Here is a 56934-nt window from a genome sequence, read left to right as displayed (position 1 = left end):
ACTCGCGGCTCCGGCGCGACCGGCACCGCGGGCCGCTGGGGGCAGCTGCCCCGCGCCGATTACCTGCGGCACGGCAACGAGAACGTGCTGTGCATCCCGCAGCTGGAAAGCGAAGCGGCCGTGCGGGAAACCGGCAGGATCGCCGCCGTGGCCGGAGTGAACGCGGTGTTCCTCGGCGCCGCCGACCTGGCCATGGACATCGGCGGCGGCGAGCGCGTCCCGGAATTGCTGGCCCGGGCCCGAGAACAGGCCCGCGCCGCGGGAATACCCTGCGGCTCGGCGGGCGGGTCGGCGCAAGCCGCACGTCAGGCGTTCGACGCCGGGGACGCGTTCGTGGTCTGCTCCAACGACACCTCCATGCTCGCCGCCGCCGCGACCTCGCTGGTCGCCGCCGCGCGGGACACCAGCCCGGCCGCGTGACCGTCCACGCAGCCCATCCCATCACCCCCGGATTTTTCGAGTACAGACCGGAGAAACGCCATGAGCGACTCCTCGACGACGTCGTCGTGGGAAACCCAGCGCCGTAGCCTGCTTCCCGCATCGGTGATCGGCACCGTGCTGGAGTGGTACGACATGTTCGTCTACGCCCAGGCCGCGTCGCTGATCTTCGCCACCATCTTCTTCCCCAAATTCTCTTCGACCGCAGGCACATTGGCCGCGCTGGCCACCTTCGGCGCCGGTTACGTGGCCAGACCGATCGGTGCCGTCGTGTTCGGCCACATCGGCGACAAGCTGGGCCGCAAGAAGGCCCTCAGCTTCACCCTGCTGCTGATGGGCTCGGCCACCACGCTGATCGGTGTGCTGCCCAGCTACGCCACCGCGGGCCTGCTCGCCCCGATCCTGCTGGCGGTGCTGCGCCTGTTGCAGGGCCTGGGTTCCGGCGCGGAGTTCGCGGGTTCGTTCGTGATGATCGCCGAGTTCGCCCCGCGCAAGCGGCGCGGTTTCTGGACCTCCCTGCCCGGCATGGGCGTGTACATCGGCATCGTGCTGGCCACCATCGTCGGCCTGACCGTATTCCACCTCCCCAAGGCACAGCTCTACAGCTGGGGCTGGCGGCTACCGTTCCTGATCAGCTTCGTGCTGATCATCATCGGCCTGATCATGCGGCTGCGGATGGCCGAATCGCCGGTGTTCGAGGACCTGGGTCAGCGCCAGGAATCCCGGCGCATCCCGATCGTCGCCATCCTGCGCCGCTCGCCCCGCACACTGCTGCTGTCCATCCTGCTCACCGCGCCGATCGCATTCAACGCCTACGTCGCGTCCACCTACTCGCTGACCTACGGCGTCAAGCACGGCGCCAGCCAGTTCGGTGTGCTGATCGGCTCGTTGCTGGGCGCCATCGTCGCGATGATGCTGGTGCCGGTGGCCGGACGGCTGTCCGACCATTTCGGGCGGCGGCCGGTGTACATCACCATGACCGCCCTGTCCGCGCTGACCGCCGTTCCTTACTTCCTGATCCTCGACCTCGGCGGAAACCTGCCCTACTGGGTGGCCCAGGCACTGATCATCGCCCCGTTCACCCAGGCCCTGACCGGCGGGCAGGCCGCCTTCCTGGCCGAGCTGTTCGAGCCCCGCTACCGCTACACGGGTGTCGCGCTGTCGCGTGAGTTCAGCACCGCGATACTCACCTCGACCGCGCCGATCGTGGCTCTGGGCCTGGTCAGCGCTCTGGGCGGTAAGCCGTGGCTGCTGGCCGGGGCGATGGTGGTGGTCAGCCTGGCCGGTTTGCTGGGCGCGGCGTTCCTGCCCGAGACCCGCGGCATCGACATGCACACGACCGAACATCAGGTCGGTCCGTCCTCGGCCGAGCCGACCGACCCGCGGGATCTCGCCACCGCGGGCACCGCAGAGAGTGGAGACCGGAAATGACCGTCCAGCAAGAGAAATCGGACACCGCGCTGCCCGACTACGCCGGACTGCGCGCCCGCACCGACGCGCCTGCCGGTTCAGCCTGGGGCCTGTGGGGCGCCGAGGACCAGCTCGGCACGGTCAACCTGCTCACCCCGGAGCGGATCGTGCGCGCCGCGGGCATGGTGCGTACCGGCAAGCGGTTCAACCTCGACCACCCGGTCAACGCGTTCGAGCCGTTCCCCTCGGGCACCCGGCACGCCGCCGAGCACCACACCTTCGCCAACAACGCCTTTCATCGCGACGACTACCTGGATTCCTTCTACCTGCAGTCCTCCTCGCAGATCGACTCGCTGCGCCACATCGGCCACCCCGAGCACGGTTTCTACGGCGGCCGGCCCAAGGAGGAGGTCACCGGCGACACCACGGTGCTGGGCGTGCACAACTACGCCCAGGCCGGGATCGTGGGCCGCGGCGTGCTGCTGGACGTGGACCGCTACCTGGCCGGTCAGGGCACCCACCTGCAGGTCGACGATGCCACCGCGTTCGACGCGGACCTGCTGGAGGCCACCGCGGCCGCCCACAGCGTGGACATCCTCGACGGGGACCTGCTGCTGGTGCGCACCGGCTGGGCCGGCCGCTACCTGGCCCTGTCCACGCAGGAGCGGATCGCGCTGAACAAGCACCGCTCCGTACCCGGCCTCGCGCAGACCGAAGCGGTCGTGCGCTGGCTGTGGGACCACCGGATCGCCATGGTGGCTGCGGACAACACCGGCGTGGAACGGTATCCGGCGCAGAACTCGGACTTCTACGACGCGGCCTACCCGCCGCCGGAGAAGGGCCCCAACCACAACGGCATGATCCACCGGCCGCTGATCGCGTTGCTGGGCATGGCCATGGGTGAGCTGTGGGCCCTGGACGAGCTGGCCGCCGACTGCGCCGCGGACGGCTGCTACGAGTTCATGCTGACCGCGAGTCCGCTCAACCTCATCGGCGGGGCCGGTTCGCCGAGCAACGCGATCGCGATCAAGTGACCGCACCGCTGCGCCTGGGCCTCGCTCTGGATCTGGGCAGCGATCCAGCCGCCGGCCCGATCGCCGACCAGGTCCGCGCGGCCGAGCCGCTGCTGGCGCGGGCCGAACGCGCCGGCTTCGACTCGGTGTGGCTGGGTGAGAGCCACCACACGAAACCGGAGGCGTTCCACCTACCCGCCGCGCTGCTGGTGCTGGCCCGGCTGGTCCCGCTGACCGGCCTGCGGCTGGGCACCGGCGTGCTGCTGGCCCGCGCCCTGGACGCCGACCGGCTGGCCACCGAGGCCGCGCTGCTGGACCAGCTCAGTGAGGGCCGCCTGACCTTGGGCCTCGGCCTGGGCCCGGATGTGTTGCGGGGCAAGCTCGGCGGTCCCGATCGCCCCGGCGGGCCCATGCTGGATGCGCTGCTCACGCGGCTGCGCGAGGTCTGGCGCGACCGTCCGGACGACGCCTACGTGCCCGCCCCGCACCAGCCCGGCGGGCCGCCGATCCTGGTCGGGGGCAAGGGAATCGCGCCCGCTCGTCGCGCCGCCGCACTGGGCGACGGCTACTACGCGGCGACCAATTATTCCGACCGCCTGCTGTTCGACCAGGCCGCCGCTTACCTTGCCGCCTCCCCGGCCCGGCCCCGAATCGCGGTCAACCGGCTGTGCATCGTGGACACCGACGGCGACCGCGCCCGGCGCAACGCCGAGGGTCTGGCGAAAGTGTTGGGCTACTACCGATCCCGGTCCGCATGGAACATCGGCCGGGCCGACGGTGCGGGTGAACCGCTGCTGATCGGTACTCCCGCACAGGTGGCCGCCCGGCTGCGGGACTACCGCGCGCACGGCATCACTCAGGTGCAGGCCCGCGTCGCGCCGGTCGGCCTGTCCGTCGACGTCGCCCGGCGCACCGTGAGCACTCTCGGCGAAGAAGTCCTGCCGCTGCTGGCCGGAGACGAGTGAGCGCCGGGTGAATCAGTACACGAGGAGTGGATGTATGACGCACGAGGTCCCCGGGGTCGTTGCCTCGGAACGCGGCAAGCCGGACACCGCACCGACTTCGGCATCGCGTTCGGCGGTTTCAAGCAGTCCGGCATCGGCCGGGAGGGTGGCCGCGAGGGCCTGCTGCCCTGCCTGGAGACCAAAACCATGATCCTGGAAGGCATTCCGGCCGGATACGACGCCTGAACCCGGCACGGACCCGACGGCCGTCGGGCTGTTTCCGCACAATGTGCGGCCCGTTCCTCAGATGCGTTCGATGATCGTGGCGTTGGCCATGCCGCCGCCTTCGCACATGGTCTGCAAGCCATAGCGTCCACCGGTGGCTTGCAGGTGATGGACGAGCGTGGTCAGCAGGCGGGTGCCCGACGCGCCCAGCGGGTGGCCCAGCGCGATCGCTCCACCGCGCGGGTTGAGCCGGTCGGGGTCCGCACCGAATTCGCGCTGCCACAGCAGCGGCACCGGCGCGAACGCCTCGTTGACCTCGTACGCGTCGAGATCCTCCAGCGAAAGTCCGGAACGCTCCAGCGCACGTTTCGTCGCCGGGATCACGCCGTCGAGCATCAGCAGCGGGTTGCTGCCGGAGACCGCGAAGGTATGGAACCGCGCCTTGGGCTGCAGCCCCAGAGCCTTCGCCTTGTCCTCGCTCATGATCAGTACCGCCGAGGCTCCGTCGGTCAGCGGCGAGGAGTTGCCGGGCGTGATCTTCCAATCGATCTGCGGGAACCGCTTGTGCAGCACCTCATCCCGGAACGACGGCTTCAGCGCGGCCAGGCCTGCCGCGGTGGTGGCGGGACGCACCGTCTCGTCGCCGCGCCGGACCACGCCGTCGGCGTCCACGGGCACGACTTCGTTGTCGAATCCGCCTGCTGCCGCGGTCGCCGCGGCGCGGGCATGGGATCGGGCAGAGAATTCGTCCAGGGTGTCGCGGTCGAGCTTCCACTTCGCCGCGAGCAGTTCGGCGGAGATGCCCTGGCCCACCAACCCGTCCGGGTAGCGTGCGGCCACGCTCGGACCGTAGGGATCCGCACCCATCAGCGCCGTCCCCATCGGGATCCGGCTCATCGACTCCACACCGCAGGCGATGACGACGTCGTAGGCACCGGCGATCACGCCCTGTGCCCCGAAATGCGCTGCCTGCTGGCTGGATCCGCACTGACGGTCGATCGTCGTCGCCGGAACATGCTCGGGAAAGCCGGCGCCGAGCACCGCGTTGCGCGTGACGTTCACCGCCTGCTCACCGACCTGACCGACACACCCGCCCAGGACATCGTCCACGATGCCCGGGTCGATGCCGGTGCGCTGCACCAGCGCGGTCAGCACCTGAGACAGCAACGCTGCCGGGTGGATTCCGGACAGCTGCCCGCCGGGCTTGCCCTTGCCCGACGGCGTCCGGATGGCGTCGACGATAACGGCCGTAGTCATAGGTGTCCTCCTGGATCTGCGCGGCGGCTCACACCGCAATGCACTTAACGATCGCTAGATAGACCGCCGGAAGTCAAAGGATGCTTCGCAATGGAGATATCTGTCACAAATTATCTAGCGCTCGCTAAGTACCGGATACCGCGACGCCGCCGTTCACACCTTCCCGAGGACCCACTCAGTAGACTCGGCGCAGGTCGCGACGATTCCGATAGGTGGGCAATGCCGCAAGAACAGGCCGCACAAGCCGGTGCCGACTGGCGGCTCTACGAGCCGCTGGAGATGACGCCGATCCTGACAGCCGCCCTCGAGGCGTTCTACGAGCATGGCTTCCACGGCACAACGGTTCGCGACATCGCCAGGCGCGTCGGACAGACGGTCCCCTCGCTCTACTATCACCACGACAGCAAGGAAGGCGCGTTCGTCGCCCTGCTCGAACTCAGCGCCGCCGAGGCCACCTGGCGGGTCAAGGCCGCCGCGGCCGCCGGCGACGGTTCGAGGCAGAAATTCATGAACGTCATCGAGACGGTCGTGCTGCACATGGCACACCGGACTCGGCTGGCCGCGCTCGATCTGGAGCTCAGGCATCTTTCGCCGCCGAACCGCAAACGCTATGCCGCCCACCGCAAAGAGATCGAGACCCTGCTCACCGAGATCCTCGAGACCGGTGAGCGTGAGGCCGTATTCACCCTGGACGACCCGGCCGAGACGGCTCGCGCGTTGCTCGGCATGTGCCAGTCGATCGCCCGCTGGTTCCAACCCGACGGACCACTGGACCCGAGCCAACTCGCCGAACGGTACGTCCGAATCGCACTGGCCGCATCCGGCGCCGCACATACGCCACCGAACCGCGCAGTCCGGCAACGCAAGCCCCCGACGCCCGCCACCGAGGTCGCGGCAGAGAAACGACAGCCACGTCGCCGCCCTGCTGCCCGTTCACAGTAGAGCGCTTCCGCCCATTCGTCTCGATCACTCGACAGTCCGAGCCCCAATATCCATGGGGCGCATAGCATCTGCAGCTTGACGGGTGGCACGATGCGTCGATGCTCGGCCGTCCGGGTGGCAAGCGATGGAGTTCCGTCGCGGGAGTAGAACGCGAGATCGAGCGGCTGCTGGCGGACGCGAAACGGCCGCAGCATCGTGTGCCATGAATTCTGGTGCACTGCAGGCGACTTCATTCCCTGTCGCATTCGAGGGAGCCCGACCCTTCGCCCCGCGAGTTGGCGTCGAGGTCGGGCCCGCTCGGATATCAGGCGGGAATCTGCGACGAGATCGGTTGCGGCCAAAGACATCCGGTCGCGCCGAATGACAACTGTTCCGCAGTCGTTCGCGACCACGTATCGCCGCGAGACCGACGTCCAGTGCGGACCATGCCGATTGCCCGACTCGGCCCCGAGCCCTCGCACCCACGATCGAGGTTGTCGATGTCGGCGACAGTGATCGCAGTGCGGACCGATCCGGCCTTGCGCTTCAAAGTTAATTGCCTTAACTTGTAGTTAATAGCACTAACACACGGGAGCTGCCCACCATGTCCATCGCCGTCGTTCACCCTCGCCGCGCCGCCCTCACCTCTCTCCCCGCCGTCGTCGGCATCGCCTATTCGGCCTCCTGGATCGCCGGGCTGACCGTCGGCGCCCCCGCTCCGACCTTCGCCGACTCCGGCAGCGAGATCATCCGCGAGTTGTCCGGCCACACCGGCGCTTTCGGCGCGCAGTTCCTGCTGACCGAAGGGCTGCCGGCCATCGGCCTGGCCGTCGTCTCGCTGGCCCTGGCTCGTGCTGCCCGCACTCCGCTCGTCACTCGGCTCGCTGCGGTGACCGGCGTTGCGGCAGCGCTGATTTCGTTCACTCAGTTCGTGCTCGGGCTGACGCTGGCCCGTAGCGGCTCCCCGGATTCCGTCCATCTGCTCTTCGAACTGACCAACCGGTTCGACGGGGTGAAGATGTTCCTGCTGGCCGGACTGTCGGTCGCGGCGGTGCGGTCCAGGCTGCTGCCCAGGTGGCTGAACTACACCGCCATCGCCATGGCGGTCGCGATCGTCGGCTCGGGGATCGGGTATCTGTTCCTGATTCAGGGCCTCGCTACTCTGGCCTTCGTGTCCGGACCTCTGCTGCTCATCGTGATCACCGGTACCGGCATCGTGCTGGGCCGAGAAGGCCGGTAGTCGACGTGCCGCGCGCTGGGCTCACCCGCGATCGAATCATCACCGAGGCCGCGTTGGTCGCCGACGAGGCGGGTCTCGAGCGGCTCACCCTCGCCGCGGTGGCGCAGCGTTGCGGCGTCTCTCTGCCGGGCCTGTACAAGCACATCGACAATCTCGAGGCCGTCAAACGCGATCTGGCGATCCTGTCGGTCGGTGAGTTGACCATCGTGCTCGCCGACGCCACCGCCGGGCTCTCCGGCCGGGACGCGCTGCGCGCGATCTGCACCGCCTACCGCGAATACGCACGCACCCACCCCGGCCGCTACGCCGCGGGCATCGTCGCACCAGCCACCGCCGACGACACCTACATTCGGGTCGCCACCCGCGCCTACCAGGTCCTCACCGCAGCTCTGCGCGGCTACCACCTGTCCGACGCCGACCTCGTCCATGCGGTCCGCATGGTCCGCACGGTCTGCCACGGGATCGTCACCCTCGAATCCGCCGGAGGCTTCGGCCTCCCCGAATCCGTGGACGACACCTTCGAACGACTGCAGGACTCGCTACACACCGAGTTCCGCGCCATGGCGCAGTGAACACGAACATCTTCCGACGAGCCCCACCACTCTTGATCACGAAATTCGGGCTGGAGCACCAATTCGATTCAACCCCAGCATGATTGGGAGTGACCGAGTTCGTAGACGCTGTCCATCAGGTGACGATCGCCGACGTCAGGGCTTGGAGGAACGCGTGCATGCCCGCCAGAGTGTGCGCGGGCATCAGGATGTCGCAGTACGGCAGGGCCGCCGCCATCGCACCGGTGGTCGGCTGGAATCGCGGGTCGCCCGCACGGGGATTCAGCCAGATGACGCGCCAGGCCCGGCGGCGGATCCGGGCCATCGCACGGCCCAGGACATCGGGAGCGTCGCTGTCCCAGCCGTCCGATGCGATGACGACGACCGCGCCGCGCACCGCGTTGCCGGACGGCGTTGTGAGTAACGTGCCGAGGCACCGTCCGATATGCGTGCCGCCGTAGCGGTCGACCACCTTGTCGTTGGCCCGAGCTACCGCGGCATCCGCGGAACGGTGCGCCAGCACCGAGGTCAGCCTGGTCAGCCGGGTGGAGAAGGCGAACACCTCGGGGCGATCGGGCGAACGGCGTTGCACAGCGGCCCGCATCAGGTGCAGGTAGATCGTCGAATACGGCTGCATGGAGCGGCTGAGGTCGCAGATCATGACGATGCGGCGCGGGCGGTTTCGGGGACGGGTGCGGACCAGCACCGTCGACTCCCAGCCGGTGTGGCGGGAGTTCTTCATCGTCGCCCGCAAGTCGATCCGATTGCCGTGCGGATGGTTTACCTGGCGTCGGCTGCTGCGCTGCGGCCAACGTGCCGCTGCCCGCTCCAGCCATGCGCCGATCGTCCGCAGATCGTCCGGATCGAAGCGGTCGAACGGTTCCTGTGCTCGTGCCGCGAACCGGCTCGGCAGCACGTCCGGGAGCGCCGGACCCTGGTCTGTCGACCGGTCGGCACCGGTCACCGATTGCAGTGTCGCCCAAGGGACTTCACCACCCTGCCGATGCTGCCCCCGCCCCCGCGGGCCCGGGGGCGACGCGCGTTCGTTCGGCAGTCCGTGCGTTCGGCTCGGCGGGTCGACGCCCAGCACCGCGTCGGCGAAAACTGTCGCGAAGACCGCGTCGAACGCGGCCAGATCCTGCATCCGATCCACGAGCGTGAGCCGCGCGGCCCAGTAGATCTCGGTGCGCGACCGCGGCGCCATGCGGCCCAGCGCCTGCACGAACAGCGCGGGCCCGCTCGGCGCGACCGCGACACCGCCGCGCCGCAGCCGAGCGACCACCGCGACGGCGAATGCGGCCAGATCGACACCGCGCAGCATGACCGCTCGTGTCATGATTTCGCGCGCATCCACTTGCGTACCAGGATGATTCCGACTACGGCGACCAGCCCGAGCGCGATCGCGGGCGCATATTTCGCGAGCGCCGCGGGCTTGACCAGGTCGACGAGGTCCAGCGGTGCCGGCTCGGGTGGTACGACCGGCTGCGGCCGCATCTCTCGGCGGTCGGCCCCGACCTCGGTCTCCGCGCGGGCCGTGTCGGCTGCCGCGAGTTTCGCTTCGAGGGAGGTGACGAATTGGCCGAGCAGTTTCTCCGACACCTGCTGCAGCATCCCGCTGCCGAATTGGGCGAGCTTGCCGACGATCTTGAGGTCGGTGTCCACGGTGACGCGGGTCCTGTCGCCGTCTTCGCGCAGTCGCGTGGTGATGATCGCCGCCGCGTTTCCGGAGCCGCGTGAATCCCGGCCGCGGCCGTCGATGACGGCGCGATGGTCGTGTTCGTCGCGCTCGGTGAAGTGTGCCTTCCCGGTGAATTCGCTGGTCACCGGGCCGAGTTTGACCTTCAGCTTGCCGAGGAAGTCCTCTCCCTCCCAGCCGATCATCTGTGCGCCGGGCATGAGCGGGACCACCTGTTCGAGGTCGGTCAGCACCTCCCATGCCTGCTCGACGGGTGCGTTGACGGTGAATTCGTTGGCGATCTTCATCGGAACATCCCTCTCATCCGGTCGCGAGGCTTCGGGTGTATTCGACGAACTCCGCGTGCACGGCCGTGCGGTCGTCGGGTGTCTTCGCCAGTGCGCTCAGCGCCGCGACCGCCTCCGGCGCGGTGAGATCGGCGACGTCGAGCGTCGCCAGTGCGGCGATCCAATCGATGGTCTCCGCGACGCCCGGCGGCTTGTCGAGGTCGAGATCGCGGGCGCGGGCGACGAATCGGGTCGCGCGCTCGATCAGCGCGTCGGTCGCCCCGGGCACCGTGCGTCGCACGATCGCCACGGCGCGGGTCGGCTCCGGGTAGTCGATCCAGTGGTACAGGCAGCGTCGCCGCAGCGCGTCGTGCAGGTCGCGACTGCGGTTCGAGGTCAGCACCGCGAGCGGGGGCTGCTCGGCTGCGAAGGTCCCGAGTTCGGGCACCGTCACCGCGGCCTCACCGAGGAATTCGAGCAGCAGCGCTTCGAATTCGTCATCGGCACGGTCGATTTCGTCGACCAGCAGCACCGGCGGTGTCGGACCGCGATAGCGCACACAGCGCAGGATCGGGCGGGCGACCAGGAATGTCTCGGTGAACAGGTCGGCTTCGGCGAGATCGGCGCCGCGCGCCTCGGCCAGGCGGATACTCAGCAGTTGACGCTGGTAATTCCAGTCGTAGAGCGCTTCGCTCACGGTGAGGCCCTCGTAGCATTGCAGGCGGATCAGCGGTGCACCCAGAACGGTGGCCAGGGTCTTGGCCGCTGTCGTCTTGCCCACTCCCGGTTCGCCTTCCAGTAGCAGCGGCCGACCCAATGTGGTGGCCAGATAGAAGGCGGCTGCGGTCCCGGTGTCGAGGAGGTAGTCCTCGGCGTCGAATCGCCGGACCACGTCCTCGATATCGTCGAACGGCGACATCATGGCGAGGTCGCGGCGAGCAGGCGCACGTAGTCGTCCCAGGTGTCCACATCCACGGGCACCGGCGCGTCGACGTCGACTCGTGCCACCGCGACGCGGCCGGACTCGATGATCTTCCACACGCCCTTGTCGCCGTGCAGTCGGGCCAACTCGCCGAATACGCTGCGCCCGAGCCAGAATGGATGCCCGACACCGTCGCGGTAGCGACAGACGGTGATCGCGGTGGAGGTTCCCTCGGCGATCAGCCGGTCGACCGTCGCAGCCGACAGGCCCGGCTGATCACCGAGCATCAATACGATTCCGGCGGCACGGGGGTCCACCGCGCGCAGGGCCGAGCGCAACGACGACGAACAGCCCGAACCGAAGTCCTCGGCGAAGGCCACCTCCAGCCCGGCGAGATCGACCCGCTGCCGGACCGCCGCCGCCGCGCCGCCGAGGGTGACGATGATCTGGTCGAAAGCACAGGTGCGCACCGCCTCGAGGGTGGCACCGAGAACCGTCGTATTCCGGTACGGCAGTAGCTGTTTCGGAGTTCCGAGACGTCGTGAGACTCCTGCGGCGAGTACCACTCCGGTAACGAATCCGGTAGTCATGAGCCGGTCCTCGCCGCGGCGAACGAGGTGCGGCAGCCGGAGCCGCAGAACCAGTAGTCGACCTCGTCGAGGGTGAGATGGGGTGTGTCCGGCCCGACCGTCACGGTCATGCCGCACACCGGGTCGAGCGCCTCGACCGCGACCCGCACCGGGCGCGGCGGCACGGCCAAGCCACCTTTGCGGATCGCCTGGATCACTTGCGCGACAATCGAGACGGCGATCTCCGCGGAGGTCTTGGCGCCGATCGGCAACCCCACCGGAGTGCGCACCCGCGCCCGCTCGACGTCGGTCAACCCGAGCCCCTCGAGAATCGAGGCTCCCCGAACCCTGCTGGCCACCAACCCGATATATTCCACACCCGCGTCGAGCGCGGCGCGGATCAGCTCGGGTTCCGGACCGCCGTGGCTGGCGATCACCACCGCCGTCGTATCGGCCGGCGAATCGGCTTCGGCGACAGTGGCTTCGGCAACAGTGCGTTGCACCTCGAATCCGACCAGTTCGCACATTTCGGCCAGGACGTCCGCGATGGGCGTCGCGCCGCAGATGCGCACCAGCGGCGCCGGGATCTGCGGCTCCAGGAAAATCTCCAGCGCACCGCCGGACAGGCAGGGATTCACCACGACCGTCGCGCCGGGCGCTTCGGGAAACTGCAGATCGCCGTCGGGAAGTACCCGCAGCAGCACACTCTCGTGCGACTGCAGCGCACCCAGTGCCGCCTTGCGGACCGAGTTCTGGGCGCACTGGCCGCCGACGAATCCCTCGATCGTCCCGTCCTGCAACAGGATCGCCTCGTCCCCGGCGTGCGCCGAGGTCGGCTGCTGCGCACGCACGACGGTGGCGTGCACGAACGGAGTCCGAGTGCGGACCAGTTGCACTGCCCGTTCGTTCATCTTCATCGGTGATCCCATCGCTCACACCCACCTCAGATGGGCGGTCGGGCCCGGCCCTGCATGGCCTCCCACACCCGCGACGGGGTCAGCGGCATGTCGGCGTGCCGAACTCCGAACGGCGCCAACGCATCCACCACCGCGTTGACCACCGCAGCCGGAGATCCGACCGTCGCCGATTCGCCGATGCCCTTCGCACCGATCGGGTGGTGCGGTGACGGGGTGACCGTGTAGCCGGTCTCCAGATGCGGAACTTCCAGCGCCGTCGGGATGAGGTAATCCATCAGGGATCCGCCGAGGCAGTTGCCGTCCTCGTCGAAGGCCATGATCTCCATCAGCGCCATGCCGATGCCGTCGGTGATGCCGCCGTGCACCTGCCCCTCGATGATCATCGGATTGATCCGGGTGCCGCAGTCGTCGACGGCCAGGAAGCGCCGCACCTTCACCACGGCCGTCCCCGGGTCGATGTCCACGACGCAGAAGTACGCACCGTACGGGTAGGTGAGATTCTCCGGGTTGTAACAGATCTGCGCATCGAGTCCGCCCTCGATGCCCTCGGGCAGATCGCCGGCGCCGTGTGCGCGCATCGCGATCTGCTGGATCGTCACGGCCGCGGACGGATCGCCCTTGACGTGGAACGAGCCCTTCTCCCACTCGAGGTCGGCGACGGAGACCTCGAGCATGCCCGAGGCGATGATCCGCGCCTTGTCGCGCACCTTCCGCGCCACCAGCGCGGCCGCGGCCCCCGAGACCGGCGTCGACCGGCTGCCGTAGGTGCCCAGGCCGAACGGAGTCTGATCGGTATCGCCGTGCACCACGTCGATGTCGTCGGGCGGTATGCCGAGTTCCTCGGCGACGATCTGGGCGAAGGTCGTCTCGTGCCCTTGCCCTTGGGTCTGAACCGCAAGGCGCACAACCGCTTTGCCGGTCGGGTGGACGCGCAGCTCGCAGCCGTCGGCCATCCCGAGCCCGAGGATGTCCATATCCTTGCGCGGACCGGCGCCGACGGCCTCGGTGAAGAAGGACATCCCGATACCCATCAACTCGCCGCGGGCGCGCTTGTCCCGCTGCTCCTTTCGCAGAGCGTCGTAGCCGATCATGTCCATCGCCAGGCGCATGGTCTTCTCGTAGTCGCCGGAGTCGTAGACCCAGCCCGTCTTGCTGGTGTACGGGAACTGTTCGGGGCGAAGGAGATTGCGCAGCCGCAACTCGGCCGGATCCATCTTCAGTTCATGGGCCAGGCAATCGACCAGCCGCTCGACGAAGTAGACCGCCTCGGTGATCCGGAACGAGCACGCGTAGGCGACGCCGCCGGGCGCCTTGTTCGTGTAGACCGCGGTCATCCTGCAGTAGGCGGCCTCGATGTCGTAGCTGCCGGTGAACACGCCGAAGAAGCCCGCCGGATACTTCAACGGCGCGGCCGTGCCGTTGAAGGCGCCGTGATCGGCGAGCACGGTCGACCGAATGGCCAGGATCCTGCCCTCTGCGGTGGCGGCGATCTCGCCGAGCATGATGTAGTCGCGGGCGAACCCGGTGCTGGTGAGGTTCTCGCTGCGATCCTCCATCCATTTCACCGGCTTGCCCAGCAGCAGCGACCCGACGATGGCGCAGACGTATCCCGGATAGATGGGCACCTTGTTGCCGAAACCCCCGCCGATATCGGGTGAGATCACCCGGATCTTGTGCTCGGGCAGCCCGGCCACCAACGCGTAGAGCGTGCGGTGCGCGTGCGGCGCCTGGCTCGTCGACCACAGTGTGAGCTTGCCCGTCACGGGATCCAGATCCGCGACCGCGCCGCAGGTCTCCATCGGGGCGGGATGTACTCGCGGATAGACGATCTCCTGCTCGACGACGACGTCGGCGCGCGCGAACACCGCCTCGGTGGCAGCGGCGTCGCCGGTCTCCCAGTCGAAGCAGTGGTTGTTCTGCTTGCCCTCGAGATCGTCGCGGATCACCGGCATCCCGGGCGCCAGTGCGGTCCGGGCGTCGATCACCGGATCGAGCATCTCGTACTCGACGTTGATGAGCTCCAGCGCATCACGCGCCGAATAGCGATCCTCGGCGACGACGAAGGCCACCTCCTGCCCCTGGAACCGGACCTTGTCCGTCGCCAGCACCGCCTGCACGTCGTTGGACAGCGTCGGCATCCAGGCCAGTCCCTTCGCCGCCAGATCCGCACCCGTGACGACCGCTCTGACCTTCGGATGCGCCTGTGCCGCAGAGACATCGACGTTCACGATCCGCGCGTGCGCGAACGGGGAACGCAGGATCGCCATGTGCAGCATGCCGGGCAGGGACACGTCGTCGACGTAATTGCCGTGTCCGCGAATGAACCGCGGATCCTCCTTGCGGAGCATCCTGCCGTGACCGCACGGTTTGTGGTCGTTGTCGACACGGTCTTTCGGCCGGGACTCGACGGTGCTCATCACGTTCTCCCAACCGGCGTCGGCGTGGCGGCCGGTTCGGGCTGCGCCGCTTCGCCTCGTTGCTTCGCGGCGGCCCACTGGATCGACCGCACGATGGTGGTATATCCGGTGCAGCGGCAGATCTGGCCCGAGATCGCCTCCCGGATCGTCTGCTCGTCCGGATTCGGGTCGCGGTCGAGCAGGGCGCGGGCGGTGATCATCATTCCGGGCGTGCAGAATCCGCATTGCAGCCCGTGACACTGCATGAAGCCTTCCTGCACGGGATCGAGCCGGCCGTCCACCTCGAGCCCCTCGACGGTGCGCACCGCACGACCGCCGGCCATGACGGCCAGCATCGTGCACGACTTCACCGGTTCGCCGTCGACCTCCACCACACAGGTGCCGCAGTTGCTGGTGTCGCAGCCCCAGTGGGTTCCGGTGAGCCGCAACTGATCTCGCAGGAAATGCACGAGCAGGGTGCGTGGCTCGACCTCCGCGGTCACCGGCTCGCCATTGACGGTCATGGTTACCTGCATGGCTAATTCCCTTCCGGCGCAGGGGCATCGAGGACGCGCTCGACCGCGGTGCGCAGCACGCGAACGGTCAGTTCGGACGCGAGATGGCGCTTGTAGTCCGCGCTGCCGCGCGCATCGGAGACGGGTGAGCACGCCGCGCTCGCGCGACGGCCCGCCTCCGCGAATACTTCTTCGGTGGGCGGCTCGCCTATGAGCACCTCCGCCGCGGTGGCCAGCGCCGCCGGATCGGAGCCGACCGCCGTCAGGCCGATCCGCGCGGCCGCTATCGCCTCGCCGCGCAGTGTCACCGTCGCGCCGGACGCCGCGATCGCCCAGTCGCCGACCCTGCGCTCCACTTTCGCGTAAGCGCTCGATGTCCGATGCCGCACCGGAATTCGGATCTCGAGCAGAAGTTCGTTGTGCGACATGGCGGTTTCGTACGGACCCACCAGGAAGTCGTCCATCGCGATCTCCCGGTCGCCGGACGGCCCGCGGACCAGGCAGGTGGCGCCCAGGACCGTGCAGACCGTGCAGAGATCTTCGGCGGGGTCGGCCTGGCACAGCGAGCCGCCGATGGTGCCGCGGTTGCGTACGACCGGGTCCGCGATCACCCGCTCGGCGTCCCGGAAGATCGGGCACACCCCGGCGAGATCGGCGGACTCGAGCACATGCCGATGCCGGACCATCGCCCCGATGCGCACCAGGGTCGGATCGGTGACGATGTAACCCAGTTCGGCGGCCAGGTCGTTGATGTCGATGAGATATTCCGGATTGGCCAGACGCAGCTTCATCATCGGCAGCAGGCTGTGCCCGCCCGCGACGACGCGAGCCTCCTCCCCGAGCCGGTCCAGCAGTCCGATGGCGTGATCCACGCCCGTTGCGCGCTCGTATTCGAATGGCCCAGGAACTTGCATGTGATCGACCTCACATCAGTGGGAACAAGCCAAGCCTCTGCCCCGCCGACGCAACCGTCAAGACCGATTCAAGGAATCACTTAATTCACTGTTCGCGCTGGTCGTGTGGTGAATCCGGCCGCCTGTCCGGGTCAGCGAGCCGCCCTGTCCGCCCCAGCGTCGCGCGATGATCTCGGCTGCGATGGACACCGCCGTCTCCTCCGGTGTCCGACCACCCAGATCCAGCCCGATCGGGCTGGCGAGCCGGGTGAGTTGCTCCTCGGTGAGGCCCGCCTGTCGCAACCGGCCCAGCCGCTCGTCGTGCGTGCGGCGCGACCCCATGGCGCCGACATAGCCGATCTCCGGCGCGCGCAGCGCCACCTCGAGCAGTGGCACGTCGAACTTGGGATCGTGGGTCAGCACGCACACGACGGTCCGCGAGTCCACCGCGCCCGCCGCGATCTGCGCGGCCAGATAGCGGTGAGGCCAGTCGATGACGACCTCGTCGGCCGTCGGGAACCGGGCGGAAGTGGCGAAGATCGGCCGCGCGTCACACACCGTCACCCGGTACCCGAGGAACGATCCCTGCTGGGCGACGGCGGCCGCGAAATCGATCGCCCCGAACACCAGCATCCGCGGCTGCCGGGCGTAACTGGCGACGAAAACGCCCATACCCGCACCGCGGCGCTGCCCGTCCGGACCGTAAGACAGCACTTCGGTGCGCCCCGCCGCGAGCAGCCCGCGTGCGTCGTCGATGACCGCGTCGTCGGCACGCGCCGACCCCAGCGTGCCCTGCGCACTGCCCGGCCGGATCAGCAGCCTTCGCCCTGTCCGGCCGGCGTCGGGGTGCTCGATGACGGTCGCGATCGCGACCGGCCGGTGGTCGGCGATGTCCGCGGCGACTTCGCCGAGTTCGGGAAACCTCTCCCGCGAGATGGCTTCGACGAAGATGTCGATGATGCCGCCGCAGGTGAGACCGACGGCGAAGGCGTCCTCATCGGAGAACCCATACCGCTGTAGCACCGGAGAACCGGTCCGGATGACGTCGGTGGCGAGTTCGTAGACCGCGCCCTCGACGCACCCACCCGAGACCGAACCGCCGACCGTGCCGTCCGGGGCGACGACCATGGCGGCGCCGGGCGGCCGCGGCGACGAACGGAACGTCCGCACGACCGTCGCGACCCCGGCCGTGCCCCCGGCGTTCCATGTTGTCATCAGATCCGTGAGCACGTCCTGCATGATGCGTCCTCCAGACGCGATGCAGCCGTCGGCGCTGCGTACACCTCCAAAGTAGACTCGGAATGTGACGCCCGCCCAGCTTCGGGCCTACTCGACCGTGGTGCGGCTCGGCTCCGTGCGTGCGGCAGCCAGAGAGCTGGGGATGACCGATGCCGGTGTCTCGACACACATCGCCCAGCTGCGCAAGGAACTCGACGACCCGCTGTTCACCCGCACGGCGTCCGGTCTGGCCTTCACGCCCGGCGGGCTGCGCCTGGCCAGCCGGGCGATCGAGATTCTCGGACTGCAGAGCCAGACCGCCATCGAGGTGAGCGAGGCAGCGCACGGTCGGCGGCTGCTACGCATCGCGGCATCGAATGCGTTCGCCGAACATGCCGCGCCCGGCCTCATCGACCTGTTCGCCGCGCGGGCCAAGGATCTGTCGGTCGAGCTCAGTGTGCATCCCACCAGCCGGTTCCGCAGCTTGATCGAGAGCCGCGCGGTGGATATCGCGCTGGGGCCCGGCCAGGATGCCACCGACACGACCATCACCGCTGCGCCGTTCCTGAAGTATCAGATCATTTCGGTCACGCGGCCGGACAACCCGCTGGCCGTCGCCGCACCGCATCCGGCGTTGCTGCGAGAGCAGCACTGGATGCTGGGGCCCAGCGCCGGCAGCGTCGACGGGCACATCGCGACGATGCTGCGGGAGTTGGCCATTCCCGAATCACGCCAGCGGATCTTCCAGAGCGATGCCGCCGCCCTCGAAGAGGTCCGCCGCGTCGGGGGCATCACGCCGATAATCGGCTTCGCCGTCTCCGCCGACCTCGCGACCGGCCGGTTGAGCCACATCAAAGGACCCGGCCTGCAGATATCCGACGAGTGGTGCGCGACAACCCTGCCGCCCGACACCCGCCAGCCCGCGGTCTCGGAACTGTTGCGGTTCATCACCACCCCACGCTGCATCCAGGCGATGATCCGCGGATCCGGCGTCGGCGTCACCCGCTTCCGCCCGAAAGTGCATGTGACGCTGTGGAGTTGAACGCACCCCGACGCACCGATCCACGACGATCCAGGCCCCTCGCGGACCGCACCCCCGCGCCTGTTCGCACGGGTCGTGCGAACCGACTCCGCCCCGGTAGCGTGCCGATTTGGTCCAACCGGGGGGTGGTGGGGTAATCTCGTCGAGCACCGCGAAAGCGGACGCCACGGGCTGTGGCGCAGCTTGGTAGCGCACCTGACTGGGGGTCAGGTGGTCGCAGGTTCAAATCCTGTCAGCCCGACATAGAAAACCCCTCCCGACCAGCGTCGGAAGGGGTTCTGTTCATTGAACGGCTCTGAGCTTTGGGACCAATTTGGGACCGGACGGCGCTCGGAGGTGAATCGACAACCTGACCCCGTCGGCCTGAAGCGACTCGATGTCCGGGTGGAGGTAGCGCTCGGTGATCCGTGGATCGGTGTGGCCGGCGATCTGTTGGAGCCGATGCAGCGGCACGCCAGCGTCGGCGAGCCACGTCAGTCCCGTGTGCCGCAGATCGTGACGGCGCAGATGTTCGTAGCCGAGCTTGGTCACGACATCGGGCCAATGTGTGGCTTTCCGGAGCACGCCGGTCTGGATCCGACCGCCCCGCGGGCCGACGAACAACCGAGCATCCGGCTTCTCGCCGGCGGCCTTGATTCGGGCGAGCACCATCGGGCGGATGTCCTCGATAATCGGGATCCTGCGTGAGCGCTTTCCCTTGGTGCCCTTATCCTTCAGGCCGCCAGGCCCCGGGGAGGTCTGGCGCCGCAACGTCCAGATCCATTGCTCTGTGTCGATGTCGTGGACTCGGCAACCAGACACCTCGCCGATTCGTGATGCGGTGCACGCTGCGAATTTCACGACGTCACCCCATACCGGGTACTGGTCAGCCGAAGCGATGACCAGCGCATCCGCCAGCGTGTCCAGGGCATCCCAGTTCGGCAGCGCCAGCGACCGCGGATCGTCCAGCTCGTCTTCGTACCGGTCGTATTGACGCTGCCACCCGGTTACCTCGACCCGATTTCTCTCGATCACCTCATCACGAACGGCTTGGTCCATGATCCGCGATAGCGCGGCAAGGGAGTTCTTCACCGAGGACCTGCTGCAGCCATCCGAGATCCAGCCGCTGACCGCGCGATCAGCGATACCCGCGGTGATCATGGTGACCGGGAGATGTCCGATCGTCGGAACGATCCGCAACCGCCACGCGGGCTTGTACGCATCCCCGACGGTCTTGTCCTCCAACCCCCGCATCGCAGTGTCCCAGTTGGCATTCCCATAGTCCTTCAGTGTCGAGGTCGCCGTCTTGGGATCAACACCACGCTCAGCCGCCCGGCGGATCTTCTCGATCCATTCCTCGGCGTCATCCCGGGAGTTGAACGATTCGGACTTCGACGCCCGCTTTTTCGTGGCGGGATCCGTCCACCGGACGCGAGCCCGGAAGGACGGAACTTTCCCGCGTTCCTCGATATCACCACTGATCGCGACACCGAGCGGAATGACATCAACCTGCTGCGACATCAGGCCGCCGCCGGATCAACGCGACGATTCCGCAGGTAGGCCACGACATCCGCACCGAAGTAACGAGTAACCCTGCCGGAAATCTGCACGAACGGCGGCCCCTGCGGCGGACGCGCGGTACGCCACCGGCGAAGACTCGACGCATCCACCTTGAGCAACTCCGCAACCTCTTCCGTTGTGTACCAACTCGTTTCGACAATGGCCTCAGGCCCCGCCGTCGGCTCAATTTCGGTCATCACTGCTGACCTCCTTCCAGAACATTGATGTGCTCACGAGCCGCGGTGAGCGTGCGAGTGACCGCCGAAGCGCTCAGCTCAACGTGGTCGGCGATGCGGGAGTGCGACCATTGCTGTTCGAATTTCAGCCGCAGGATGGTGGCGACCTTGCTCGGATCGCGCCGACCGGCCGGGTCCGCATCGCACACCGCATAGGCAATTTCGGCCCACCGATCCTTCGCACCCCCGACTTCGAGGGCGGTGCGTGGTGTCGGTTCGATCGGCTGCAGCGCGAGCGGGGCTGCCAGTTCCCCGGTCGTCGAATAGGTCTCGGTCCGTAGCTCGCGCACCGAGACGGTGCGCACAGGTTCGGGACTGTGCACCTGCTCGGACAGGTTGTGCACCGCTGGTGCGTTCGCGGCAGGGCCTGTTGCGTGGTGGTGTTCACGGATGATCATGTGCGCCAGGGCGGCGCCCATGCCGAGCACGGCGACGGGCAGACAGGCGACCAGCACGGTCACGCCCCAGGGGGCGGTGGTGACGCCAGCCGCGCGCATCAGGTGGTACGCGACCTGCCCGATTGCGCCCAGGATGAGGCTGCCGAATGCGGAGTACTTGGCGTAGCCGCGGGTTCGGTCGGATCGGATGCGGCCGGACAGCCACACGTACAGCGCGTACGAGGCGTACGTTTCCATCCCGATCGGCAGCGTGATCGCGGTGTTCAGCGTGAATTGGTCCCAAATGCCGGGCAGCGGCCGCACAGGCCCGAACCCGGTCAGCTGTCCGAGTCCGACCCATCCGGACCAGATCGCGACGAAGGCGGGCAATGCCAGCAGCAGGATCGGCCACGCCCGCAACGTCTTCGATTTTGCCTGCGCATCGCTCGGTGCGCTGTGGTGCACACCGTTGTTGCTGCGCACCGTGTGCGCACTGGCGGCGGATTCCTCGGGCTGCCCGTGGTGCGTGGGCGCGGTTTGGCCGGGAAGGTAGAGCATGCGCGAGCCGAACTCGACGGGCTCGAATTGCTCAGCGGCCGGGATTCCGTCGGTCATTACGCACCACCTTCCGTATCCTCGCCAGCGCTGGTGCTGTCGTCCTCGTGCGCGCAGGTACGGGCTTCGAGGTAGGCGCTCACGCTGGTTCCGTTGCGCTGGGGGAAGATTCGCCAGTCGGTGACGATATCGACGATGGGGTCCAGGGCGTCGATCATGGCCTTGACCGCGGTGCGGTCGCCGGTGACACGGAATTTGACCGTGTCCGGGATCGCGGCTGCGTCGTGCTGGTCGGTCATCAGCATGCCTCCTCGTCGATGGGCGGCTCGTAGACCGCGGTGTAGAGCTTGGGGGCGGCGAAGTTCGCGCGGGCGGGTTCGCCCAGGCCCTCGTAGCGGATGCGGACCTTGCCGCCGATCGCGGTCCGGTTGACCCCGGCGTCGAGGCAGGCGCCGATCAGGGCATCGGCGATTCCGGTCCGGACCCACACCTTCCGCAGGCCCTGCCCATAAGGCTTGTTGCTGCCGTCGGTCTGGATGATCAGGATCGGCACCATGAGCTCGTTGCCGTCGGCGTCGAGCTTGGGGGCCTTGGTGTAGTAGTCCAGATCGGGCTCCTCCTCCATCGCGACGATGTACCCGTTGACCTCGGCGCCCGGTTCACTGGTGCGGCCGAATCCGGCGCGGGCACGCGGGTTGAACGCGTTGCGCAGGGTGCCGTCGGTCGCCTTACGGGTGGGCTTGCTGGTCTTGGTCTTGGTCGTGGCGGTGCTGCTGGTCATGGTGGTCCTCCTCGGTGTCGTGGTGGTCGTCTGCTGCTGCGCCTGGCCGGGCCGCGCCCCGGTGGGGCGCGGTGTCTCGGTGGCGCGCTGGGTGTGCGGGGTGAGTGGCAGGCCGTGATCGCGGGCGAGTTCGTTGGCCTTGGCGTAGAACAGGGCCGCTTCGGGTGTGCCGTCGACGCTGGCGGCGTGCGCCCGGAGTTTGGCGACCTTGTCGCGCGCCTGGTCAGGGGTCACCGGTCCAAGCCCCCGATCTGCGGCAGCAGCGGACGAGAGAGGACCGGCACCGGGTGAGCTGACGGGGTGATCGGTACCGAGCCCGGCTCACGGTGATCGCGGTCGGCGCTCATCGGTCCAGGCCGTTCATCGCCGGGCGGGGCAGGACCGGGCCGGAGAAGATCGGCCGCGCCAGTTTCGGGCCGCTGGGCATGGTCGGTGAGGCCGGGCCGTCGGTGCGAATGCGATCGTTGTCGGCGAATTTCCGTACCAGGCGCGTGTTTTCGGTGCGGAGGCTGGCGTTCTCGGTCTGCGTGGCGCGCAACCGCTCCTGAGCCTGTTCGGCCTGGGCAAGCTGAGTCTTGCCGTGCTTTTCCTGCGCGTCGGCGGTGTAGGCGATCAGTTCGTGCAACACGGCGGTGTTCGTGTACACCTGATCGTTCTCGGCGGGTTTGGCTCCCGGGGTGCTGCCAGCTTTGTAGATCAATACCGACACTGGCCTGGTCACGGACAACTCTTCGTTCTCGTCGGCGAGGCGGTCCAACGCGATGTTGTACGCCTCGGCGAGCGTCGCGGCCGAGGTGGGCTTGGCGTTGGCGGTCCAGTCCTTGCGCAAGGCTCGCGTGGATCCGACGACCACCTCGTATTTGCGCTCGGGCTCATCCGGCGCCGGGGTGCCCGCGGCCTGGTGCTGGCCGATGCGAGTGGCGAGTTGGTCTCGTTCCTGGGTGATTGCGGCCAGCTCGTCGCGAGCCTGGTCGCGGGCGACCTCGGCGGCGGTCTTCTCCGACATCGCGGTCATGTAGGACTTGCTCATCTCGCCGTAGTCCTGTCGCAGGTCAGCCAGTTCCTGCTGCACATCGGCGGGTGCGATCGCGGCCCGGTGGCTGTGGTCGACGCCGTTGAGCGCGGCTTGGACCAGTGCGGCCTGGTCAGGTCCGAGTGTGCGGGCATCGGCGATGATCTGCTGGCGCATGGCGGCGTTGGCGTGGTCGATCGGGCGCAGCTGCTCGGGGTGGTCCCCGTCGTATCCGTCCCGATAGCGCAGCACCTCGGCGTACATGTCGATGCGAGCGTTCAGCCCGCTCACGGTCACCTGCGGCTGTACCGGCGCCGATTCCGGAACCGGCGCTGCGGCCGGGGTGGGCTCGTTGGGAACCGGCGTCGGCTGCTCGGCCAGGGCTGCTCGCATCCGCTCGAAGTCTCGCTGCTGAGCCCTCTGCGCATACTCGATATCCGCCGGGGTGGCCTCCTGTGCCCACTCGTGCCGCAGAGCTTCCGCCTCGACATCCCGCTCCATCCCTGCCCGATTGCGCTGCGGCGGGGTCTGGGCGGTCTGCTGCAGGCGCAGCTGCTGCCACTGCTGCAGGCGGTGCTGCTCGGCCGGTCCGGCGAGTCCGGCGCGGAGCCGGGTGAATCCGTCGTGCGCGCGGGCTGCGAGGGCCTGCAGGCCGTGGGTCTTGCCGAACACCGTCTTGATCGGGATGCGCGGATGCTGGTGCGCGAGGGACAAAGACCGGTCGGCCTGGCCGCGTTCAGTGGCGGTCAGATGGCCGGTGGTGTAGATCGCGGCGCGCAGCTGCTCATGCTGGATCGCGAGTTGCTGCTGCCGCTCGAACCAGGTCTGCTGGTTGTCCCAGGAACGAACGTCCCTGTCGCGCAGCAGATTCCACCGGTACTCGATCACCCGACGTTCGATGTGGGCGCGTTCCTGGGCGTGGGCGAACTGGCGCTGCTGGTTGTCGAGCTTGATCAGTCGGTTGATGTCGCGGCGGACCGTGCGCGGCACCCGGGTGGCTTTCGGGTTGGTGCTGCGCCAGGTGTTGATCAGGCCGTTGACCTTGTGGCCCAGGCTGCTGACCTCTCCGGTGATCTGGTCTACCTCGGAAGCGTTGGTGGACATGGTTATCGGGCTCCTTCCGGATGGGTGGCGGATTTGTCGATGTCGTGCGCGAGTGGGCTGATCACCAGCCACTACCGCGGGTGTGGGCGAGGTGGCGCAGGCTGGGGCGGCCGTGGGCGGTCCAGACGCTGTGGCCGGTCCAGCCGACGCCGTAGATGCACCAGGCGATGCCGACCGCGATGCCGGTGGCGAAGAACGCGACGACCCCGATCACCACGACCACCGCGACGGTCGCGGCCGGACGCCACCAGAACGTCATCAGCGCACGCCAGCGCAGCGCGGCGGCGATCAGCGGATCATCAGCCTCGTCCGGGTCGAGGTCCGCAGGAAGGGTGTCGAGGTCGGCCGAATCCGGGACCGCGGTGAGGTGGCGCTCGCGGCGCTCGGGGGTGTTCTTCGGGAACGCGTCGGGGAACATCGCGTGCAGCTGCCCGGCGCTCGGGGCATGCGCGTCGTCGGGGTGGGTCGTCGGCTTGGGCGCTTCGATCGCGCGGTTCACCGCGGGGGCGTCGTCGGGGTCGAGAGGTTCGGGAAGCATATTGGGGTTCTCCTTGCTGTCGGGCGGGTGATCGGGGTGGTCGGGGCTGTCGTGATCGCCGGGTTCGTCGTCGGGCGGGTCGCTGCCGCCGAAGTTGCGTCGAGGACTCACGCGGGTGCTCCCGGTCCGTGGATGAGCGCGCCGCCGGCGCGCAGCCATCGCCGGTTGCGGCTGTTGTCGGGTTTGGTGCCCGGTTCCATGGGCAGCAGCGGAATGTGCTCGGGGTCCAGCACGCTGACCCGGCCCCAGACCGCGGTGCCGCGGTTGACGTACACGCAGTCGCCGGGTTCCAGGCGCCGCAGCAGGTTCGGGTCGATCAGCAGCGCATCCTGCATGCGAACCTGGCCCTCGTCGCCGTGGCGCTCGCCGACGGTGTGCTTGGACGGCTCCAACGCCCGGCGGGTGCCGTACAGGGTGACGACCTCGTCGGGGCCTTCCATGCCGAAGCACAACAGACCACCGGACCACGCCTTCATCAGCTGTTTGGCGTCCCGATCGGTACCGGCGAGGGATTCGAATGAGTGGGCGCCGACGATGCAGGACACGCCTTGGGAGCGCAGCGCCTCGCATGCGTCGGTGAGGCTCGCGCCTTCGGACACGCGGGAGAATTCGTCGATGGTGAAGGTGATCTGGCAGCCGTGCGGGGTGGATGCGACCTGCTCGACCAGCTTGATCACCGCCTTGGCCTGCGAGATCGCGACGCTCTTCTGGGCGGTGCCGGGCACGGTGATGAACCAATAGTCCTTGTCCAGCAGATCGAACGGCCCGTCGAACACCCCGTCCAGCTCGCGGAACAGGTTGTCGAAACGCGCGGTCTCGGCGGGCAGCACGGGCTGCTTGCCGTCGTTCGCGGCGACGATCGCGTTCAGCTCCGGCCGATGCTTCGGGTTCGGCGGGAGCACGAAGTGCCCGTCGCCGTCGAACATTCCGCCCCAGGCGTGCCACAGGAACGCCGAGTCGAACCGGTCCATGAACTCCTTCGAGTTCGTCGGTGTGTTCTCCCCCGGCCCCTTACCGGTGTCCGGGTCGGGTGCATCGATGATCAAGTGCACCAAGGAGATCCGCAGTTCCTCGTAGAACTTCTGCGCCGAATCGCTCGCCTTCGCGGTCGGGGCGAGGTCTTCGATCACGTGCCGCAGCGCGGCGGGCGCCAAGCTCCAGATGTTGAGCTTGTCGGCGGGAACCATCGCGATCTTCGACGGATGCACGCCCCCGGCCAGCAGGGCGGCTTTGATGTCGGCGAAGGTGACCAGATCCTCGATGCCGCCCTTGCAGGACAGGAAGATGCTCACCGCGCGTTTGGGCTTGATCCCCAACGCTTTCCGCGCCACCTTCGAGGTGCCCGCGGCGGCCAGATACCGCTCGTGACCGGCGAAGTGCGCCGCGACCGACAACCGGCACTCGGCGATCGTCTTGCCCGTGCCCGGTCCACCCAGCACACCCACGTGCTTGCACACCGCACTGTAGGGGATGCTCAACAGCGTGTCGGTGCCCGAAACCAGGGACCCGGCAACGGATTTACGGTGCTGGGTGACCGTGGCGGCCTGGCGGCCCATCACGACCTGGCGGCGGCCGCGGCCGGTGACGACGGTCAGCGGGGTCGCGCGGGTCGCAAGCTCGCGGGCGGCGCCGAATTTGGCGTCGATCTCCCGGCGCTGGGCGCGCTCGGTCGCGGGAATGTCCTTCTTGCCGACGGTGTGCAGTTTGTTGACCCGTCGCGCCCACCAGCACATCGCCACCGCCAACCCGACCGGCACACCGGTGACGCTCATGTCCAGCGCGGCCGGAATCCAGTCGGCCTCGGCGGCGAGGGCGGTGCCGTGTGCGAACAACTCCAGCGGTGTCCACAGCGACCCGGATACCGCCGCGGTCGTGGCCGGAAGGACCAGCGACCCCGCGGTGTAGTTCCGCAGCCGCGCCGCATCCCATCCCCGGCCGCGGGCCTGCCACATCGCCGCGGCGACCACGGCGCCGGTGAACCCGACGCCGATACCGGTGTCGGCGAGCAACGCTCCGAGGTGGTGCACCCATTCGGTGTCGGTGTGCATGCTCGGGTCGTGGCTGTTCATGAAGTGCAGCCAGCCGCTTGTGTGCTGGCCCGATCCCGCTCCCCGTCCTGAGCCCGATGTCGGGGTCAGGTCGAATACCTGGCGCTGAGCACTCGTCGCCGGCGGGGTGCCGCAGTCGGCCGAGGTGATCATCGGATGGCACTCGGCTCCCGCTGTGGCGGGATTCGGTGCGGCCGGGGCGGGGCCGGATGCGGCTGTGCCGCAGTCCGCCGCGGTGATCAGGGGCTGGCAATCGGTGGGCAGGTGGAATCTGTTGTAGGGGTTCATTGGTTGCGCTCCTCTCGTGTCGAGGGCAGATCGATCGACCGGTTGTCGACGACCTCGTCGAGCGGAACCAGATCGATATTGGGAGATCGGGGGAGTTGGCCACCGGCGATGAGCCCCTCGACGGCGCGTTCGAGAGCGCGGCCGATGTGTTCGCCGTCGTACACGTACAGCAACCCGTCGCCCACTGCGGCGGCGCGCTCGTAGGCGGCTAGTACCACGGCTGGGAGCCGTTTGCCCGATGGGCGTTTGAGGGTGAGCTCGACCTCGACCGCCAGCCATTTCTTGCCGTGCCGATATCGACCGTCGTGAACATGTCCGCGCACCAAAGGACCAGCGCTGGGGTGGGCGAAGAACCCGGACCGATCCGCGAGTCTGAGCCCGCCGGGCCGCTGTCCGGACGCGATCGCCGCGTCGCGCAACAACTTTCGTTCTGGCACCCAAAGCGAGGAATCCAACCCGCACAATGCCGCGCGTACTCGGGACACCGCGAGCTTGTGGGCAATGTTGGTGCCCGTCGGGTTCCATCCCGAGACCGTGTGACCGAGTCGTTCGGCCGCGACCGTAGGCCACGGCCACACCACCGTCACGTCCCGATCGGCGCCGTCGGGGCGGATCGAGACCGACCGCAGCATCCCGAATCCGTCGCGCAACCGCGCCATCAGTTCGTACGTGCGAGAGCGTTCGGTGCCGCGCAGCATCTGCAGGGTCGCGAAATCAATGCACCACTGCTGGCAGACGAATGCGGTCAGTTGTTCATCGCCGTCGGTCCACTGCAACCGCGGGTCCGGCTTCGGCCGTCGTGTCATCGGTCCAACCCCCAATCAATCTGTGGCTGTTGTGAATTCGCGCTCATGGACAGGTGTCGGTCGCGTACAACGGTGCGGCCGGTGACGCCGAGTTGGACCGCGATCTGCCCTGCCGACATGCCCAGCTCGGTCAGGTGTGCGACCTGTTCACGCCGCTCGATCCGGGAGGATCGGCGCTCGATGCGTCCCGATGTCGGGGTCCACCGCGAGCGTGTGGGTTGCGCGGCGGGATCATCGATCTGGTCCTCGTCCCACTCGAACGGCAATGCCCAACCGAGCTTCTTGCCCAGCTCACGCGACCGCTCCGATGCCCCGGGGGTCATCTGCAGCCGGTCGAACAACTCGGCGATCTGGCGGTGCCGCCCCGCGGTGACCTCCTCGCCGAGATGGCGGCCGTCTCCGGCCGGGCGACCGGTCAGCGGGCGCATATTCGCCGGATCGATCCCGAGTTCGCGCGCCAGTTCGGTTTGCGTATATCCGGACGCCACCAGCGCCTGGATCCTGCGCACCGCGCCGACCGACGGCACCAACGCGGTGTCCTGAACCACAGCGGTCGCATCCTCGGGGACGTCGACGGCCAGGATCGCGGCCTCAGTGCGGCGGGTGATGTGCACGGCGTTGGGCAGCCTCGACAGCACCGAGTGATTGATCCCTGCCAGCTTGGCGATCTGATTCGCCGGAACACCTGCGGCCTGCAGACGGTCGAGGTGCTCGCGAGCACTCACGGGGTCGACCCGGTCCGGTTTCCAGGTCCGCAATACCTTCCCCCGGTACCGGTCACGGCTGTAGCAGTGGCTGCACTGGCCGCGCGCGAACAACTCCGTCGACCCGCACCCGCACACCGAACCTGTTGCGCCCGAGGTGGTTCCGCTGGTTGCGGATTCGTGGGGTGTGCTCATCGGTCCAGCCCCCAATCCATCTCGGGCTGTCGCATCGCGCGGTTAATCACCGACACTGCCGACGGCCGCTCCGGGCCGCTGCCACTCGCAGATGCGGTGGTGGGTCCTTCGCGGTACATCTGCAGCTGGTCCGGCGGGATCCAGGTCAGATCGTTGAGACCGTGCCCGGCGTCGAGGTGATCGGACAGGTCCTTGCCGGTGGCGGCCTGCATCACCGTGATCTGCCCGGCCACACCCTGCAGGCGGTCGTGCACCTGCAGCGCGTGATCGAACCCGGCTCGGTCGCGGTCCGCGACGATCACCACGTGGGCGGCACCGCGCAGCTGCTCGGCGTGCTCGGCGGTGAACTTGCCCGCCCCGGCCGCGTTGCAGGTGGCCGGGTATCCCTCGGCGATGGCGCGGTTGACGTCTTTCTCGCCCTCGCACAACAGGATCGGTTGAGCATGCTTGATCGCCCAGGCCACGGTCGGCGCCTGATACACCACCGGTGAGAATCCGCCCGGCACGTACTGCTTCTGCTCGGTGTCCCAGCGCCGCTGATAGAACCCTTTCTCCACACCGTGCTGGTGCGGGGTCTGGGTGCGGATCACCTGTCCGACAGGATCATTCGACGCAGTGGTGTAGTAGTAGGTCGCCACCCGCCGCCGCGCGCCGGTCACCTCGCCCAACTCGTCGCCCCGGCCCGGCTGCGGGCGTGGGGCCTGCCGACGGCGGGGCGCCGAGGGGGCGCTCCCGCGCTGCGGAGGTCGGTATCCGGGTGCATTGCGGTCTGGAAGGTGATCGAACAGGTCCCGCACCCGCAGTTTCGCGGCGTCCAGGATGTCTTCCTGGGGGCAACCGGCGAAGCACACCACGATGGTCTTCTCCCGGCTCGGGTCGTACTTCACTCCCAGCGAGGGATGCGAGTCCGCGTGCGCGGGGCAGACGAACTTGGTCCACTGCCCCGACCGTCCGGAGCCTTCGATGGTGACCTGTCGCAGCGCGTCGACGACGCGGTCGAACGACGCGCCATGCTCGTGGCCGCTCATGCGGTCACCCCCAGCGATTCAGCGACCGCGTACCCCAGGTCGCGGGCCATCGGCGGGGTGACCGCGTTTCCGGCCTGGCGCACCCGCTCGCGCTTGTTGCCCAGGATCCGGTACTCGGTCGGGAACGCCATGCCTGCGGCGATCTCGTGCGGCTCCAGCATCCGGAACACGCAGTCCTCGACCGCCGGGGTCACCGGCTGCCGGTCGGGGGTGACCATCGCGTGGTGGTTCCCGGCGGCGGCGAACGTGTCGAACGGCTCGTCAATCCCCTTGGCCGTGTTGTTGTTCCGCATCGGCAGCACGAACGCGTACCGGTCCCGGGTGGTCAGCGTCCCGATCGGCTCACCGACCGGCCGCGTCTGCCCGGTGCCGTAGTACGGCATCAACAACCCGGTCTCGTTGCGCGTGGTCATGGTGCGCAACACCTCGCCCGCCGACCGGGCCTCCTTGCCGTCGCGGCCCTCGACCGGGATCAGCAACGCGTCGCTGTCGCGGGTCGTGCGCGTCGGCATCGGCTCCCCCAGCGAGGTCGCCCCGGTGCGCCACGTCCCGCCGGCGGGCACCAACAGCCCGACATGGTTGCCGCTGGCGGCCATCGTCGGCGCGGGCACGCTCACCGGTTGGGTGCGGTACTCGTACCGGTGAACGGTCAAGAACGGCTCATGCCGGTAGAACTTGGCCAGTCCCGCCTGGATCCGCGTAATCGTCTTGGCCGCCAACGGCTTCGCACGGTCGCCGATCCGCTCACCGGTGAGCGTCCAGTCGATCGCCGCGGCGGCTGGGAGCCAGCCCGGCTCGACCACGCTGTTACGGCAGCTCGTGCGCGGGCACCGCCACACGTACTGCGCCCGATACCGGCCCCACGGCGCGCGCTCGGGTCGCTTCCACGACTGGATCGCCGAGACCGTCTCCCCGCACCGCACGCAGTACGCGGACGGGCGGGTCCACCGCTCCAAATCCGGTGCGCGGTTGCCCTCGCGCCAGAACACCACATACATGCGGTCGCGCGACTGCGGCGCCGGGAGCCCACCGGCCTGGGCGTGCATCGAGTTCCCGTACACGATGCGGTGCGCGTATCCCAGCAGGGTCATCGCCTGCAACCAGGCCGGGAACATCACCCATTTCGAGGCCTCGACGACGTTCTCGGTGATGATCGCCTGGTACATGTGCCGTTCGGCGAACCGCGGCACATCCCACATCGTGGCCCGCGACCGGTCGGCGGCTTCGTCTGGCAGGATCTCCCCGAACAGATCCGGGGTCGCGTCCAGATTGCGTTTGCTGCCCTTGGCCTGCGAGTGATTCGTGCACTCCGGCGACGCCCACAGCACCTCGGTACGCGGGAACGTCAACGGATCAACCGAATGGATATCGGCGCGCTTGTGATCGATCTGCGGATGATTCGCGCCGTGCGTATCCAACGCCAGCTGCCAGTGATTCGAGGCAACGATCACCTCGAACCCGGGCACCTGCAACAGCCCCGTGCTGGATCCTCCAGCGCCGCAGAACAAATCGGTGACCGACAGGCTCATCGCTCCACCCCCCGATCCAGGAACTCACCCGAGCCGAGCCACTGCCCCGGCACCCGGCCAGGCGTGCGCACCTCCGGCGGGGTCGGCGCGTCGACCCGGATCACCCGCTCAGGCATCTGCGGCCGCGAGGGCGTAGACGCCGCCAGGTGCGGGAGCTGCGATCTCGGGGTTTCGATCGCCTGGTCCCGGGCGTGAGCTTCGGCGTCCCGGACGAGCTTGACCGCGTCCCGGGGGTCGACGTTCAACCCGAGTGCGAGTTTCTTGATCTGCGGCCAGTCCCGGCGCGCGAACTCGCGCATCCGGTAGCTGGTCGACATCTTCGCCACCGCCAGCGCGTCGCGGGCCTGCTGATGGCTCAGGTCCTCACGATCGGGCAGCCACGACACCCGCCAGCCCCGCTCACTCAGTTCTGCGGTGTGCGGCAACTCGTCGAACCACATCAGATCCGGCCGCAGACGGATCCCCGTCGCCTGGTCGCGGTTGTTTTTCAGGGTCATCGATCCAACCCCCAATCCCGCTCCACCCCAGCCGGATTCGCGGGCTTCTCCATTGCCGGACCCGTGGTGCCGATGAGGCCGACGGCCTCGTTCAAGGTGAGCCCGAGCGTGTTCGCCCAGTCCCGGGCCTCCAGACGGTCCGGAGCGACCGCCAACCGCATACCGGCCTTGGCCTGCTCCGGGGTGAACTGCCGACCCGGCAGCCCGGTGAAAACCCACTGGCCATCACCGACGTCCATCGCCCGGTGTCCGGTCGATTCCGACCGCATCACACCGTGATCGACGGTGATCGAAGGAATCGCCGGCGCCGCGGCACGCGCCCACTCCGACGGACCCCAAGTCTTCGGCAGCCTCATCGGTCCACCCCCTGCCCCGGACCGCACTCGGCGGGCCGGGCAGCCACCTGAACCCCCGGCGGCGGGCACACGACCGCGACCGGGGCATAGGGGGTCTGCGAACCGAACAGCCAACACCCCACCGCCAGACCGGCCGCGAAAACCGCCGCCGCGGCATACAGACAGACCCGCGTCCACATCTCGCTCGGCATCCGCGGCCGCGAAGGCCGATACGTGGCGACCGGGATCTGAACGGGCATTTGAATCGGCTGGTACACCTGCCGGGGCACCGGATACAGGACCGGCTGGGACGGCATGTCCTGCACGGACATCGCGCCCGGCTGCCACAGATCCGTCACACCGACCGGCTGCTGCGTGACCCGGTCGTACACCAGCTCGAAGCGCTCCAACTCCTCGCTCATCGCCGCACCCCCGATCGACGGGGCCGACGCCGCCAGGCCGCGAACAGCACGACCAGGAAGATCACCGCCAGAACCGTTCCCGGCGACGCGATGAACAACAGCGTCGCGAGCACGAACAGAATCGCCAGAACCTCGGATGCGAGCCTCACGCCGCATCACCCCCAGCAGGAAGCGCGCGCATCTCCGTCGCGGCGATCGCGTCGGCGATCCCCGCATCGAGCAACTCGCGGAACGCGACAGCCTGCTCGACCGTCAACTGCATCCCGCAGTACGTGCCAACCACGCCAACGTCCACATGCACCTTGCCCCGGAAGTGCTGGACCTTGAACGACGCCTGATGCACGGACATGGTGAACAGGACGTCGTCATCAACGCCGGTCTTGTGCTCCCCGTAGATCGTTCGCATCACGCGACCCCCTGCTCGTACCGACGAGCCAGGCGCGTGAACTGCACCTGATGGCGCAGCAGCGCGGCACGATGCTTGCGCTCCTCGGGCTGCAACAGCCCATCAGGATCAACCGCCCGCTCGAACCGGCTCGGCGGCAACGACCGCGCCTTCCGGCGACCGGAACGGGACTTCTTAAAGCCAGATTTGGCCGAACGGCCAGATACACTGGACATGCTTCAGGGACCTTTCGTCGCTGAGGTGTGGGAATAGCTGAAGCGGGTGCAACCGCTTTGGTTCTCGGCTCCCCGGTAGCTGGAACTGCCGGGGAGTTCTTGCGTCGTGGCCTATTCCGAATCGCTGGAACAATCCATCTAGCCCAAGGCGCGCGCCATAAAGGCGATAGATCAAAGTTGGCGGTATCCACCCCTTTCAGGAGCTAGATCATCCGTTCACTTATAAGACTGATCGCGATACCGGGATGCCGGTGCGATGATTTGTCACAGCAACCTGGTCGCGGTGGCTAGCCACCCCATAAGCATACGCCCCCAGTGGACGTATGGCTAGCCACCATGACATGCTGTTATCTATGCCGAGTAAGCACCTGAATCCAGCAAGGGTCTACCGACCTGATCCCGCGCTGTACCAGCGCGCTCAAGCGGCCGTCGAGCAGGTTGGATCGAACATGAATGCGCACGTCATCGCATTCCTGAGCTGGCTGTCCGGCGATACCGACGAACTTCCCCCGCGGCCACCTTCAGCGAGCCATCGTCACGACGCGAGTTCGAGCACGGATCAGGCTGCGCCGGAATGACTCTCAGAGCGCTGCGACACTCGCCGACCAAGCATCCCGAACGATCCCATCGATGTCGGATCGACGTGGAGACCAACCGATCTCGGCGATCGCCTTCGACGGGTCGTTGATCAATTTGGCTGGTTCGGGTGCTGGCGGTCGGTGCTCCAGTTCGACGTGTCGACCGCTCACCCGCTCGACAGCCGCAACGATATCCATGACGCTCGCGCCGTGTCCGCTGCCGATGTTGTATCTGATCGCCTGACCCGCTTCCGGAAGGTGCTCAAGACACTCCACGAATGCGTCCGCGGCATCTTGGATATGCAGGTAGTCACGAACCGCTGAGCCATTGCCGTTGACCGGCAGGGCAGTTTGGTCAGCTGCAGCCGCAATCGCTCGCGGAACCAACCTGGTCAGGTCAGGGTCGCTCCCGCCGGCGATGTTCGGAATTCGCAGAATGATGGCCGCGAGATGTCCGCCTCGCGCCTGGGCCTCGATCGCGAGTTCTGCCGCGAGCTTGCTACTCGCGTAGGGATGCGGCGGAGCATCAGGGACCTGTTCGTCCATCGGCTGACGCTCCGGCGTGCCGTAGATTGCGCCTGTCGATGCGAAGACGATTCGCGGCACATCGGCGGCCTCCATGGCTTCCAACAAGCTGATCGTCCCACCTGTATTCACCCGGAAGTATCGCATCGGCTCGGCAAATGACTCCCGAGCGCGGGTGATCGCGGCCAGGTGACATACCGCATCAACGTCGCCCACCACCCGACGCATCGACTCGCTATCGAGTAGATCAGCTGTCCGGACTTCCGCTGCACCCACAATCGGCATGCCCTGCGCGCGCACCATGGCCACCGGTTCGTGGCCTGCCTCGTTCAACATGGCGACGACAGTTCGACCGATGTACCCGTTTGCCCCGGTTACCAGTACACGCACCAGGCCATCATGGCATCAAGGGAGCAGTTGGTCACGGTGCCGCCAGGTCAGCGCTATGCATGCCGCTGCAGCCGCGGCCAGCGGTTCACGGTTCAGTGCACGTCGCACGTTCGCCGACGTCCAAGGAATCCCCACCTTCCCGGGCTCGGACGGGTACACCTCGCCCTCGGCATTCTGCGATACCAGACCTTCGAACGCCGCATCGAAAACTTCGGAATCCATCACGACCGCGGTCAGGATCTCCCCGGCAGGCGCGAGGGGATCCAGCCCGATGCCGAAGCACCATGCGCGAACCTGACCGGCTCGGCGTCCCTCGGTCAGCGTGCGGAATGGTTCGATGTCGTAGTCGACGGGCACGCCGCTGCTCCCGTCGTGTTCAGGCGCGTCGAGGAGTTCTTCAGAGTACTCGCGAATCATATTGCGCCACAGGCTGAAATCTCGCGACACGTTCACCTGACCGATCGCTGCAGGCTGGAACACGCCTGCGGGGATGATGTGCGTCAACCCGGCCGCCAAAGTCACCTGCGCTGATCCGCGTCTGTGCAGGAAGAAGGTGTCGCCGTCGGGTGCCCTCCGGATCGTCAGAGTGTTGATGCTCGGAAGAATCGGGCGCCGGCGAGGATCGAACAAATCTCCGACTCGGTTGCGGAACGGCAGATCATCCAATGTGAGTCGTTCCTGCCCATTGCGTGAGATCCAAACGGCGGCGGTTTCGTGCGCAATGACTTCGCAGACGTCCACCATGTCGAAGTAGGTGGTCAGCCCGAATGCCATCCGGCCACCGGTCCCGTCGAACGACGCATCGAGCAGACGATATGACGTGCGGTTCTCGAACAGCGACGGCCGAGCGATCGCTCGTATCGCCTGGCTGTAACGCCCGTACCGCGAGCCATTCGACCGCATCGGTCGCCACGGTTCCGATTCCACCTCACCACCGTCGAACATGGGCGGTGGAGCGTCAGCATCGAAGTCGAGCGCGATCGAATCAAGGTCGATCGGCGCCGGAGCCATCCACCCTGGTCGCGTAATGCAAGTCGTCCCCTCGATAACCGTTGCGTCCCAGTACAGCCGACCAGCCGCGGAAGTCAATGCGTACCGATTCCGATTCAATGTCTGCCGCACCAGTCGCCATTCGGTCACAGCCTCGTCGCGTGTCGCCTGGGCAGCATCTGGAAGATCGATGATTCCCAATGTCTCGGGCGGCAGATCCATTGCCCGCGCAAACTGCCGCAACTGTACGACGTCACGGCAGACCCGCTTTCCAGTCAAATACATCGATACCAAAGTCCGATCGATGCCGAGAACCTTGGCCATTTGCTCCTGTTTAGTCAATCCGTGCGCACGCATGTACGCGCGAATAACTTCGGGCAGCCGCGAATCACTGACAGGCCTGGTCATACGAAAAAATTCCCCTCTGATCAACAACACAGGTGGCTATCCACCACTGTAGCACTTGCACCGACAGGTCGGAACAAACCTCGAATGGTCCAACGGGATCGCCGCATCCTCACCAGATCCCGCATCCCAACTTTCTCCCTGTGCCGGTCACCACCGAATCACCTGCCCAACAGCCGCCCGGCCGCCCCAACGCACCATGCCACCAACTCACCCGATGCCGGTCTTCTCTTGTGCCGGTATCTCCCCGGGCCGGTATTCCTCGGTTAAGTCTCTCCTCAGTCCCGTCCTCATCCATCCAGTCCCAATCAGCCCCGGTTTGCCCCGCCTACCAGTCCACCCACCCAACCGTCTGCCTGGCTGCCGCACGGACACTAAACGCGCCCGCAGGGTGTGTTTAGTGTCCGTGCGGCAGCCAGGCAGACACCACCTCGAAAACCGCTGGTCGGTGGGGAAAACCGGGGCGGACCGTTGAGTACGGACTACCGTCCGGCCCGCACTGTCGGAACTCGGCATCCCAGAAGGCAGCAACCGAGTACGGTGATTAGTCGTGTCAGCCGCAACTTCGTCGATATCGCTTCTCGCCTCGCTCGCCCCCGCCGGCAGTGCACATTCCGCCCGTGAGCTGGTGATCGCGTCGACCGCTCTCGTCCCCGACGGGTGGGCGCTGCTATTCGGATGGGCCCGTACCCCAATAGGTCGCTTTATAGGTGCCTAATTCAATAAAAGCGAAAATAGACGAGAACAGGTGGCAGCCTTTTCTGAGCACGGAAATGGATACCAGTGGAATCTTCATACGGCGACAAGGTCGAGAGGCGCGTTCGGCATATTGCCGCTCTGCTCGGAGTGCCAGAGTTTGTCTATGGGCAACCTCTGGTCCGCAAAGGATCTGCGGTGCGAGAAGTTGGAGATGGAATTCTCCTATGCGGATTAGGTGGAGCCATTATCCAAGTCAAGAGTCGATCCAGACGAGAAGGTCGAAAGGATGCTCCCGAGGAAGCTCGACGTTGGGTTCTAAAACATATTGAGCGCGCTGTACGACAGGGGCGCGGCTCAAAGCGCACGATCTTGGCGCATCAACGCAACGGCAAACCGCTTGCCGTAACGCCAGCACGAGCCATGATTCTCAGTGAGGCGATGCGATCAGTTTCGCAAACGAAACTGGAATTCGACTGTTCAGAATGGCCCATAATCGTAGTGATTGACCATCCGTCCAGTCCGCAGGTAGATATCCCTCCGTACGCAGACGCCTTTTGCATCTCGCTGCGAGATTGGCGAAACTTGAATCTGCAACTTCGGTCGATTCACGGCCTATTGAGATATATATATGACATACTCGACGACATGCCGAATGCCACCATTCCGCTCGGATTGGAATCGGATCGATTCGCCTCCCGTGTGGCTCTCGACGAAAAATTCGCATCTAGGAATCGGCGCGCTTATGCCTGGACATCATTTGCTGCGACGGACCAGCCGGAGGAAGTGTCCGCCTATCAGCAAATAATAGATAGAACCTGGGGAGAAAATGACGAGCTACCGAATTTTCCGATTAGAGACTACAGGGAAATACTAGACTTTCTAGATGATGCGCCACCAGTTACCCGAGCCTATGTCGGACGTTGGTTAACAGATCAGCGACATCAACTTTTGCATGTTGGACAAATAATATCAGGGACGACCCTTATTGTTGACCGCCCTCTCATTTATATGGTTGATCGTGTGGAAAATTGTCCAGATAGAGCGAAATGGATCGCACAGCTGTGGGGATTAACCGCAGCGAGGGCCATCGAATGGAAAGCGCAAATGCGATCCACAGTGAACACCCTCGGCGTTGGCGTGCGGACGATTGCCTCTGGACTGGATGAATACTCGTATGTGCTGGTTAAACCAGATATATCACTTTCGAATGAAATGGTCCGTCAAACACAGTGGATATTCGGGACCGCAAACTTTCGAACGTTCAGAACTGGAATATTGACGGTCGGAAGGAATGAGCGATGCCCTTGTGGGTCCACCAAGAAGTTCAAACAATGTCATGGTCGGCCAGCGAGCCATTAGCGTCCCGATGCAGCGGGTGCGCCGAGCGCCCCTCGCTTGGGGGCATCCTGATCGAATCCGTCCAAGAAGACTTACTCAAGCCAGGCCTCTCAGGCAATGGCGGCATGCCGGTTCGCGGCAGTGGGGCACATGCCGGTAGCTGATGACCGCGGTGCGCCCACGATATTGTTGACACATAATCGAACTTGGCGGCCTGGTCAAAACATCCGCTGATAGCGATCGGATCTTCGCTGTTGCCGAGCTCGAGCCCGAGCCCGAGGACGAGGACGAGGTGGCGCCGATCGCGCCGCGGAACGAGACTGCACCCGGGAGCTACGCGTGTTGGTGGCCGATTCGATCCGTTATCCGCCCAGCGATTCGGGCTGCGATCACGTCGAGCGTGTGGTCGGATGCTCGCAGTCGGGCATGATCGGTGGCGTGTAGATGACCGCGTCGCAGCGTCGGCAGATATGGGTGCGATGCCCACCGCCGTCGGCTCGCAGGCATGCGATCCAGCCGACGAGCACCTTGATTGGGTTCGAAGGGGTGCCCGTTCGGGCAGGCGGTCGGTGCTGACTCTTCCCAGAGGCCATCACGCCGTCGATACAGTCGGCCGGGCTTGACGGTGCGACCGTCGCCGAGTCGATAGGTCGGTTCCCAGCGGATTTGATCGAACATGCATTCGATTATGGCGCTGACGTGACAGCGGCTGCGATTCGCGTTCGAATCGAGATCGCGTGATGTCGAACGATCTGTCGTCGTGGTCCGATCGGAATCCGGTCCGTCGCAGAGCCCTAGCTGTGCCAGGCTCGAATGTTGTTGTCGGTGACTCGTGCAGCCCGTAGTCGTCGGGCGTCTCGCGGGTTGAAGACAGCGGCATCAAAGGCAGGCATCTGTGGAGTCTGCCCGTACCCGGGAAAGCGTTCGGCGATCGCTGTGGGCTGGACGGATCTCCACTGGGATCCGTGCTGGATGATCTCACCCGGCATGGCTTTCCGCCGCGCCCAGCACGCCTTCATTCCATGCGCCAGCTCGGTAACGATCGCGGCCAGAGAGCGCACCAGACCGTCCAAGACATCCTGGCTGCACTTGAACAAGAATGCATTGGTCAGGTCATGTTTCTCGCCGCGGGTCGGATACACCATCGTCTGCAGTTCGCTCCACTTCGGCTGCCTGTAGAACGGTCGCATCAGCGAGCCGTCTTCAGTGAGTACCCGTAGTTGTGTACTGGGTGCGCGATGAGTCATCGAGTTCCGGGTCTCCCGCATCCACACCACCCAGTCAGCCGGCCCGAACTCCTCGGGATCGAGGACTGGGCCGATCAAATCCAGCTGCCACCGGCGCCCGAGACTGCCGAGCGGAGCGAAGCATTGCTTCGCAGAGCTCGCCGACAGGTCAGCGGCCAGGGTTTCGATTTGCGTCCAGTCGGTCATAACCACATCTTTGACGGCGAACCCGCCGATAATGACCAACGCCGCGGCCACGCGGTCGAGGACTCGGCCCATGTGAAAGAAGCAATGTTCGGCGGCGAGGTCGGCACGCAGAACCCGCGTCCGGTCGTGTGCCAGAGCGAAATACGAATCCATCCGTTGCTGCGGGGTGATTCCGACGGCGGCGTGTATTGCAGCCTGAGAGGCAGCATCGTCCTCGAGTACCGCTTGCCTGTGCTCGCTAGCGGTAAAGGCTGCCGCGCTGAGCGCATCTCCGGCCCCTGCCACGGACTGGATCAGATAGTCGGCGATCAGGGCAAGAGTCTTCCAGTCGCTGTATCCATTCCACCAGGGGAATCCGCCGCCGCCGGTGACGTCCAACTCGTCGACGAGTTGGTTGGAGAACGCGTTAAGCATCTCGGCGGCGGCTGTTGCACGCTGGGTTGATTCGGCCTCGGACATAGACCTGCACGCTACGCGGAGCAAGGCAGGTCAGCGAACGATTTTCCCTCTGCGCCAGAACGGGATTCGCGCCGCAACATCCCTGAGTCGTGCGCGCGAAGCTGACGAGTACCGCCGATGCCGTCCCGGACGATCAGCCGAGACGCTGCACTTGCCGACACGCACTGGAACGAGTCGCCAGCTGGCCGGCGCGGTTGCGGCGTGACGATCACCCAGCCCTTTAACGGCCGCCCGCAGACCACATGCCTGCCGCGCCCGAGCGTCACGTCGACGTCGGCAAGGGCGGGCCTCCGCTGCACCAAACCCATGAGACGGCACAACTAGACATTCAACAGTCGCAGTTGCCGGTGCGTTCGCGACACGGTATGCGATAACCCTGAAATGCTTCGCCGTTCTGCAGTATTTTCGGCAGCCTCCCAGACGAGGTTAGCGAATTCAGGCTCGCCGGATTTCGTTGGGATCATAAACTCTGCGGCATACATTCCATTACGCCGAATCGCCCATACAACAGCTTCTGGGTACGACATAGTTTTTCGAATGGGCTCAAGTAAGCCCTCCGATAAGGATCCTTCAAAAACAGCCTGCGCCTCATCATGTGTCAGATGCGCAAATAATCCAAGCTGTTCGTCGCCATCCTCGTCGAACATCCACCATAGGATTGCTCCCGACGGGATTTTGAACAGCATGATACTCGGAACACCATCCCAGTGGTTGAGGATGGTCGGTGCTTGTAGCGGCTTCTCTCGCAACCAACTGAGCCGATCGGCCTGACTACTCATCACTCACCTCCGTACGCAGCGACTCAAGAGTGACACGATCTGGCTGATCCCACCACCGGCGATGCGCTTGGACGTTTGAAAGCTGGTCCTGACCGGGTGGCGTCCACTGTGCGATTTTCGTCATGTTCCCGTACACGCTCACGTGTTTCAGGTTCAAGCTGTTCGGAGTCCTGCACGGCAAATACGAGGCGTCATAAAGATCGTGCGCTAGGAAGTACCGGACGCGGTCTTTCGGACGAACAGGGCTCATACGTCGACGTGCTTGGACTGCCTCCGCTACGGATACTCGCCCCTCAAGCATAGAGACGTCTAGCTCTATCTTCCCCCCGCCCTCCCGATTCCATCGCGGTGTTTCTGGGAAGTTGTACGTGCCTGACCCATCCATGCGCTTGGTTCCATGCTGTGTCAGCCAAGCGTCCATTGGAACAACGTCAAATCGTCGTCTCTGCTGACCATCCCAACGTGCGGTGTCACCTCTCATACAGGGGATGGATTCAGGACGAACCATCTCGCCGAAGGCTTCCACCATCCAGCGCTTCTCGAAAGGATGGCGAACTACCGTGACCACAGCAGCGACCAACATGGGCTGCTCGTCCACAACCTGATAGTTCTGCGAAACTCCGCGTAGGACTTTGAAGTAGCCTACGTCCTCGGTGTCGAAAGCTGGATTCACGACTGACCCGTAGGCGGGATCTTCGATGGTCGCGTACCTCGCCGCTACCGCACGGAAGTCGCCCCACCTTTCCAGCGACTCTGGCGTCACGAGAGATTGGAGGATCTCAAGATTCGCTTCAGGAGCAGCGAGAGCCCCGCAGAAGGAAGCTGCCGCACTCCATTGTTCGTTCTGCCACGCCTCCAGCATTGCCGCGTCGGACTCCTCTGGCGAGGTGAACCTTCTCCAACTGTCTGGACCAGGGTCGTTCATGCCACCCCCACTGATTGTGAGACCACGCAGACAATGTCGCAGCCCCTGCGAGATCCGTTACGTCCCAACGCAACGCCAGCCAGAACACTACCTTCCGTCGTTCGCGACGAAGCGGTCAGAACGCCGACCGTAGCCCGCTGATCCTTGGGACCAATCTGGGACCACACACTATGCATGGCTGTGAACGACACAGCGGTTACACGCTTCAGAAAGCGAGCGCTTTTCGCCTATGACGTGCGGAAACTCGCAGATTCCAGTTCTGGGGGTCAGGTGGTCGCAGGTTCAAATCCTGTCAGCCCGACAAAGAAAACCCCCTTCTGGCCAGCGCCGGAAGGGGTCTTCATTTTGTTACGTGCCCAACTCGACATGGCTGATCGCGCCCACCACTCGGCTTCGATGCCACCCCACGAATACGCTTGGGTGACAACGCAACCGAGATAGCGATCGTTGTCGCGAAGCGCTCGTCGGCACCGGCCTGGTGCACGGCCATCACATGAGTCGCCTCGTCGCGCAGCGTTTCTCGGTGTCGTCGGAAGGCTGTTCGCGTGACAAACAGTGTGACAGTTGCCATTTCGCCCACGTCGTGACTTGATGGCAAGTCCGGCGGGCACGGGGGGAATCATGTCGCTCGGTCTGCGGTGCCGTTGCCTGGCGGCGGCTGGGACATCAGGTCGAGTGCGATGGCGCGTTGTTCGGTCAAGGAGCGGATACCTGCTGCGGCGGCGGCGCGGACCTGGTCCGGGGTGGCCCGCTCGGGGCCGAGCAGTGCGGTGACAGCCGCGGCGATCACGCGTTCTGGGTCCTCGACCTGAGGTCGGGACGGTCGGCGGGTGGTGATCAGGAATCCGGAGATGAGCGAATCGAGTGCGAAAGCCTGGTCGGCGAGGGGGCAAGCGGTTCCGGCCAAGTCGTGTGAGCGCCAGATCGGGAGGATCTGGCGCATCACCGCGTCGGGTCCGAGGGTGTCCAGCAGCGTGGCCGAGCGGGGGTCTTGGGTCAGGACGCCGAGCAGTTCGTCATCGTTACCATGCAATGCGGTGACGTAGGGGTGTGCCGCTGACCGGTGCAGCATGTTCACGCACAGTCGGGAAGGGCGGGCCAGGTCGGGGTCGTCTGTGAGCGCGTCGACCTCCTCGTCCGCGAGGGCGAGGAAGTCTCGGCAGACGAGGTCCAGCAGCAGGTCTTCCTTGGTTTTCCAGTACAAGTAGACGGTGCCCTTGCCGATGTGTGCCCGACGGGCCACCTCGGCGATGGTCACGCCCTTGCTGCCGCGGCCGAGCAACAACTCACCCGCGGCAGCAAGGATGCGTGCCGCCTTGGGCGGGGTGTGGCCGGGCAGTTCAGGCAACGGGGATCTCCTCGTGACGGTAGGGCGGTTCACCCAGGGCTTCGCCAACGATATCGGCACTCTTGTAGATGCGGATCTCCTCGACCCGCATGATGCGGTCGGCCAGACGCCGGCCGAGCTCGGTCCTGCCGAGCGCGGGCATGACCCGGCGCAGCAGGATCTGTAACCGGTTGTCCACCACGAAGATCCGGCGATCGTCGGGGGCGGCGTCCTGGTAATGGGTGATGTACGGCCGCAGGCCCTGTTCCCACGCGGTCAGAGCTTTCTCCGGATCGCCTGGATGCCGTTCGAGCATGGCGCCGAGCAGGTCGGCTCCCGCGAGTGCGGACGAGACCCCCATACCGGCGTACAGGGTCACGCACCACGCGGAATCGCCAACCAGGACCACCCGGCCGTTGTGCCAGGTGTTCATCCGAACCTGCTCGACCGAGTCGAACAGCACGGTGTCACTGATTTCCAGCGTGTCCAGGACAGCGCCCAGAGTGCGGCCGGGAGGTTGCGCACCGAACGCCGCCCGAGCGCTTTCGATCGGCGAGCGGGTGAACTCCGCATCCACGTCGTCGGTGCGGTAGCTCAACAGAATGGTCGGATCGTGGTCCTCGAAGGCGAACACCCACATCGAACGGTCCGGTTCCAACAGGGTGGCCGCCTGTCCCGCGGCCAGGCCCGGCGGGGTGCCGCGGTACTCGAACGCGGCGATCATGTAGCCCATTCGGCGGAGATAGCGATCGTGCGGGCCGAAGACCAGCGCGCGAACCGTGGAGCGCAGGCCGTCCGCACCCACGACCAGCTCGAATCGTTCGGTCCCGGACGAGCCGGACGCCGTGTCCAGCAGCGTCACATCCACCCCGTCGTCGTCCTGAACGATGGCGGTCGGCACCGTCGAGTAGCGCACCCGCACCTCCTCGGGAAGCGTGGCGAACGCTGCCTTCTCCACATCACCGCGCAGCATCAGCCACGGTCGGCCGGGCATATCCGCGTACGTCATCCCCGACCGCGCGTTGCCGGTTCGGTCGATATCCAGACCGGGTTGCGAAGACGCGCGGTCATGCAGGTGCTCGAGGAGGCCCAGGCGGCGCGCGGCCGCCTTCCCCGCGCCGAACAGTGCCACCAAGTAACCGCCCGAGCGACGCTCCGGCGAGCGCTCGATGATCACCGGATCCCACCCGGCCCGGTGTAGTCGCGCCGCCGTCGCGATCCCGCTGATACCCATCCCTACGACCAGGACCCGTGCCCGCTTGTTGTCGCTCATCCGAGCGAGCGTACTGACCAAATAATTCAGTTGGTCAGTTTGTGCCCTGGTTCACATCTGCACTCGACCGGTTCCGATCCGCACCGCAACGGCACTCGCTGGTGTTCGGATATCGGCGAACGTGGCGGTCAGTACTGCGAGTCGAGGCCGCTGCACTTCGCTATCGGGGTCGAATCTTCGTTTGCTCCGGTGTCCAGTGCGCGGAGTACCCATTGGTCCTTGCCTTTGGCCTTGGCTCGGTAGAGGGCGCGGTCGGCGGCGTCCAGGAGGGCTGCGGCGGGGGTGTCGGCCGGGGTTGTCACGGCTCCGATGCTGGCCGATATCTGGAGTTCGTATTCGTCGATGACGATCGGGGTGGACAGTGCGGACAGCAGCCGGTCGGCGACGGCGGTGACGCGCAGGTCCTGGGCTGGGGGTGCGACGAGGACGACGAATTCGTCGCCGCCGATGCGCGCGATCATGTCCTGGCCCGTGGGCAGGCTGTCGCGCAGGCGGGTGGCGGCGGCGGCGAGGACTCGGTCGCCGATGCCGTGACCGTAGCGGTCGTTGATCTGTTTGAAGCCGTCCAGGTCGACGAAGCACAGTCCGATCCGGTCGTGATCGGTGGCCGTGGCGGTGAGCGTTTCGAGCCGTTCGAGGAAGTGGCGGCGGTTGGGCAGGCCGGTGAGCACATCGTGTCGCACCTGTTGGTGCAGTTCGGCGTGCAGGTGGTGCCGCTCGGTCACGTCCTCTCCGACGGCGAGGAGATAGTCGGCTTGGCCGGCGGATCCCTTCACGTAGGTGATGGCGAACGCGGCCCAGCCGGTGCTGCCGTCGGTGCGGGCGAACTGCTGCTCCAGTTTCACGGTGCCTTCGCGCGCGGGGACCAGGGTGTCGAAGACCAGTGTGCAGATCTCGCCGCGGGCATCGGGGTGGGCGAACCGATAGACCGAAGTACCGCGCAACTCCTCGGCCGGGACGCCGATCATCGCGGCCAAGCCGGGGTTGACGTCCAGGAGGGTGCCCGCGGTGTCTGCGATGGCGATCGCGATCGCGGCGTTGTCGAAGACGATCCGGAACCGTTCGTCACCTGCGCGCGACGCCTGCCGCTGTGCGGTGTCGACCGCGTGCGGCCACGGATCGCGCATCGGGTGAGGTGGCGCTTGATAGCCCCGGAGGACAGCGGCGAGCAACCCCGCCACGCGGTGGGCGGCGACGAGCGACAACCGGCGGGCAGTGGCGAGCGTGTGCCGCCATCGCGACGTCGATGCCGTCCGGCCGGGTCCTGTTATCGAGATCTGCCCGCCACCGCGGCCCGCAACCGCGGGCACTCGCTCGGGTGAGGGGGATCTCAGCATGTCGTCCGCCGTGTTCAACTTGCGTCGGGAAGTGCGGTCGAGGAAAGCCCGCCGGTGAGCACCTGCTGGTGGAACTGCCCGAGCGCATCGATCGCGGCGCGGGCATCGGACAGCAGATCCGATCCGGCGTGGTGGACGTGCGGCGCACGGTCCCAGATCTGCAGCACCGCCGGTACCCGGGCTTCGGCGCAGCGCCGGGCCAGGATCTGCGAGTCCGGTAACAGGCATTCGGTGGAGCCGACCTGGATCAGCACCGGTGGCAGGCCGGTGAAATCGCCGTTGACCGGCGACCACGCCGGGTCGAGTGGCCCGTCGGTGGCGAAACCTCGACGGGCGATGACATCCAGCGCCTCGGCCGGGATGTACGCGTCGCGTTGCCGGTTGGGGTGGGCGTCGCGCACGGTCGAGTCCAGATCGGCCCACGGTGCGATCGCGGAGATGCCACCGGGCATCGGCAACCCCCGTTCACGGGTGGCCAGCGCGAGGCGGAAAGCCAGGCCGCCACCGGCGGAGTCACCGGACACGATGATCTGCTCGGGCTCGAAACCCTGCTCCAGCAGATATCGGTACGAGTCGACCGCGTCGTCGAGCGTTTCGGTCAGATGCGCCTGCGGCAGCTGCCGGTAATCGACGCTGAACGCGGGCATCGCGCTGGCCTGGGCGATCTTGGCCACCATGCGCCGGTGAGTGTTCAAACCGCCGCAGATGAACCCGCCGCCGTGGAAATACAGCAGCACCGAATCTTGCCGCTGCCGCGGATCACGATCGCCCTGCCACAACCATTCGGCCCGGAACTTCTCGAACCGCACCATCCGGCGCTTTGTGCCCTTCGGCGCAGCCAGCGCCGCAGCCGGGAGATCGAGCAAGCCGCACACACCCACCAGTTGCCGGAACCGGCCGTGGTCGACGACCCGGGTCAACGTCGACAATCCGAGTCCGACCGTGCCACGCAGCAGCGGATGGGCGATTCTGGTGCCGATACCGGCCCGGTTCGGCCGCTGCACGGTCAGCGTCGACTGCGGGGCCGACTCGACGACCCGAGACTCGTCTCCGGCCCGGACACCATCGTCCGAGCCCTGTGCGCACCCCGAACAGCACTGAACGGGTGCACGACCACTATCTTCTACACGGCGCAACGTCGATCCTTCGTCAGACGACCTACAACATGGCGATGGCCAATCCTGACCGAGCAGGGACATGCGCACAGCGGCGGAAATACCTATAGAAGTACCTATCCGCACACAACCCGCCCGTCAGGGCAAGGGCAGAATGTCACCGAATGCGCCGACCGCCGGCCCGGCCGCCTGCCAGCGGACCCGCGAACTTCCGAACTCCGTCCCTGTTCGACAAGCCGCCGAGCTTCGCCCGCCCGCAGCGCTGCTCGACGTTCGCCTCTGTCCGAGTCCTCGACAGGAGGACGATGGTGCCATGCAGAGCATGGTGATCGACGTGCAGACCGGGCGCGACGAAGTCGTCCACGACCTCACACCGCATTGTGCGGCCTTCCTGCGCGAGGCAGCGGCAGGGCGCGACGGTCTACTGCACGTCTTCGTCCCCCACGCCACCGCGGGCATCGCCCTGATCGAACTCGGCGCAGGTAGCGACAACGACCTGCTCGCCGCTCTACGAGACCTGCTCCCCGCCGACGACCGCTGGCGCCACGCCCACGGCTCCCGCGGCCACGGACGCTCACACGTCATGCCCGCCCTGATCGCGCCCTACGCGAGCATCCCGGTCCTGGACGGCGCAATGGCCCTGGGCACGTGGCAGTCGGTCGCAATGGTCGACCTCAACCTCGACAACCCCGTCCGGCAGGTGCGATTGTCCTACCTGGCCGGATGAATGCACTGCCGTCCGGCAACGACCGGCACACCGACCGCCACGGGCGCCGAGCGGCAACTCATAGCAGCGAGTTCGGCCCTGACTCTGCATCCTTTTGGTGCCTCACCTTGCGATCGTTGAGTGCGGAGGTGGCAAGTGCCGACCCCCCGCTTTGGGCGCGCTCCAGAAACCGTGTGGCCTCGGCTGGGTCGCCGGATCGCTCCATAATCCTTGCGGCGTCGACGAGGCCGTCGGGGTCACCGGCGTCAGCCAAAGCCATCAGCAGCCGTAAAGCGCCGTCAACGTCGCCGTCTTCGGCACGAAGGCCAGCAAGATGCGGAACGTAAGCTGCTGGCGCGTGACCGGCCACCGCCTCGGCTTCAACGCCGCGCCCCGAGTGCTCCAGAACTCTCATAAGGCCGAACACCGCCACCGGCACCCCAGCCCGGCCTTTCTGATGCTGGCGACTGAGTGCGGCAAGGCCACCGGACTCGTCAAGGCTACGGTGATACAGGCGTTCGGCGATTTCATACGAACCTTCGCGCTCGTGCAGTTCGGCGATCTCGGAGAGCACGTAGCGTAATCCTCCGTTGTAGGCACGCCATAGGGTTCCGCGCGCCGTGGCGAATTCACCGTGCTGGGCAAGCAATCGCGCCGCAACACCGAGCGTCTGCCACTGCTCCAATTCGACCGCCCGGTCACACAGCAACCGCACCTTGTCCATTCGCCCGTCGATTTCGAACACGACCATCAGTTCCCGTAACGCGTTGCCATCGCCTTCGGCGAGCGCGTGGGCCAACACTGCGACCGCCCGCTTGCGGTCGGTGTACACGTACCTCCAGGCCAGTCCGGTGAACGCGTTTCGATTGCCTGCGTGGAAAGTCAGGCGTGTGAGTTCGAGAGCTTCCTCGTGATGACCGTCGACCGCCAATCTTCGGGCCTGATACTCCACCGCCTTGGTATCGCCGTTGCGCAGAGCGTGCTCGTACTGCCGCTGCGCTTCGAGGTGGTCCCCGCGCTTCCACAGCACCGCACCCAACCCCACTCGCGCCGAAGGTGTATCACCATTGTCGACAGCCGTGCGGTACCAGTGTTCGGCGTCGTCGAGCTGCCCCAAGTCTTCACACCGGATGCCCATCTCCACTTGGGCTGGACCCACACCTGCGATGGCAGCAGCTTCGAACAGTGGCACCGGGTCATGGTCACGGTGGTGGGCGGCGATCTGGTTGCCGACGTAGAGCAGCCCATGGGCATCACCAAGCTTCGCGGACCGCCGCGCCAGCCGTATCGCGACGTCGATGAGCCCACGCGCAACTGCCGCATGCGTCAAGCCGAGGAGATCACGCACGCTGACCACGAAGTGTTCGGCCGCGATCCAGAAGCCTTCGCCGGGCGATTCCCACATTCGGCGTTGAGAAATCACCTGCTCGGGATAGTCAGCCAAGTGCAATCCCGCTCGATGCTCGCCTCCTGGCAACCCCCGAGCGCGGGCGCGGCTCAAGACGCCGCGGGCACCTCGGCAGGGTGCACTGGTGTACGCGATCACTTCGTCGAACCAGTCCGGCGCCAGCAAGTCACGTCGCAGCGCAGTCAGCGCTGACTCGGCAGCGGCGGCGAGAAACTTCTCGTCCAGGCAAAAGCTGGGGCCACCCAGTCGCCTTGCATCGACGGCCGCATGGAGCACAGCCCGAGCCTCAGGGTAAGAGTCGTCGTACCGTTCGAGTTGGGACAACCCACCAGCCAGATACTGAGTGATGTGGTGGTCTTCTGCCTGATCGACAGCCTCGCACATGCGCGCATCAGTCCCGCTTGGGCCTTGCAGCACGGCAGTAATGTCTGCTTCGGTGAAGTATTCGGGTACCTCGATGCGGGCTTTGTGTAGCAAGGCGCGGGTATTGGTGCGATCTTCACTCCGCCGTGACGACGGCCGGGTCACTCCGACCCAGTGTTCGTGCCAGGCTGCTCCGATTGCGAGTACTGGCCGTGAGGCCGGTGCATGCACAAGCCGTGCCAGTGCGGCGGCGACCTGTTCATCATGCTCGGATCGACCCGACAACAGTAAGTTCTTCACCTCGTCGAGCCACAGCACTGTTCGCGGGGCCAGCGGCCTGTCGCTATGGAGCACTTCCTCGAAGGCTCGAGGCTGCCATAACCGCCAGTTCGGCGGAAGAGCCTGTAGCGCCTGCCAGATGGCGCGGCCCTTGCCGGTCGAGGAATCCCCGACCAGGATCACCACTGTTGTGTGCCCGTCTGCAGCACGAGATACCGCCGCCTCGAGAGCAATATCGAATTCACGACGTACATACGGGGTCAGAGCTGTTTCCGGACCGCCGCCAGTGGCCGCGCGGATCGTCTCGTGTATACCGAAGTTCTCGACCTGTACCTGGCTCAACGGCGTTCCGACCAGCGCGGCGGCCGACATCGGTGTGACATCGCAGAAACGGGTGACGGTCTGGTCGCCGAAATATCGGCCAACAATGTCAGGCTGCTTGCGTAGACGAGCGGAGAGGTATTCCGCATCCCAGATGTGATCGACACCGAGCCTCGGGTGAGCGCTACGGAATTCCTCGATCAAGTCGTACACCTCAGCGCGAGTGCCAGGACAGGCCGTGGCGATGACGAAACTGCGGGCCTCGAACCGGCCACCTCCGCTGACAAAGGTCTCCAGCGCTTTCCGTGCCTGGCTCTGAGTGAACCTTTCGACTTTCTTCACTTGATAGGCGTGCTTGTTGCCGTCGGCATCGCACCCGACGATGTCTACGCCACTCTGTTCCTGACCCGCTACGCCGTATCGTCGGACCGTCGGTTGAAGATTGTCGTCGACCCGCGCGAGGTCGAGCACGAGGCGTTCGAAGTCCTCCCAGTGGAGGTCGCGAAACGGCAGAACCGCGATCTTCGGGTCAGTGACCGCCGGTTGGTATCGAACTGGCGGCGCCGCATCGAGATCGAGGCCATGGTGGCCTGCGTTCGACGACGCAATCTTGGGTCGGTCGTGCACATGAACCCCCTCGCCAGCGCGTGCAATCGAGGACGATCAGCCTAGCAAGGCGGTGGTCGCGTGCGGGGATGACGGTGCGTTCATCGAGCCGGACCGACCGTGTCCGTATTCGTCATTGTCTACCGTCCTGACGATTTCGACCGACGCCGACAGCGAAACGCCGCTGCTGGCCAAACTTCCGCGCACGCCCCGGGTGGAGGGGTGACCGCGCATTCGGTGCCGCACGTCTTCTGCGGCGGGTCGGACGATCTGATCACCGAACTCGGTGTGCTGACCGAGGGTCAGACCGCGCAACTGCGTCCACCCGCGATGTCGTATCGGTCGGAACCGGTGCGCCTCGGTGACGTCGACCGGAAACTGCTGCGTCCTCGCCGACGACGAGCGCTCCAGCACAGAACAATTGTCCGCGGTGTCCGGCCGGTCGCCCCGGACGCTGCGCTCAGTCCAGCGCGGTCACGATCGGCCGGACATCGGATCCCAGTCGCAGGGACTCGAGGAACTGCACGATGGTTGCCGCGACGGAGCGGTGCGCGACATCGTTGAGCACGTCGTGTCGGCCACCCTGTACGAGGCGGACATCGGTGTGCGTGGCCTGCGCGTAGGTGTCGAGTGCCGATGCGAGCGGGGTGATGCGGTCGTCGGTGCCGTGCAGGGCGAGTGTCGGGCGGTTCCGGGCTCCTCCGATGGTTACCGTCTGCCACGGCAGCGGCGAGGTTATCGCGCCGCGGGCGAAGCTCTCGTCCGCCGATATCACGGCGCGGTGCACCGGGCAGGCGGTGCGGGCGTCGACCTCGTCCGCCCAATCGGCGCCCACTGCGTCGCTTGATTGCGCGGACGACGGGAGCGCAATCGCCGCCAGCACAACACCTTCCACGGGAAGGTCCGACTCGAAACGGGCCGCGAACGCGGCACCGCTGTCCGAGCCGAGCAGGACTCGCGGGGTCGGCAGGGACTCGTCCGCCAACAGTTCTTCGACGGCTGCGCGGGCTCCGGCGACGTCCCCGAGTTCCACCGGGACGAATCGCACTCGGTAGCCGTCGGCGGAGAGTCGCCGACCGAGGCGCGCGTACGACGCGGCGGTCTCACCGCGCCCGGGGAGCAGAACGATGGTGCCGCGCGGCGTGGCGCCCTCGGGCTCGTCCCAGACGCCGGTCGTCGCGTGTGTCTGCACTGTCGTCATTCGCTCGCTCCTGCCGCCCACGCAGACGTGAACCAGTGCACCGCACCGGTTTCCGGGTTGTAGGACCGCCGGGGCAAGGTCCCGATGTCCGCGCCGTACACGTGGATTCCGATCACCGGCTCGTCGCCGCCGCAGCGCACCTGGTGCACGTCGTCGTCGGTGGTGCAGCACACCGTCACCTGGCCGCGGGTCCACTCCGAGGTGCCCGCCGCGACCAGGGGCACGTTCTCGGCCGAGGGCTTCCCGAACCGGGTCTCGACCTCGGTGCCGCGATGGATTCCCACGACACCCCAGGTTTCGTGGCCGTGCACCGGAGTCCCCTGGCCGACGTTCCACACCGCGCTGGCGATGGAGAAGGCCCCGTCCGGCGCGACGTGCAGCGGATACATGACGTAGTGGTCGGGATCGGGTCGCGTCTTGTCCGCGGGCAGGTCGAAACCCGCGGCCAGTACGGCGGCGAGTTCGTCGCGGATGGCCGTGGTGAGCGCGCGCTCGTCGGTGATGTCGTCGATCAGCTGCGCGACGGTGTCGGCGAACGCCGCCAATTCGGGTACGTCGGTCTGCACCGCGACGATCGGGGGTCGGGTCATTCCAGCTCCTCGGTGTGGGATCGGGGGTCCTGGTCGGGATTAGACCGCGGCACGGTCGGGGCGAGTTGCCTTGCGGTGGGCCAGTTCCTGCCGAACCAGCGGCAGCAGGTCCCGGCCGTAGTCGATCGCATCCTGGAGTGGGTCGTACCCGCGGATCAGCACGGTGTCCACCCCGATCTCGATGTAGTCGAGCAGGGCCGCGGCCACCGTCTCGGGCGAACCCACCAGCGCTGTGGAGTTGCCGCCACCGCCCACCGCCTTCGCGGTCGGGGTCCACAGGCACCGGTCGTGCAGCTCGCCCTGCTCGGCGACGGCCAGCAGCCGCTGCGAGCCCGCGTTCTGCGGATCGGCGCCGCGCGGGTGGAGTTGGTTGGCGCGCAGGTTGTGCGCCCCGCCGACGCCGGTGGTGATGGTGTCCAGGATCCGGTGTGCCCGTTCCCAGGCGGCGTCGTCGGTGGGCCCGAGGATCGGCCGGAACGACACCGAGATCCGGGGGCGGCGGTCGCGGCCCGCAGCCACCGCACGGTCGGTGACGGTGGCGATCTGCTCGGCCGTCTCACGCAGCGGCTCACCCCAGAGCATGTAGGTGTCGGCATGCCGGGCGCCGACCGAGTACGCCGCCGGGGAGCTGCCGCCGAAGAACAGCTCGAGGTGCCTGCCCTCGTGCGGATGGACCTGCGGGTGGAATCCCTCGAATCGGTAGTACTCGCCCGAGAAGTCGCGGGGTCCGGTGGTATCCCATGCGGCGCGCAGGATTTCGAGGTATTCGCCGGTCCGCGCGTAGCGCTCGTCGTGCGGGAGGAAGTCCCCCTCGCGACGCTGCTCCAGGTCGGTGCTTCCGGTGACGATGTTGAGGGCCACGCGCCCGCCGGAGAACTGGTCGAGCGTGGTGAACATGCGTGAGGCGAGCGTGGGGTGCACGACGCCGGGCCGGTGCGCCACGAGCAGGCCGAGTCGTTCGGTGTGCGCGGCCACGGCGGCCGCGACCTGGGAGCCCTCGGGCCAGCCGGAGCCGTATCCGATGAGCACTCGGTCGAATCCGCCGTCCTCGTGGGCACGGGCGAACCGGATCGTGTAGTCGGGGTCGATCACCGCTCCGTCGCCCGCCCGCGTCTCGGAGGCGTCGGCGGTGCCGATCATGCCCAGGATCTCGACATCGTCGTAGCTCATCGGTCGCCCTTCGTGAGTGTGCCGGTGTCACCCGGCCGGATGTGGATGTTCTCGGATGTCTCGGCGGGCCACCGGGCGGCGATGTGGCAGGCGGCGGACCACCGCTGCCCCACCTCGCGCAACGGTGGCTGAGTTGCGCAGTCGGCGAACGCGAATCGGCATCGGTCGGCGAACACGCAGCCGTCGGGATACGACGCGCCGGCCTCGCGATCGACGCGGACGTCGTCGGGCCGGATCGCGGACTGTTCCCCGAGGCTCGGCGCGGACGCGACCAGCAGCGCGGTGTACGGGTGGGCCGGTCGCGTCAGGACTTCGTGCAGATTTCCCTGCTCGACCAGTCGGCTCCGGTAGAACACCGCCACCCGGTCGCCGATACCGGCCAGCGAGGACAGGTCGTGCGCGATGATCACGACCGCGAGGCCGAGGTCGCGCCGCAACCGGTCCAGGAGGTTCAGCACCAGGTTGCGGTTGGAGACGTCCAGGGCACTGACCGGCTCGTCGCAGATGAGCAACTGGGGTTCGGTCACGATGGCGCGCGCGAGGGACACCCGCTGCCGCTGGCCTCCCGACAGGTCGCGCGGGTGGCGGTCACGCACCACGTCGGGATCCAGCCCGACCGCACGCAGCGCCCGGTCGATCCGCTCGCCGCGGGTAGCGTCGCGCCCGCCCGCCACCTCGAGCGGCTCGCCGACCAGACGCGCGACGGTGAGATCGGGGTCGAGTGAGCGCAGGGGATCCTGGAACACCAACTGGATCCGGCCCTGTCGCCGGAATTTGCGCAGTTCGCGGCCGCGCAGACTGGTCAGATCCCGGCCGTCGAACTCGATGGTTCCGCCCGCCGGAGCAGTCAGCCCGACGGTCGCGCGAGCCAATGTCGTTTTGCCCGAACCGGTTTCGCCGATGATCCCGACGATCTCGCCCGGGTACACCTCCAGGCTCGCGCCACGCAGCGCCGCGCCGGTGCCCAGGCCCACTCCCCTACGCGGCACGCCGTAGGTCACGGACAGGTCGGTGACCCGCAGCAGTGGTGCGGCAACCGCGGTACTCATGCGGCCACCCGATCCCGGACGCACCGCGCGAGATGTCCGGGACGGACCTCACGGAACGGGATCACGCCCTCGGCGCAGCCCGGCCCGGAATGCGCGCACCGCGCGGCGAAACGGCAGCCGGTGATCTCCTCGCCCGCGGCCGGCGGTTGCCCGTCGATCGTCTCCAGAGTGCGCCGCGACCAGTCGCCCAGCGACGCGACGCGCAGCAGGGCCTGCGTGTACGGGTGGCGCGGATCGCGCAGGACCTCCTCGGTCGGCCCGCTCTCGACGAGTTCACCCGCGTACATCACCATGACGCGGTGACTCGTCCGCGCGACGACGGCCAGGTCGTGCGTCACCAACAGCAGGCTGAGCCGATGGCTGCGCTGCAGCCGGTCGAGCAGGTCCAGGATCTCGGCCTGGACGACGGTGTCCAGCGCGGTCGTGGCCTCGTCGGCGATCAGCAGTTCCGGGCCGAGCGAGATCGCGATGGCGATCAGCACCCGCTGCAACATGCCTCCCGAGAGTTGGAACGGATACAGCCGATCCACGCGCTCCGCATCGTGAATCCCGACCTCGCGCAACAACTCTCGGCTGCGCTCCCGGGCGGCGCGACGGGGCAGGCCGCCGCGCACGCGCAGCTGTTCGGCGACCTGGTGGCCGATCGTCAGCGAGGGGTTGAGGTACGAGCCGGGATCCTGGAAGACCGCCGCGATCCGGTTGCCGCGCAACCGTTTCCAGGTGGCGGGCCGGGCGCCGGTGAGCTCGACCGCGGACTCGCCCGCGCCCAGCGTGACGTCGCCGACCTCGATCGTGACGCCGGGCGGCAGCAGCCCGAGGACGGCGCGGCAGGTCAGCGTCTTGCCGGACCCCGACTCGCCGACCAGGGCGACGGTCTCCCCCTGCCGGATCTCGAAGGACACGTCCCGCAGGGCCCGTCGGCCGTCGGCGACATCGACGTTCAGGCCGTCGACGCGCAGCACCGGCCGGTCGACGCCGGTGGTCGGATCATCAAGCAGTGACACGGTCGAGCTCCTTGGTGGGGAATGCGGGATTCGCCGCGACCGCCGGGGTCGACGGGGTGCGGCCGAGCAGCCGCGCGAACAGGCCGCGCCGCGCGCGAGGCGCATCGGAGCCTGCCTCGCGGACGCAGTCGGCCAGGATGTTGAGGGCGCCGACGGTGAGCATCATCGGTATGCCCGGGAGCAGCGGGGCCCACGGCTGTAGTTCCAGGTAGCCGAGGTCCGAGGACAGCATGCCGCCCCAGGTCGGGGTCGGCGGCGTCACGCCGACGCCGAGGAAGGCGAGCGAGGCGATGATCAGCAGCGCGGCGCCGGTGGCCTGTGCCGCTGCCACGGCGACGTTCGGCAGCACCTTGCTCCACATGTGCGTGCGCAGGATCCACCAGGTGGACGCACCCATCAACTCGGCGGACTCGACGTACTGAGTAGTGCGCAGGCCGAGGGTGACGGCGCGGCTGATCCGGAAAAAGGTCGGTGCGGACAGGATCCCGACCGCGATCATGGCCTGGCTCATGCCGTTTCCGAGAGTCGCGGCCACCGCGATGGTGAAGACGGTGAAGGGCAGCACGGTCAGCGTCTCGGACATGCGCAGCGCGAACCACTCACCTGCCCGCCCCGCCCACACGGACGCGAGACCGGTGGGCACGCCCAGGCACAGTCCGACCAGGACCACTTCCAGCGCGCCGACGACCGACAGCCGCGTTCCGGCCATCAGGCGGCTGAGGACGTCGCGGCCGACGTAGTCGGTGCCCAGCAGATGGGCGGCGCTGGGACCCTGCAGGATCTCCGGGGATTGGCGCAGCGCGTCGTAGGGCGCCAGCGCCGTGCCGAAAACGGCGAGGAACAACACCGCCGCGAGGATCACCAGACAAACTCGCGCGCTGGGGATCGAGAAGAGTCTGCGCAGCGTCGTCATCGTCGGCCTCCTGAGGCGGTGCCGCGGCGTGCGGCGGGGTCGAGCAGGATCTGCAGCGCGCCGAGCGCCAAGGTGCCGAGCAACACGACGGCGGAGGTGACCAGCAGCGTGCCCAGCACGACGGGCACGTCGCCGCGCTGGGCGGACTGCAACGCCAACTGAGCGACTCCGGGCAGGTTGAACAGCTTCTCGGTCATCACGGCGCCGCCCATGATCAGCGGGAGCGCATTGGTCACGACGGCGAGCGTCGGCGCGACGGCGTTGCGCAGCACGTGGCCGAAAAGCACTCGGCCCCTGCTGTATCCGCGCATGCGCGCGCCGATGGCGTAGTTCTCCCCCTGCGCGGTCACCAGGGAGGTGCGCAGCTGGCGCGCGATGTTCGCCGCGACCTCGAGCGCCAGAGCGAGTGCGGGCAGCGTGGCGTAGCGCAGCCAGTGCACCGGGTCGATGGCGTACGGCGAGTAACCGCCGGCCGGGAAGAGGCGGGCCTTCACGGCCAGCAGCACGATCAGCGCGATGCCGATGACGAAGGGCGGCATCGTGGCCAGCACCGAGCAGACGACGGTGACGATCCGGTCGGCCGGTCCGCCGGGTCGCGCGGCAGCGGCGATTCCGGCGCCGAAACCCAGGACGAGCGCAAGTACCAACGCGTACAACGCGATCGACAGATCCACCGGAAACGCGAGCTGCACCGACCGCGCGA

General features: G+C 66.8%; 55 protein-coding genes, 1 tRNA gene and 1 pseudogene (2 of these 57 cut by a window edge). 12 read left to right on the top strand and 45 right to left on the bottom strand.

From position 1 onward, the window contains the following. The 5 genes and pseudogenes from K7711_RS32060 to K7711_RS32040 all read left to right on the top strand — a co-directional run. Positions 1-420, top strand: the 3' portion of a protein-coding gene (locus tag K7711_RS32060; RefSeq protein ID WP_222973958.1) for an HpcH/HpaI aldolase family protein. Its footprint begins 324 nt before the window's first position; only the last 420 of its 744 coding nucleotides appear in the window; its start codon lies beyond the left edge, outside the window; the stop codon is at positions 418-420. 60 nt (positions 421-480) lie between these two features. Then, entirely contained in the window at positions 481-1869 is a 1389-nt protein-coding gene (locus K7711_RS32055; protein ID WP_222973956.1) for an MFS transporter, read from the top strand. Beyond that, a complete protein-coding gene (locus tag K7711_RS32050; RefSeq protein WP_222973954.1) occupies positions 1866-2882 on the top strand; it encodes a cyclase family protein in 1017 nt (338 codons plus the stop codon). The genes K7711_RS32055 and K7711_RS32050 overlap by 4 nt, the downstream gene beginning before the upstream one ends. Continuing rightward, on the top strand, positions 2879-3826 hold the full coding sequence (locus K7711_RS32045) for an LLM class flavin-dependent oxidoreductase (protein ID WP_222973952.1): 948 nt from the start codon (positions 2879-2881) through the stop codon (positions 3824-3826). Before K7711_RS32050 ends, K7711_RS32045 begins: the two co-directional genes overlap by 4 nt. A 93-nt stretch (positions 3827-3919) precedes the next feature. Beyond that, positions 3920-4051: pseudogene (locus tag K7711_RS32040) on the top strand (aldehyde dehydrogenase family protein); the annotation flags it as partial. A gap of 57 nt (positions 4052-4108) precedes the next feature. On the opposite strand, the gene K7711_RS32035 reads toward K7711_RS32040, so the two are convergent. Further along, positions 4109-5287 (bottom strand): acetyl-CoA C-acyltransferase, encoded by a 1179-nt coding sequence (locus K7711_RS32035; RefSeq protein WP_222973949.1) that lies wholly within the window; start codon positions 5285-5287, stop codon positions 4109-4111. Positions 5288-5506: 219 nt separating this feature from the next. Here K7711_RS32035 and K7711_RS32030 point away from each other — a divergent pair, with 219 nt between their 5' ends. From K7711_RS32030 to K7711_RS32020, 3 genes are all read left to right on the top strand, one after another. Further along, the gene (locus K7711_RS32030) at positions 5507-6229 is read left to right on the top strand and encodes a TetR/AcrR family transcriptional regulator (protein ID WP_222973947.1); all 723 of its coding nucleotides are present in this window, start codon (positions 5507-5509) and stop codon (positions 6227-6229) included. A 583-nt stretch (positions 6230-6812) separates the two neighbouring features. Next, a complete protein-coding gene (locus tag K7711_RS32025; RefSeq protein ID WP_222973945.1) occupies positions 6813-7448 on the top strand; it encodes a hypothetical protein in 636 nt (211 codons plus the stop codon). A 5-nt stretch (positions 7449-7453) separates the two neighbouring features. Further along, positions 7454-8020 (top strand): TetR/AcrR family transcriptional regulator, encoded by a 567-nt coding sequence (locus tag K7711_RS32020; RefSeq protein ID WP_222973943.1) that lies wholly within the window; start codon positions 7454-7456, stop codon positions 8018-8020. A gap of 115 nt (positions 8021-8135) precedes the next feature. On the opposite strand, the gene K7711_RS32015 is transcribed toward K7711_RS32020, so the two are convergent. From K7711_RS32015 to K7711_RS31975, 9 genes are read right to left on the bottom strand one after another with little or no spacing between them, the layout of a single operon-like run. Next, positions 8136-9335: a vWA domain-containing protein gene (locus K7711_RS32015; RefSeq protein WP_222973941.1), complete on the bottom strand. Its 1200-nt coding sequence runs from the start codon at positions 9333-9335 to the stop codon at positions 8136-8138. After that, positions 9332-9982, bottom strand: coding sequence for an SRPBCC family protein (locus K7711_RS32010; protein ID WP_222973940.1), 651 nt, complete (start codon positions 9980-9982; stop codon positions 9332-9334). Before K7711_RS32010 ends, K7711_RS32015 begins: the two co-directional genes overlap by 4 nt. 13 nt (positions 9983-9995) lie before the next feature. Next, positions 9996-10883 (bottom strand): AAA family ATPase, encoded by an 888-nt coding sequence (locus tag K7711_RS32005; protein ID WP_222973938.1) that lies wholly within the window; start codon positions 10881-10883, stop codon positions 9996-9998. Further along, positions 10880-11473, bottom strand: a complete 594-nt coding sequence (locus K7711_RS32000; protein WP_222973936.1) for a nucleotidyltransferase family protein — start codon at positions 11471-11473, stop codon at positions 10880-10882. The genes K7711_RS32005 and K7711_RS32000 overlap by 4 nt, the downstream gene beginning before the upstream one ends. Next, the gene (locus K7711_RS31995) at positions 11470-12369 is read right to left on the bottom strand and encodes an XdhC family protein (protein WP_222973934.1); all 900 of its coding nucleotides are present in this window, start codon (positions 12367-12369) and stop codon (positions 11470-11472) included. The genes K7711_RS32000 and K7711_RS31995 overlap by 4 nt, the downstream gene beginning before the upstream one ends. Positions 12370-12395: 26 nt before the next feature. Continuing rightward, positions 12396-14786, bottom strand: coding sequence for an aerobic carbon-monoxide dehydrogenase large subunit (locus tag K7711_RS31990; RefSeq protein ID WP_222973932.1), 2391 nt, complete (start codon positions 14784-14786; stop codon positions 12396-12398). After that, on the bottom strand, positions 14786-15301 hold the full coding sequence (locus tag K7711_RS31985; RefSeq protein ID WP_222973930.1) for a (2Fe-2S)-binding protein: 516 nt from the start codon (positions 15299-15301) through the stop codon (positions 14786-14788). Before K7711_RS31985 ends, K7711_RS31990 begins: the two co-directional genes overlap by 1 nt. A 2-nt stretch (positions 15302-15303) precedes the next feature. Beyond that, complete coding sequence (locus tag K7711_RS31980) at positions 15304-16194, bottom strand: FAD binding domain-containing protein (RefSeq protein WP_222973928.1); 891 nt, start codon at positions 16192-16194, stop codon at positions 15304-15306. A 57-nt stretch (positions 16195-16251) separates the two neighbouring features. Further along, complete coding sequence (locus tag K7711_RS31975; RefSeq protein ID WP_222973927.1) at positions 16252-17412, bottom strand: XdhC family protein; 1161 nt, start codon at positions 17410-17412, stop codon at positions 16252-16254. A gap of 64 nt (positions 17413-17476) precedes the next feature. Between K7711_RS31975 and K7711_RS31970 the strand changes: the two genes are divergently transcribed. Both K7711_RS31970 and K7711_RS31965 read left to right on the top strand, forming a co-directional pair. Continuing rightward, on the top strand, positions 17477-18433 hold the full coding sequence (locus K7711_RS31970) for a LysR family transcriptional regulator (RefSeq protein ID WP_222973925.1): 957 nt from the start codon (positions 17477-17479) through the stop codon (positions 18431-18433). Between the two features lie 167 nt (positions 18434-18600). Continuing rightward, positions 18601-18674: transfer RNA gene (locus K7711_RS31965), tRNA-Pro, on the top strand. 41 nt (positions 18675-18715) lie between these two features. Here the strand turns inward: K7711_RS31965 and K7711_RS31960 are convergent. The 20 genes from K7711_RS31960 to K7711_RS31865 form a co-directional block, all read right to left on the bottom strand. Beyond that, complete coding sequence (locus K7711_RS31960) at positions 18716-19573, bottom strand: tyrosine-type recombinase/integrase (protein ID WP_235748080.1); 858 nt, start codon at positions 19571-19573, stop codon at positions 18716-18718. Positions 19574-19932: 359 nt separating this feature from the next. Beyond that, positions 19933-20169 (bottom strand): helix-turn-helix domain-containing protein, encoded by a 237-nt coding sequence (locus tag K7711_RS31955; protein WP_222973923.1) that lies wholly within the window; start codon positions 20167-20169, stop codon positions 19933-19935. Further along, entirely contained in the window at positions 20169-21200 is a 1032-nt protein-coding gene (locus K7711_RS31950; protein ID WP_222973921.1) for a sigma-70 RNA polymerase sigma factor region 4 domain-containing protein, read from the bottom strand. The genes K7711_RS31955 and K7711_RS31950 overlap by 1 nt, the downstream gene beginning before the upstream one ends. After that, positions 21200-21445, bottom strand: a complete 246-nt coding sequence (locus K7711_RS31945) for a hypothetical protein (RefSeq protein WP_222973919.1) — start codon at positions 21443-21445, stop codon at positions 21200-21202. Before K7711_RS31945 ends, K7711_RS31950 begins: the two co-directional genes overlap by 1 nt. Next, on the bottom strand, positions 21439-22155 hold the full coding sequence (locus K7711_RS31940) for a DUF2786 domain-containing protein (protein WP_222973917.1): 717 nt from the start codon (positions 22153-22155) through the stop codon (positions 21439-21441). Before K7711_RS31940 ends, K7711_RS31945 begins: the two co-directional genes overlap by 7 nt. 109 nt (positions 22156-22264) lie before the next feature. Further along, a complete protein-coding gene (locus K7711_RS31935) occupies positions 22265-24037 on the bottom strand; it encodes a hypothetical protein (protein ID WP_222973915.1) in 1773 nt (590 codons plus the stop codon). A 61-nt stretch (positions 24038-24098) separates the two neighbouring features. Continuing rightward, positions 24099-24686, bottom strand: coding sequence for a hypothetical protein (locus K7711_RS31930; RefSeq protein ID WP_222973913.1), 588 nt, complete (start codon positions 24684-24686; stop codon positions 24099-24101). Next, on the bottom strand, positions 24683-26911 hold the full coding sequence (locus K7711_RS31925) for a hypothetical protein (protein WP_222973911.1): 2229 nt from the start codon (positions 26909-26911) through the stop codon (positions 24683-24685). Before K7711_RS31925 ends, K7711_RS31930 begins: the two co-directional genes overlap by 4 nt. Further along, positions 26908-27717, bottom strand: a complete 810-nt coding sequence (locus K7711_RS31920; protein WP_222973909.1) for a hypothetical protein — start codon at positions 27715-27717, stop codon at positions 26908-26910. The genes K7711_RS31925 and K7711_RS31920 overlap by 4 nt, the downstream gene beginning before the upstream one ends. Then, positions 27714-28442: a hypothetical protein gene (locus K7711_RS31915; RefSeq protein WP_222973907.1), complete on the bottom strand. Its 729-nt coding sequence runs from the start codon at positions 28440-28442 to the stop codon at positions 27714-27716. The genes K7711_RS31920 and K7711_RS31915 overlap by 4 nt, the downstream gene beginning before the upstream one ends. 170 nt (positions 28443-28612) lie before the next feature. Further along, positions 28613-29644 carry a toprim domain-containing protein gene (locus K7711_RS31910; RefSeq protein WP_222973906.1) on the bottom strand — a complete coding sequence of 344 codons (1032 nt, stop codon included), beginning with the start codon at positions 29642-29644 and terminating at the stop codon, positions 28613-28615. Beyond that, on the bottom strand, positions 29641-31173 hold the full coding sequence (locus tag K7711_RS31905) for a DNA cytosine methyltransferase (RefSeq protein WP_222973904.1): 1533 nt from the start codon (positions 31171-31173) through the stop codon (positions 29641-29643). Before K7711_RS31905 ends, K7711_RS31910 begins: the two co-directional genes overlap by 4 nt. Further along, positions 31170-31670 (bottom strand): hypothetical protein, encoded by a 501-nt coding sequence (locus K7711_RS31900; RefSeq protein WP_222973902.1) that lies wholly within the window; start codon positions 31668-31670, stop codon positions 31170-31172. Before K7711_RS31900 ends, K7711_RS31905 begins: the two co-directional genes overlap by 4 nt. Next, positions 31667-32026: a hypothetical protein gene (locus K7711_RS31895; RefSeq protein WP_222973900.1), complete on the bottom strand. Its 360-nt coding sequence runs from the start codon at positions 32024-32026 to the stop codon at positions 31667-31669. The genes K7711_RS31900 and K7711_RS31895 overlap by 4 nt, the downstream gene beginning before the upstream one ends. Beyond that, a complete protein-coding gene (locus K7711_RS31890; protein WP_222973898.1) occupies positions 32023-32427 on the bottom strand; it encodes a hypothetical protein in 405 nt (134 codons plus the stop codon). The genes K7711_RS31895 and K7711_RS31890 overlap by 4 nt, the downstream gene beginning before the upstream one ends. Then, positions 32424-32576, bottom strand: coding sequence for a hypothetical protein (locus K7711_RS31885; protein ID WP_222973896.1), 153 nt, complete (start codon positions 32574-32576; stop codon positions 32424-32426). Before K7711_RS31885 ends, K7711_RS31890 begins: the two co-directional genes overlap by 4 nt. Then, a complete protein-coding gene (locus tag K7711_RS31880; RefSeq protein WP_222973894.1) occupies positions 32573-32833 on the bottom strand; it encodes a hypothetical protein in 261 nt (86 codons plus the stop codon). The genes K7711_RS31885 and K7711_RS31880 overlap by 4 nt, the downstream gene beginning before the upstream one ends. Continuing rightward, a complete protein-coding gene (locus K7711_RS31875) occupies positions 32833-33048 on the bottom strand; it encodes a hypothetical protein (RefSeq protein WP_222973893.1) in 216 nt (71 codons plus the stop codon). The genes K7711_RS31880 and K7711_RS31875 overlap by 1 nt, the downstream gene beginning before the upstream one ends. 581 nt (positions 33049-33629) lie before the next feature. Further along, complete coding sequence (locus tag K7711_RS31870) at positions 33630-34541, bottom strand: NAD-dependent epimerase/dehydratase family protein (protein ID WP_222973891.1); 912 nt, start codon at positions 34539-34541, stop codon at positions 33630-33632. Positions 34542-34556: 15 nt separating this feature from the next. Beyond that, positions 34557-35939 carry a helix-turn-helix domain-containing protein gene (locus K7711_RS31865; protein ID WP_222973888.1) on the bottom strand — a complete coding sequence of 461 codons (1383 nt, stop codon included), beginning with the start codon at positions 35937-35939 and terminating at the stop codon, positions 34557-34559. A gap of 1116 nt (positions 35940-37055) precedes the next feature. Here K7711_RS31865 and K7711_RS49380 point away from each other — a divergent pair. Further along, the gene (locus K7711_RS49380; protein WP_372460210.1) at positions 37056-37994 is read left to right on the top strand and encodes a YecA family protein; all 939 of its coding nucleotides are present in this window, start codon (positions 37056-37058) and stop codon (positions 37992-37994) included. 773 nt (positions 37995-38767) lie between these two features. Here K7711_RS49380 and K7711_RS31855 read toward each other — a convergent pair. From K7711_RS31855 to K7711_RS31825, 7 genes are all read right to left on the bottom strand, one after another. Then, entirely contained in the window at positions 38768-39865 is a 1098-nt protein-coding gene (locus K7711_RS31855; protein ID WP_222973885.1) for a hypothetical protein, read from the bottom strand. Between the two features lie 320 nt (positions 39866-40185). Next, positions 40186-40644, bottom strand: coding sequence for a hypothetical protein (locus K7711_RS31850; protein ID WP_222973883.1), 459 nt, complete (start codon positions 40642-40644; stop codon positions 40186-40188). Continuing rightward, positions 40637-41569, bottom strand: coding sequence for a hypothetical protein (locus tag K7711_RS31845; protein ID WP_222973881.1), 933 nt, complete (start codon positions 41567-41569; stop codon positions 40637-40639). The genes K7711_RS31850 and K7711_RS31845 overlap by 8 nt, the downstream gene beginning before the upstream one ends. Before the next feature lie 619 nt (positions 41570-42188). Beyond that, on the bottom strand, positions 42189-42917 hold the full coding sequence (locus tag K7711_RS31840; protein ID WP_222973879.1) for a TetR/AcrR family transcriptional regulator: 729 nt from the start codon (positions 42915-42917) through the stop codon (positions 42189-42191). Continuing rightward, positions 42910-44169: an FAD-dependent monooxygenase gene (locus K7711_RS31835; RefSeq protein ID WP_222973877.1), complete on the bottom strand. Its 1260-nt coding sequence runs from the start codon at positions 44167-44169 to the stop codon at positions 42910-42912. Before K7711_RS31835 ends, K7711_RS31840 begins: the two co-directional genes overlap by 8 nt. A 128-nt stretch (positions 44170-44297) precedes the next feature. Further along, entirely contained in the window at positions 44298-45296 is a 999-nt protein-coding gene (locus tag K7711_RS31830; protein WP_235748078.1) for a sensor domain-containing diguanylate cyclase, read from the bottom strand. A 224-nt stretch (positions 45297-45520) separates the two neighbouring features. After that, positions 45521-46510 carry an alpha/beta hydrolase gene (locus K7711_RS31825; protein WP_308015044.1) on the bottom strand — a complete coding sequence of 330 codons (990 nt, stop codon included), beginning with the start codon at positions 46508-46510 and terminating at the stop codon, positions 45521-45523. A gap of 424 nt (positions 46511-46934) precedes the next feature. Here K7711_RS31825 and K7711_RS31820 point away from each other — a divergent pair, with 424 nt between their 5' ends. Beyond that, on the top strand, positions 46935-47348 hold the full coding sequence (locus K7711_RS31820) for a secondary thiamine-phosphate synthase enzyme YjbQ (RefSeq protein ID WP_222973874.1): 414 nt from the start codon (positions 46935-46937) through the stop codon (positions 47346-47348). Positions 47349-47406: 58 nt separating this feature from the next. Here the strand turns inward: K7711_RS31820 and K7711_RS31815 are convergent, their stop codons facing one another. The 8 genes from K7711_RS31815 to K7711_RS31780 form a co-directional block, all read right to left on the bottom strand. Beyond that, on the bottom strand, positions 47407-50325 hold the full coding sequence (locus K7711_RS31815) for a tetratricopeptide repeat protein (RefSeq protein ID WP_222973872.1): 2919 nt from the start codon (positions 50323-50325) through the stop codon (positions 47407-47409). A 439-nt stretch (positions 50326-50764) separates the two neighbouring features. Continuing rightward, positions 50765-51505 carry an alpha/beta hydrolase gene (locus K7711_RS31810; protein ID WP_222973870.1) on the bottom strand — a complete coding sequence of 247 codons (741 nt, stop codon included), beginning with the start codon at positions 51503-51505 and terminating at the stop codon, positions 50765-50767. Further along, positions 51502-52095: a cysteine dioxygenase family protein gene (locus K7711_RS31805; RefSeq protein WP_222973869.1), complete on the bottom strand. Its 594-nt coding sequence runs from the start codon at positions 52093-52095 to the stop codon at positions 51502-51504. The genes K7711_RS31810 and K7711_RS31805 overlap by 4 nt, the downstream gene beginning before the upstream one ends. A 39-nt stretch (positions 52096-52134) precedes the next feature. Continuing rightward, a complete protein-coding gene (locus K7711_RS31800; RefSeq protein ID WP_222973867.1) occupies positions 52135-53265 on the bottom strand; it encodes an LLM class flavin-dependent oxidoreductase in 1131 nt (376 codons plus the stop codon). Then, entirely contained in the window at positions 53262-54314 is a 1053-nt protein-coding gene (locus K7711_RS31795; RefSeq protein WP_222973866.1) for an ABC transporter ATP-binding protein, read from the bottom strand. Before K7711_RS31795 ends, K7711_RS31800 begins: the two co-directional genes overlap by 4 nt. Further along, positions 54311-55318, bottom strand: coding sequence for an ABC transporter ATP-binding protein (locus tag K7711_RS31790; RefSeq protein WP_308015043.1), 1008 nt, complete (start codon positions 55316-55318; stop codon positions 54311-54313). Before K7711_RS31790 ends, K7711_RS31795 begins: the two co-directional genes overlap by 4 nt. After that, positions 55305-56231 (bottom strand): ABC transporter permease, encoded by a 927-nt coding sequence (locus K7711_RS31785; RefSeq protein ID WP_222973862.1) that lies wholly within the window; start codon positions 56229-56231, stop codon positions 55305-55307. The genes K7711_RS31790 and K7711_RS31785 overlap by 14 nt, the downstream gene beginning before the upstream one ends. Further along, positions 56228-56934: the 3' portion of an ABC transporter permease gene (locus K7711_RS31780; protein WP_222973860.1), read on the bottom strand. 331 nt of this gene lie beyond the right edge of the window; only the last 707 of its 1038 coding nucleotides appear in the window; its start codon lies beyond the right edge, outside the window; its stop codon occupies positions 56228-56230. The genes K7711_RS31785 and K7711_RS31780 overlap by 4 nt, the downstream gene beginning before the upstream one ends.

Origin of the sequence: Nocardia coffeae (assembly GCF_019890715.1) — a bacterium.
In the GTDB taxonomy this organism is placed as follows: domain Bacteria; phylum Actinomycetota; class Actinomycetes; order Mycobacteriales; family Mycobacteriaceae; genus Nocardia; species Nocardia jiangxiensis.
Note: the sequence above shows the minus strand (reverse complement) of the source record. Positions and strands in the feature narration are given on the sequence as shown.

Coding starts and splice junctions, on each gene's coding strand:
- K7711_RS32025 (WP_222973945.1), top strand. CDS start 6,813: ATGTCCATCGCCGTCGTTCACCCTCGCCGCGCCGCCCTCACCTCTCTC.
- K7711_RS32035 (WP_222973949.1), bottom strand. CDS start 5,287: ATGACTACGGCCGTTATCGTCGACGCCATCCGGACGCCGTCGGGCAAG.
- K7711_RS32030 (WP_222973947.1), top strand. CDS start 5,507: ATGCCGCAAGAACAGGCCGCACAAGCCGGTGCCGACTGGCGGCTCTAC.
- K7711_RS31785 (WP_222973862.1), bottom strand. CDS start 56,231: ATGACGACGCTGCGCAGACTCTTCTCGATCCCCAGCGCGCGAGTTTGT.
- K7711_RS31935 (WP_222973915.1), bottom strand. CDS start 24,037: ATGTCCACCAACGCTTCCGAGGTAGACCAGATCACCGGAGAGGTCAGC.
- K7711_RS31960 (WP_235748080.1), bottom strand. CDS start 19,573: ATGATCACCGCGGGTATCGCTGATCGCGCGGTCAGCGGCTGGATCTCG.
- K7711_RS32050 (WP_222973954.1), top strand. CDS start 1,866: ATGACCGTCCAGCAAGAGAAATCGGACACCGCGCTGCCCGACTACGCC.
- K7711_RS31945 (WP_222973919.1), bottom strand. CDS start 21,445: ATGCTGATGACCGACCAGCACGACGCAGCCGCGATCCCGGACACGGTC.
- K7711_RS49380 (WP_372460210.1), top strand. CDS start 37,056: ATGATTCTCAGTGAGGCGATGCGATCAGTTTCGCAAACGAAACTGGAA.
- K7711_RS31865 (WP_222973888.1), bottom strand. CDS start 35,939: ATGACCAGGCCTGTCAGTGATTCGCGGCTGCCCGAAGTTATTCGCGCG.
- K7711_RS31995 (WP_222973934.1), bottom strand. CDS start 12,369: ATGAAGATGAACGAACGGGCAGTGCAACTGGTCCGCACTCGGACTCCG.
- K7711_RS31800 (WP_222973867.1), bottom strand. CDS start 53,265: ATGAGCTACGACGATGTCGAGATCCTGGGCATGATCGGCACCGCCGAC.
- K7711_RS31975 (WP_222973927.1), bottom strand. CDS start 17,412: ATGCAGGACGTGCTCACGGATCTGATGACAACATGGAACGCCGGGGGC.
- K7711_RS32000 (WP_222973936.1), bottom strand. CDS start 11,473: ATGACTACCGGATTCGTTACCGGAGTGGTACTCGCCGCAGGAGTCTCA.
- K7711_RS31810 (WP_222973870.1), bottom strand. CDS start 51,505: ATGACGACAGTGCAGACACACGCGACGACCGGCGTCTGGGACGAGCCC.
- K7711_RS31985 (WP_222973930.1), bottom strand. CDS start 15,301: ATGCAGGTAACCATGACCGTCAATGGCGAGCCGGTGACCGCGGAGGTC.
- K7711_RS31845 (WP_222973881.1), bottom strand. CDS start 41,569: ATGAACGACCCTGGTCCAGACAGTTGGAGAAGGTTCACCTCGCCAGAG.
- K7711_RS32055 (WP_222973956.1), top strand. CDS start 481: ATGAGCGACTCCTCGACGACGTCGTCGTGGGAAACCCAGCGCCGTAGC.
- K7711_RS32015 (WP_222973941.1), bottom strand. CDS start 9,335: ATGACACGAGCGGTCATGCTGCGCGGTGTCGATCTGGCCGCATTCGCC.
- K7711_RS31900 (WP_222973902.1), bottom strand. CDS start 31,670: ATGACCCTGAAAAACAACCGCGACCAGGCGACGGGGATCCGTCTGCGG.
- K7711_RS32005 (WP_222973938.1), bottom strand. CDS start 10,883: ATGATGTCGCCGTTCGACGATATCGAGGACGTGGTCCGGCGATTCGAC.
- K7711_RS31880 (WP_222973894.1), bottom strand. CDS start 32,833: ATGCGAACGATCTACGGGGAGCACAAGACCGGCGTTGATGACGACGTC.
- K7711_RS32010 (WP_222973940.1), bottom strand. CDS start 9,982: ATGAAGATCGCCAACGAATTCACCGTCAACGCACCCGTCGAGCAGGCA.
- K7711_RS31990 (WP_222973932.1), bottom strand. CDS start 14,786: ATGAGCACCGTCGAGTCCCGGCCGAAAGACCGTGTCGACAACGACCAC.
- K7711_RS31855 (WP_222973885.1), bottom strand. CDS start 39,865: ATGTCCGAGGCCGAATCAACCCAGCGTGCAACAGCCGCCGCCGAGATG.
- K7711_RS31820 (WP_222973874.1), top strand. CDS start 46,935: ATGCAGAGCATGGTGATCGACGTGCAGACCGGGCGCGACGAAGTCGTC.
- K7711_RS31910 (WP_222973906.1), bottom strand. CDS start 29,644: ATGAGCGGCCACGAGCATGGCGCGTCGTTCGACCGCGTCGTCGACGCG.
- K7711_RS31955 (WP_222973923.1), bottom strand. CDS start 20,169: ATGACCGAAATTGAGCCGACGGCGGGGCCTGAGGCCATTGTCGAAACG.
- K7711_RS31895 (WP_222973900.1), bottom strand. CDS start 32,026: ATGAGGCTGCCGAAGACTTGGGGTCCGTCGGAGTGGGCGCGTGCCGCG.
- K7711_RS31835 (WP_222973877.1), bottom strand. CDS start 44,169: ATGAGCGACAACAAGCGGGCACGGGTCCTGGTCGTAGGGATGGGTATC.
- K7711_RS31920 (WP_222973909.1), bottom strand. CDS start 27,717: ATGACACGACGGCCGAAGCCGGACCCGCGGTTGCAGTGGACCGACGGC.
- K7711_RS31890 (WP_222973898.1), bottom strand. CDS start 32,427: ATGAGCGAGGAGTTGGAGCGCTTCGAGCTGGTGTACGACCGGGTCACG.
- K7711_RS31980 (WP_222973928.1), bottom strand. CDS start 16,194: ATGCAAGTTCCTGGGCCATTCGAATACGAGCGCGCAACGGGCGTGGAT.
- K7711_RS31850 (WP_222973883.1), bottom strand. CDS start 40,644: ATGAGTAGTCAGGCCGATCGGCTCAGTTGGTTGCGAGAGAAGCCGCTA.
- K7711_RS31875 (WP_222973893.1), bottom strand. CDS start 33,048: ATGTCCAGTGTATCTGGCCGTTCGGCCAAATCTGGCTTTAAGAAGTCC.
- K7711_RS31905 (WP_222973904.1), bottom strand. CDS start 31,173: ATGAGCCTGTCGGTCACCGATTTGTTCTGCGGCGCTGGAGGATCCAGC.
- K7711_RS31925 (WP_222973911.1), bottom strand. CDS start 26,911: ATGAACCCCTACAACAGATTCCACCTGCCCACCGATTGCCAGCCCCTG.
- K7711_RS31795 (WP_222973866.1), bottom strand. CDS start 54,314: ATGAGTACCGCGGTTGCCGCACCACTGCTGCGGGTCACCGACCTGTCC.
- K7711_RS31830 (WP_235748078.1), bottom strand. CDS start 45,296: ATGCGCGATCCGTGGCCGCACGCGGTCGACACCGCACAGCGGCAGGCG.
- K7711_RS31950 (WP_222973921.1), bottom strand. CDS start 21,200: ATGACCGACGGAATCCCGGCCGCTGAGCAATTCGAGCCCGTCGAGTTC.
- K7711_RS31805 (WP_222973869.1), bottom strand. CDS start 52,095: ATGACCCGACCCCCGATCGTCGCGGTGCAGACCGACGTACCCGAATTG.